This is a genomic window from Vibrio sp. JZG120, assembly GCF_053890955.1.
In genome coordinates this window covers 922,741-980,411 of record NZ_JBSRRK010000001.1, presented here as the reverse complement: position 1 = coordinate 980,411, position 57,671 = coordinate 922,741, and the positions used below count along the sequence as shown (strand labels likewise).

At 43.5% G+C, this 57,671-nt stretch carries 50 protein-coding genes (2 of these 50 only partly in view); 39 read left to right on the top strand and 11 right to left on the bottom strand.

The window, feature by feature from the left end:
• The 10 genes from ACWPOD_RS04220 to nirD form a co-directional block, all read left to right on the top strand.
• On the top strand, positions 1–1,730 hold the 3' portion of the coding sequence (locus ACWPOD_RS04220; protein WP_456231582.1) for a molybdopterin-dependent oxidoreductase. It extends 916 nt beyond the left edge of the window; the window shows 1,730 of its 2,646 coding nt (coding positions 917–2,646); its start codon lies off the left edge, out of view; its stop codon occupies positions 1,728–1,730.
• Between the two features lie 20 nt (positions 1,731–1,750).
• Positions 1,751–2,656, top strand: coding sequence for a uroporphyrinogen-III C-methyltransferase (cobA, locus tag ACWPOD_RS04215; protein ID WP_167427568.1), 906 nt, complete (start codon positions 1,751–1,753; stop codon positions 2,654–2,656).
• Positions 2,653–3,606 carry a glycosyl transferase family protein gene (locus ACWPOD_RS04210; protein ID WP_161443086.1) on the top strand — a complete coding sequence of 318 codons (954 nt, stop codon included), beginning with the start codon at positions 2,653–2,655 and terminating at the stop codon, positions 3,604–3,606. Before cobA ends, ACWPOD_RS04210 begins: the two co-directional genes overlap by 4 nt.
• A gap of 170 nt (positions 3,607–3,776) precedes the next feature.
• Complete coding sequence (locus tag ACWPOD_RS04205) at positions 3,777–4,694, top strand: dienelactone hydrolase family protein (RefSeq protein WP_167427567.1); 918 nt, start codon at positions 3,777–3,779, stop codon at positions 4,692–4,694.
• A 73-nt stretch (positions 4,695–4,767) separates the two neighbouring features.
• Entirely contained in the window at positions 4,768–5,349 is a 582-nt protein-coding gene (locus ACWPOD_RS04200) for an ANTAR domain-containing response regulator (RefSeq protein ID WP_164665686.1), read from the top strand.
• Positions 5,350–5,614: 265 nt separating this feature from the next.
• Positions 5,615–6,979, top strand: a complete 1,365-nt coding sequence (locus ACWPOD_RS04195; protein ID WP_124007997.1) for a CmpA/NrtA family ABC transporter substrate-binding protein — start codon at positions 5,615–5,617, stop codon at positions 6,977–6,979.
• Between the two features lie 72 nt (positions 6,980–7,051).
• On the top strand, positions 7,052–8,017 hold the full coding sequence (locus ACWPOD_RS04190; RefSeq protein ID WP_012842517.1) for an ABC transporter permease: 966 nt from the start codon (positions 7,052–7,054) through the stop codon (positions 8,015–8,017).
• A gap of 11 nt (positions 8,018–8,028) precedes the next feature.
• Positions 8,029–8,865, top strand: a complete 837-nt coding sequence (locus tag ACWPOD_RS04185; protein ID WP_167427566.1) for an ABC transporter ATP-binding protein — start codon at positions 8,029–8,031, stop codon at positions 8,863–8,865.
• 10 nt (positions 8,866–8,875) lie between these two features.
• A complete protein-coding gene (gene nirB, locus ACWPOD_RS04180; protein WP_167427565.1) occupies positions 8,876–11,395 on the top strand; it encodes a nitrite reductase large subunit NirB in 2,520 nt (839 codons plus the stop codon).
• Complete coding sequence (gene nirD, locus ACWPOD_RS04175; protein WP_167427564.1) at positions 11,396–11,731, top strand: nitrite reductase small subunit NirD; 336 nt, start codon at positions 11,396–11,398, stop codon at positions 11,729–11,731.
• Between the two features lie 98 nt (positions 11,732–11,829).
• Here the strand turns inward: nirD and ACWPOD_RS04170 are convergent, their stop codons facing one another.
• Positions 11,830–12,234: a PPC domain-containing DNA-binding protein gene (locus ACWPOD_RS04170; protein WP_054868037.1), complete on the bottom strand. Its 405-nt coding sequence runs from the start codon at positions 12,232–12,234 to the stop codon at positions 11,830–11,832.
• A gap of 1 nt (position 12,235) precedes the next feature.
• Complete coding sequence (locus ACWPOD_RS04165) at positions 12,236–12,811, bottom strand: TetR/AcrR family transcriptional regulator (RefSeq protein WP_005395660.1); 576 nt, start codon at positions 12,809–12,811, stop codon at positions 12,236–12,238.
• 144 nt (positions 12,812–12,955) lie between these two features.
• On the opposite strand from ACWPOD_RS04165, the gene ACWPOD_RS04160 reads away from it, so the two are divergent.
• The 4 genes from ACWPOD_RS04160 (at position 12,956) to ACWPOD_RS04145 (ending at position 15,788) form a co-directional block, all read left to right on the top strand.
• Positions 12,956–13,570, top strand: a complete 615-nt coding sequence (locus ACWPOD_RS04160; protein WP_047009249.1) for a glutathione S-transferase — start codon at positions 12,956–12,958, stop codon at positions 13,568–13,570.
• Positions 13,571–13,783: 213 nt separating this feature from the next.
• The gene (locus ACWPOD_RS04155; RefSeq protein ID WP_005395662.1) at positions 13,784–14,044 is read left to right on the top strand and encodes a hypothetical protein; all 261 of its coding nucleotides are present in this window, start codon (positions 13,784–13,786) and stop codon (positions 14,042–14,044) included.
• Between the two features lie 29 nt (positions 14,045–14,073).
• Entirely contained in the window at positions 14,074–15,267 is a 1,194-nt protein-coding gene (locus ACWPOD_RS04150) for a PP2C family protein-serine/threonine phosphatase (RefSeq protein ID WP_167427563.1), read from the top strand.
• Between the two features lie 23 nt (positions 15,268–15,290).
• On the top strand, positions 15,291–15,788 hold the full coding sequence (locus tag ACWPOD_RS04145) for an ATP-binding protein (protein WP_053808346.1): 498 nt from the start codon (positions 15,291–15,293) through the stop codon (positions 15,786–15,788).
• A 32-nt stretch (positions 15,789–15,820) separates the two neighbouring features.
• On the opposite strand, the gene ACWPOD_RS04140 is transcribed toward ACWPOD_RS04145, so the two are convergent.
• The 3 genes from ACWPOD_RS04140 to ACWPOD_RS04130 all read right to left on the bottom strand — a co-directional run bounded on the left by ACWPOD_RS04140 (position 15,821) and on the right by ACWPOD_RS04130 (position 18,962).
• The gene (locus tag ACWPOD_RS04140) at positions 15,821–16,012 is read right to left on the bottom strand and encodes a hypothetical protein (RefSeq protein ID WP_054868056.1); all 192 of its coding nucleotides are present in this window, start codon (positions 16,010–16,012) and stop codon (positions 15,821–15,823) included.
• A gap of 34 nt (positions 16,013–16,046) precedes the next feature.
• Positions 16,047–16,382, bottom strand: coding sequence for an Hpt domain-containing protein (locus tag ACWPOD_RS04135; protein WP_005395669.1), 336 nt, complete (start codon positions 16,380–16,382; stop codon positions 16,047–16,049).
• A 429-nt stretch (positions 16,383–16,811) separates the two neighbouring features.
• The gene (locus ACWPOD_RS04130) at positions 16,812–18,962 is read right to left on the bottom strand and encodes a serine/threonine-protein kinase (protein WP_167427562.1); all 2,151 of its coding nucleotides are present in this window, start codon (positions 18,960–18,962) and stop codon (positions 16,812–16,814) included.
• A 312-nt stretch (positions 18,963–19,274) separates the two neighbouring features.
• Here ACWPOD_RS04130 and tagH point away from each other — a divergent pair, with 312 nt between their 5' ends.
• From tagH to ACWPOD_RS04020, 22 genes are all read left to right on the top strand, one after another.
• Positions 19,275–20,468: a type VI secretion system-associated FHA domain protein TagH gene (gene tagH / locus ACWPOD_RS04125; protein WP_005395675.1), complete on the top strand. Its 1,194-nt coding sequence runs from the start codon at positions 19,275–19,277 to the stop codon at positions 20,466–20,468.
• Between the two features lie 11 nt (positions 20,469–20,479).
• Positions 20,480–20,935: a type VI secretion system lipoprotein TssJ gene (gene tssJ / locus ACWPOD_RS04120; RefSeq protein ID WP_005395676.1), complete on the top strand. Its 456-nt coding sequence runs from the start codon at positions 20,480–20,482 to the stop codon at positions 20,933–20,935.
• 21 nt (positions 20,936–20,956) lie between these two features.
• Positions 20,957–22,282 (top strand): type VI secretion system baseplate subunit TssK, encoded by a 1,326-nt coding sequence (gene tssK, locus ACWPOD_RS04115; protein ID WP_104972680.1) that lies wholly within the window; start codon positions 20,957–20,959, stop codon positions 22,280–22,282.
• 11 nt (positions 22,283–22,293) lie between these two features.
• Complete coding sequence (gene tssL, locus ACWPOD_RS04110) at positions 22,294–23,586, top strand: type VI secretion system protein TssL, long form (RefSeq protein ID WP_046875354.1); 1,293 nt, start codon at positions 22,294–22,296, stop codon at positions 23,584–23,586.
• Positions 23,587–23,602: 16 nt separating this feature from the next.
• Positions 23,603–27,121: a type VI secretion system membrane subunit TssM gene (gene tssM / locus ACWPOD_RS04105; RefSeq protein WP_167427561.1), complete on the top strand. Its 3,519-nt coding sequence runs from the start codon at positions 23,603–23,605 to the stop codon at positions 27,119–27,121.
• Positions 27,103–27,798 carry a type VI secretion system-associated protein TagF gene (tagF, locus tag ACWPOD_RS04100; protein WP_167427560.1) on the top strand — a complete coding sequence of 232 codons (696 nt, stop codon included), beginning with the start codon at positions 27,103–27,105 and terminating at the stop codon, positions 27,796–27,798. The genes tssM and tagF overlap by 19 nt, the downstream gene beginning before the upstream one ends.
• Before the next feature lie 9 nt (positions 27,799–27,807).
• Positions 27,808–28,602, top strand: a complete 795-nt coding sequence (locus tag ACWPOD_RS04095) for a PP2C family protein-serine/threonine phosphatase (protein ID WP_005398381.1) — start codon at positions 27,808–27,810, stop codon at positions 28,600–28,602.
• Positions 28,595–29,713, top strand: coding sequence for a type VI secretion system protein TssA (gene tssA, locus ACWPOD_RS04090; protein ID WP_456231581.1), 1,119 nt, complete (start codon positions 28,595–28,597; stop codon positions 29,711–29,713). Before ACWPOD_RS04095 ends, tssA begins: the two co-directional genes overlap by 8 nt.
• A gap of 15 nt (positions 29,714–29,728) precedes the next feature.
• Positions 29,729–30,259 (top strand): type VI secretion system contractile sheath small subunit, encoded by a 531-nt coding sequence (gene tssB / locus ACWPOD_RS04085; protein ID WP_005396385.1) that lies wholly within the window; start codon positions 29,729–29,731, stop codon positions 30,257–30,259.
• Entirely contained in the window at positions 30,259–31,752 is a 1,494-nt protein-coding gene (gene tssC / locus ACWPOD_RS04080) for a type VI secretion system contractile sheath large subunit (protein WP_005396386.1), read from the top strand. The genes tssB and tssC (ACWPOD_RS04080) overlap by 1 nt, the downstream gene beginning before the upstream one ends.
• A 52-nt stretch (positions 31,753–31,804) precedes the next feature.
• Positions 31,805–33,316 (top strand): type VI secretion system contractile sheath large subunit, encoded by a 1,512-nt coding sequence (gene tssC / locus ACWPOD_RS04075; RefSeq protein ID WP_167427559.1) that lies wholly within the window; start codon positions 31,805–31,807, stop codon positions 33,314–33,316.
• Between the two features lie 10 nt (positions 33,317–33,326).
• Positions 33,327–34,121, top strand: a complete 795-nt coding sequence (locus ACWPOD_RS04070; RefSeq protein WP_167427558.1) for a type VI secretion system accessory protein TagJ — start codon at positions 33,327–33,329, stop codon at positions 34,119–34,121.
• 7 nt (positions 34,122–34,128) lie between these two features.
• Positions 34,129–34,593: a type VI secretion system baseplate subunit TssE gene (gene tssE / locus ACWPOD_RS04065; protein ID WP_012842186.1), complete on the top strand. Its 465-nt coding sequence runs from the start codon at positions 34,129–34,131 to the stop codon at positions 34,591–34,593.
• On the top strand, positions 34,590–36,413 hold the full coding sequence (tssF, locus tag ACWPOD_RS04060; RefSeq protein ID WP_047009238.1) for a type VI secretion system baseplate subunit TssF: 1,824 nt from the start codon (positions 34,590–34,592) through the stop codon (positions 36,411–36,413). The genes tssE and tssF overlap by 4 nt, the downstream gene beginning before the upstream one ends.
• A complete protein-coding gene (gene tssG, locus ACWPOD_RS04055) occupies positions 36,410–37,375 on the top strand; it encodes a type VI secretion system baseplate subunit TssG (protein ID WP_167427556.1) in 966 nt (321 codons plus the stop codon). Before tssF ends, tssG begins: the two co-directional genes overlap by 4 nt.
• 10 nt (positions 37,376–37,385) lie before the next feature.
• Entirely contained in the window at positions 37,386–39,953 is a 2,568-nt protein-coding gene (gene tssH / locus ACWPOD_RS04050) for a type VI secretion system ATPase TssH (protein ID WP_456231580.1), read from the top strand.
• A gap of 208 nt (positions 39,954–40,161) precedes the next feature.
• Positions 40,162–40,641 carry an Hcp family type VI secretion system effector gene (locus ACWPOD_RS04045; RefSeq protein ID WP_005375967.1) on the top strand — a complete coding sequence of 160 codons (480 nt, stop codon included), beginning with the start codon at positions 40,162–40,164 and terminating at the stop codon, positions 40,639–40,641.
• Between the two features lie 48 nt (positions 40,642–40,689).
• Complete coding sequence (gene tssI, locus ACWPOD_RS04040; RefSeq protein ID WP_258621813.1) at positions 40,690–42,525, top strand: type VI secretion system tip protein TssI/VgrG; 1,836 nt, start codon at positions 40,690–40,692, stop codon at positions 42,523–42,525.
• An 11-nt stretch (positions 42,526–42,536) separates the two neighbouring features.
• Positions 42,537–42,827, top strand: coding sequence for a PAAR domain-containing protein (locus tag ACWPOD_RS04035; RefSeq protein WP_005375969.1), 291 nt, complete (start codon positions 42,537–42,539; stop codon positions 42,825–42,827).
• Positions 42,828–42,911: 84 nt separating this feature from the next.
• On the top strand, positions 42,912–43,667 hold the full coding sequence (locus ACWPOD_RS04030; protein ID WP_456231579.1) for an NAD/NADP transhydrogenase subunit beta: 756 nt from the start codon (positions 42,912–42,914) through the stop codon (positions 43,665–43,667).
• A 324-nt stretch (positions 43,668–43,991) separates the two neighbouring features.
• Positions 43,992–45,125: an exonuclease SbcCD subunit D gene (locus ACWPOD_RS04025; protein WP_012842192.1), complete on the top strand. Its 1,134-nt coding sequence runs from the start codon at positions 43,992–43,994 to the stop codon at positions 45,123–45,125.
• A gap of 9 nt (positions 45,126–45,134) precedes the next feature.
• Complete coding sequence (locus ACWPOD_RS04020) at positions 45,135–48,191, top strand: AAA family ATPase (protein ID WP_456231578.1); 3,057 nt, start codon at positions 45,135–45,137, stop codon at positions 48,189–48,191.
• A gap of 56 nt (positions 48,192–48,247) precedes the next feature.
• Here ACWPOD_RS04020 and ACWPOD_RS04015 read toward each other — a convergent pair whose 3' ends face one another.
• The gene (locus ACWPOD_RS04015; RefSeq protein WP_005396397.1) at positions 48,248–48,628 is read right to left on the bottom strand and encodes a cystatin family protein; all 381 of its coding nucleotides are present in this window, start codon (positions 48,626–48,628) and stop codon (positions 48,248–48,250) included.
• Positions 48,629–48,942: 314 nt separating this feature from the next.
• On the opposite strand from ACWPOD_RS04015, the gene ACWPOD_RS04010 reads away from it, so the two are divergent.
• Positions 48,943–49,476, top strand: a complete 534-nt coding sequence (locus ACWPOD_RS04010; RefSeq protein ID WP_104970757.1) for a lipocalin family protein — start codon at positions 48,943–48,945, stop codon at positions 49,474–49,476.
• 198 nt (positions 49,477–49,674) lie between these two features.
• Here the strand turns inward: ACWPOD_RS04010 and ACWPOD_RS04005 are convergent, their stop codons facing one another.
• The 5 genes from ACWPOD_RS04005 to ACWPOD_RS03985 form a co-directional block, all read right to left on the bottom strand.
• A complete protein-coding gene (locus ACWPOD_RS04005) occupies positions 49,675–50,670 on the bottom strand; it encodes a succinylglutamate desuccinylase/aspartoacylase family protein (RefSeq protein ID WP_145472990.1) in 996 nt (331 codons plus the stop codon).
• Between the two features lie 109 nt (positions 50,671–50,779).
• On the bottom strand, positions 50,780–52,312 hold the full coding sequence (gene yfcC, locus ACWPOD_RS04000; protein ID WP_104972668.1) for a putative basic amino acid antiporter YfcC: 1,533 nt from the start codon (positions 52,310–52,312) through the stop codon (positions 50,780–50,782).
• A gap of 203 nt (positions 52,313–52,515) precedes the next feature.
• Positions 52,516–52,836: a c-type cytochrome gene (locus ACWPOD_RS03995; protein ID WP_456231577.1), complete on the bottom strand. Its 321-nt coding sequence runs from the start codon at positions 52,834–52,836 to the stop codon at positions 52,516–52,518.
• 79 nt (positions 52,837–52,915) lie between these two features.
• Positions 52,916–53,920, bottom strand: coding sequence for a low-specificity L-threonine aldolase (ltaE, locus tag ACWPOD_RS03990; protein ID WP_167427549.1), 1,005 nt, complete (start codon positions 53,918–53,920; stop codon positions 52,916–52,918).
• Positions 53,921–53,942: 22 nt separating this feature from the next.
• The gene (locus ACWPOD_RS03985) at positions 53,943–54,458 is read right to left on the bottom strand and encodes an NUDIX hydrolase (protein WP_047009230.1); all 516 of its coding nucleotides are present in this window, start codon (positions 54,456–54,458) and stop codon (positions 53,943–53,945) included.
• Between the two features lie 268 nt (positions 54,459–54,726).
• Between ACWPOD_RS03985 and ACWPOD_RS03980 the strand changes: the two genes are divergently transcribed.
• Both ACWPOD_RS03980 and viaA read left to right on the top strand, forming a co-directional pair.
• Positions 54,727–56,388 (top strand): ATPase RavA domain-containing protein, encoded by a 1,662-nt coding sequence (locus ACWPOD_RS03980; RefSeq protein WP_005396405.1) that lies wholly within the window; start codon positions 54,727–54,729, stop codon positions 56,386–56,388.
• A 9-nt stretch (positions 56,389–56,397) separates the two neighbouring features.
• Positions 56,398–57,671 carry the 5' portion of an ATPase RavA stimulator ViaA gene (gene viaA / locus ACWPOD_RS03975; protein WP_012842207.1) on the top strand. Its footprint extends 181 nt past the window's final position, so only the first 1,274 of its 1,455 coding nucleotides appear in the window; the start codon lies at positions 56,398–56,400; its stop codon lies beyond the right edge, outside the window.

Here is a 57,671-nt window from a genome sequence, read left to right as displayed (position 1 = left end):
CACATTTGGCGTCAGGTAAAATTGCCAAGTCAGGTTGTGGGCCGTTTTCTATTACAGGTCAGCCGAATGCGATGGGTGGGCGAGAAGTCGGTGGTTTGGCAAACCAACTAGCGGTTCATCGCGCTTTTGACGCAGATTCTATCAAGCAAGTGCAGGCGTTTTGGGATTCACCAGAAATTGCCACTCAGCCCGGTTTAAAAGCCGTTGAACTGTTTGAGGCGGTAGAACGTGGGGAGATTAAAGTTCTGTGGATCATGGCAACCAATCCCGTGGTTTCTTTGCCTGATAATCAGATGGTTAAGCGCGCGTTAGAGGCTTGTCCTTTTGTGATTGTGTCTGATATTACTGCGGAGTCGGACGTTGCTAAATATGCAGATGTTCTACTGCCAGCAGCTGGTTGGGGTGAAAAGCAAGGGATGGTGACTAACTCTGAACGTAGAATGTCTCGTCAACGTCAGTTTCAAGTACCACCTGGTGAAGCAAAACCAGATTGGTGGGCGATAAGCCAAGTCGGGCAAGCTTTGTGTGAACTAGAGAAGGCCCAGAATGGTTTTGCATTTACCTCAGAACATGCGGTATTCAGGGAATATGCGGCGATGACAGGTATGAATGCAGATTCGCCATTGAAGCTCGACCTGTCTCAACACGCGAACTTAACCGAGCAAGAATACGAAGAGTGGGTGCCGACACAATGGGGAGGAGAGCGCCCTTTTGCTGATGGAATCTATTCACACCCAGATGGTAAAGCGCGTTTTGTCGTGACCAGTGAATTGCCTCAACGCTTAGAGAGAGCAAAAGGCTGGTGGCTCAATACGGGTAGACAACGCGACCAATGGCATACCATGACGCGTACAGGGCATATCGCACACCTTGCCGCCTCTGAGTTAGAGCCAACCGTGTACATGAACACACTCTCCGCCACTCAAAATCGCTTAAAAGCCGGACAGCTCATCAAGCTGTTCCAGCCTACTTCAAACACTGGTATTTATGCCAAAGTTGCCATTGATGAAGGTTTGGGGTTTCAGGAGCTGTTTATGTCAATGCACTGGGCTGGTCGATATGGAGGTGAAAGCAGTGTTAACGTGATAGTAAACAGCGTAAAAGACCCTATTTCTGGGCAGCCTGCGTTTAAGTCGTCTTATGTTGAAGTGCAAGACGCGGCGGTAAAAACCTACGGTATGTTTATCGGTACACAGTTTGATTCTGGCAAGTTTCTCTACAGCGCATTTCAAGCAGAAAGTAATTTGGGCATCTGGCGCTTTGCACACGATAAACGACCAAAAAAGCAGAGTTTTTGTCGAACGGAAAAGAGTCGCAGGATTACGATAGATATTGCCCTAGGTTGGCTAGCGGTGGATTACGACCTTGTTGGAGACGTTCGTATCATTCGTTCTGTTTTGGTGGTGTCTAGTGAACCGATTCAAACCGACTACACCAACTTTACCGGCTTGATTGGTAAGCCGATGGAGCTATCGCAACTGCTTACCATCACTCAATCGCAAAGCAGTGCCAAACTGGTCTGTAGTTGTTTCCGTGTCACCGATAAACAAATACATGACGCGATGGAGAAACAAGACTGCACTTCACTGACCCAACTTCAAAACAAACTCAAATGCGGTACCAACTGTGGCTCATGCGTCTCTCAAATCAAACAAATGGTCGACAGCCATCAGCATCAAAAGGGCAAACAGCAAGCGAGCCAGCAAAGTCTGGCGATGCAAATAAAGTAAATCATAAAGAGGATAAGCACATGGAAGCGCCTTATCAAAAGTCTTGGTTTAAGAAAGGACAAGCGAGTCAGAATCAAGAACGCTCGTCTCGCTTTTCTAAGCATGACCAAGCAAGCAAACTGAACCAACTTTTAGAAAATCACTCCGCAGATCTAGATGCGAACCACAAAGGTTTTGTCTCGATTGTCGGAGCAGGACCGCACGATCCAGACTTGTTAACTGTGAAGGCAGTGAAAGCGATTATGTCGGCAGAGGTACTGTTGTACGACCGTCTGGTTAACAAAGATATTTTGGAGTTGACTTCGCCACAAGCCGATTGGATTTACGTGGGCAAACGATGCGGACAACCTAGTATTGGTCAGGAGGAAATCTGTGATTTGATGGTGTTGCTCGCTCAGCAAGGAAAGCGAGTTGTGCGCTTAAAAGGGGGAGATCCTTTTGTATTTGGTCGTGGAGGCGAAGAGGCGTTAGCGCTCGTCAAGCACTCTATCGCTTACGAAGTCATCCCCGGTATTACTGCTGCGATTGGATGTTCAGCAAACAGCTTGATTCCGCTGACTCATCGTGGCGTTGCTCGCAGCGTTACCTTTGTCACAGGGCAAGTGGTAACAGGCGCATTTGAAGCGTGGAGCCAACTGATGCAAAGCGGACAAACATTGGTGTTCTACATGGGATTAGAAAAATCGGCAGACATACAAATCGGTTTAGTCGGCGCTGGTTTGAACCAAGATTTCCCTGTTGCGGTCGTCACTCATGGTTGCAGCCCTCAGCAACAAGTTCATGTTACCCAACTCAATCAGCTCAATGAGTTATCGATTACACTTAAAGGCATCAGCCCAGCATTGATTGTGATGGGAGAAGTTGTCAAACTGCGCGAACAACTAATAGAAACCGTACAGTCAGTGACGGAATACGAGGGAATATGAGCAGCATTTTGGAGTGTATCAGAACAGTCGGTCGTGGCGAACGTGGTAGAAAACCACTGAACTTTGACCAAGCGTTTCGAGTTATGGATGAATACCTAAACGGAGAGTGCGATGATGATCAAATGGCAATGCTGCTGATGCTGATCCGCGTACAAAACGAGACTCAACAAGAAATCGCTGGCTTTGTGAAAGCATTCCAATCCCGCATGCCTGCTATTGGGGCAGACATCGACTGGCCATGTTACGCAGGCAAACGTGAAGCGGCAGGTCAGCCTTGGCACCTGTTGGCAGCGAAGATCCTTGCCGATAATGGTCATAAAGTGCTGATGCATGGTTATCACGACCGTCAATCTGGACGTTTACACGCCGAAGATTACCTCGACAAGTTTGCTATCGAGAAAGCGGAATCAGCAGAAGACGCAAAGCGTGTGTTAGAAACACAAAACATCGTTTATCTACCGCTGAGTGCGTTTGCTCCACAAGCAGAAACCATGATCGGTTGGAAGAATCGTTATGGGCTTAGAACGCCGATTAATACCGTGGTTCGTGCATTGAATCCGGGGCAGGCGACGGTTGGTATTCGTGGTAGCTTCCATCCTGGATTCCAACAACTTCATGCTGAAGTTGAATATGAAATCGGTCAAACCGCTCACGCCGTTGTGTCATTCAAAGGACAATCGGGTGAGTCAGAATACAACCCGAAAGTAAGTCAAACTGTTTGGCTAAGCCAAACAAGCGGCGTGACATCGCACTACTGGACGGAGCAAATGCTGTCTGAGGTGCCAATGCCTACGAACTGTCCGTTTGGGACGTCAGAAGATGACATGAATCAAATGGCGAATACGGTTTTGGCAACGATGACAGTTGTGCTCTTTGCTCAAGTGCACGATAGGGAACGGGCCTTTGAACGTGCGTTTGCTTATTGGGAAAACTATTGTTGTGGCAGTTAATCCTGTGACGAGCTAACCGCGAAACGTTGTTGGATCGGAATCCTTTATCTATTGTTTGTGTAAGCTTGTCAGTGATGTATTTATCACTTGAAGTGTCTCACAGCTGGTTGGGGCAAACATCAGTGAGGCCTGATGAGTTTACTTTTCGATAAGAAATGAGGACAAGGATAATGGTTCTAAAGCACTCAAATTCTAACAACAAGGCGTCACATCCCATTCCACAAGAAGCTTTCGATTGGTATGACGAATACGCACATGGCAAAATCTCTCGCCGAGAGTTTCTCAACCGTCTTGGTGGCCTCGCTGTTTTAGGTTTTAGTATGACGGCCCTGGTTGATGCTCTGACTCCAAACTATGCACTCGCAGAGCAAGTTTCCTTTAATGATCCTGAGATCAAAGCAACCTATGAAACCTTTGCCTCGCCCAATGGACATGGGGAAGGTAGCGGCTATTTGGTTGTGCCACAAAAGAAGACCTTAAAATCGCCGACAGTGTTGGTGATTCATGAAAATCGAGGTCTAAACCCATACATCAAAGATGTCGCCAGGCGACTCGCGAAAGATGGCTTTATTGCTTTTGCTCCTGACGCGCTTTATCCACTCGGTGGCTATCCGGGGAACGACGATGAAGGTCGCGCCATGCAGAAAGAGATGGACAGAGCCAAGATCGAACAAGATTTTATTGCTGCTGCTAATTTCATTAAACACTACGAGGGTGGGAACGGTAAATTGGGCGCAGTTGGGTTCTGCTTCGGTGGATACATCGTCAATATGCTTGCAGCGGTAATGCCAGAAGAGCTGGATGCAGGTGTGCCTTTCTACGGAACACCAGCGGCGCAAGAGATTCAAAAGCAGGTCAAAGGGCCGTTGATGATTCACTTCGCAGGGCTCGATAAGCGCGTCAACGACACATGGCCTGCCTATGAGCAGCAATTAATCGCGAACGATGCGCAATATCAGGCGTTAATGTATGAAAACGTCAATCATGGCTTCCACAACGACTCAACGGCACGCTACGCACCAGAAGAAGCGGCGCTCGCGTGGGAACGCACACTAGGCTTCTTCAAAGAACATCTTACCTCTAGTTAAAATGCTTCAACTTTAATTGGCACAGTCCTTGTTATGTCTCTCTTAGTGAGTGAGATATAAACAAGGAATGTGCATGACTCGATCAACGTCAAAAACACCCATCATAGTGTGCTGTGATAGCCTTCAAGAGCAGGCTCGACTGTCCGGCTTGTTGAGCAAAGATTACGACAACATCGTTGGCTGCCAATTGGCACAGCTAGAAACTTTGATGCAGCGAGAACCATCGGCACGCGTTGTTGTTGGATGGCAGCAGCCGACGGCGGAACTGCGTTTAATTGTGGATTTCTGCCGCAGAAAATCGGCACCACTTCTTATCGTCTTAAAGCAGTTATCATCGAATGACATCAATCGGTTATCAGAAAAAATGGACTATGTTCTCATGCCGAACGATAGCGAGTTTGCACTTCAACCCTGGATTGAACATGCGACATTAGTGAGAGCGAAATTTGAAAGTATGCAATCGGAAATTGAATCGCTGACCCATAAGATTGAAGAGCGCAAGCTGGTGGAAAAAGCCAAAGGTCTGCTGATGAAGATGCACAGTGTTGATGAAGATCAGGCTTATAAAGCGCTTAGAAATTCAGCCATGCAATCGAGCCAAACGCTCTCACAAGTGGCGAAGAATCTGATTACGGCATTGCAGTTAATGGATTAACTTCTCTACTACTTTGGGGTTATGGCAGAAATTCTACCGTGGTGCGTGTTGCACTAACAGCAAGCAAAAACAGTTGCTTGGTTACGAGGGTAGGCTCTAATGTGCTGTATTTAAAGTAGAAAATAAGTTGGCACAGTACTTGGATTAGTTAAAACGGGTTTATTGTTGAATCGCTTATCTCAATTATCAACGGCGGTAATTGTAGACTTAGCAACGGCGCTACTGCTCTTCGGAGTAGTGGCGCTTTTTTTATGGGAGCAAACCAATGAAATGGAGTTCGATGCTGAAAGTGTCAGCAATTTCGTTATCGGTATTCACCGCGGTCAGCGTAAAGGCAGAGTTGGGTGAGCCAGAAATTGAAGACCTGAAGTTTGGTTTTATTAAGTTAACCGATATGGCACCGCTGGCGGTTGCTTATGAGAAAGGCTTTTTTGAAGACGAAGGCTTGTATGTAACTTTAGAGGCGCAAGCAAACTGGAAGGTGCTTTTAGACCGAGTTATCGATGGTGAGCTTGCTGGTGCGCACATGCTTGCTGGTCAGCCATTGGGCGCAACGATTGGTGTCGGCACAAAAGCGGAAGTGATTACCGCGTTCAGTATGGATTTGAACGGCAACGCAATCACGGTTTCCAAGGATACTTGGGAGCAGATGAAGCAATACATTCCAAAACAACCAGATGGCAAACCTGTTCACCCAATCAAAGCGGATGCCTTAAAACCAGTTGTGGACAGCTATCTGGATAAAGGTAAACCGTTCAACATGGGTATGGTGTTCCCTGTATCGACGCACAACTATGAGTTGCGATACTGGTTAGCGGCAGGTGGGATTCATCCAGGCTTTTATGCTCCAGAATCCGGTGACAACAGTGGCCAGTTGGATGCTGACGTTCTTTTGAGTGTTACACCGCCACCACAAATGCCAGCGACAATGGAAGCGGGCACGATCAAAGGGTACTGCGTAGGCGAACCATGGAACCAACAAGCCGTATTCAAAGGCATTGGTACGCCCGTCGTGACCGACTACGAAATCTGGAAGAACAACCCAGAGAAAGTATTTGGTGTTTCCAAAGCTTGGGCTGAGAAGTATCCAAACACGCACATTCGCGTAGTGAAAGCCTTGATTCGAGCTGCACATTGGTTGGATGAAAACGACAATGCCAACCGCCAAGAAGCAGTGAAGATGCTATCAAAAAGCGAGTATGTGGGAGCCGATGCCGAAGTTATCGCTAACTCAATGACCGGCACATTTGAATACGAGAAAGGTGATAAACGCGACGTGCCAGACTTCAACGTGTTCTTCCGTCATAACGCCACTTATCCGTATTACAGCGATGCGATTTGGTACCTGACCCAAATGCGTCGCTGGGGACAGATCTCAAGCGAGAAATCCGATGATTGGTACATGGATGTGGCAAAAGAGGTTTACCGTCCAGATATCTACCAACAAGCGGCTCAAGCGCTAATTGAAGATGGTGTGTTGAGCAAAAAAGACTTCCCAGATTTCAGTGCTGAAGATGGTTTCCGTGCGCCACAAACACACTTTATCGACAACATCGTTTATGACGGTCGCGAGCCAAATAAATATCTAGAGAAGTTCTCTATCGGGCTTAAAGGAAAAGACAAGGTTTAACCATAACGATAAACGCCACAGGCGAGGAGATTCGCTTGTGGCAACAAGGATGTAAATTTCTTAGGAGTGAGTATGTCTAGTAATGTCATTTCCCTATTTCCTGCTAAGCAGGTAGTGAACCGAAGTCGGTTGGTGCTTTTGCCCGTCATTGGCTTGCTGATCTTTTTGGCAATGTGGCACTTAGCAGCGAGAGAAGTGCAAACCTCATTAGGTACGCTACCGGGACCTGTGCAAACTTTTCAGCAGTTCAGCAACCTTGTCGATGACCATTGGCAAGAGCGAGAAAAGGAACAAGCGTTTATCGAGCGTCAGGAAAAGCGCAATGCTGCGAAGTTAGCCAAGAATCCGGACGCCGAAGTGAAGATTCGTCCTTACACAGGTAAGCCTACGTTCTTCGACCAAATTGTGACGAGCTTAGTGACTGTGACAGCGGGCTTTTTGCTGGCGACGGTTATCGCGATTCCACTTGGCATCGTGCTTGGTCTTAATCAAGGGCTGTATCAAGCCTTTAACCCAATCATTCAACTGCTCAAGCCCGTATCACCTTTAGCTTGGCTACCCATCGTTACCATGGTGGTGAGTGCCACTTATGTGAGTGATGACCCGATGTTTGCTAAGTCGTTCATTAACTCTCTGATCACAGTGGCGCTGTGTAGCTTATGGCCGACGCTGATTAACACTGCTGTGGGTGTAACAAGCGTTGATAAAGACTTAATCAACGTGAGCAAAGTGCTCCAACTTTCGTGGTGGCAGCACATACGCACCATCGTTTTACCTTCTGCCATTCCAATGATCTTCACAGGTTTACGTCTCTCTTTAGGTATCGCTTGGATGGTATTGATTGCGGCAGAGATGCTCGCGCAGAACCCAGGGTTAGGCAAGTTCGTTTGGGATGAGTTCCAGAACGGCAGTTCAGCATCATTGGGGCGCATCATGGTGGCAGTCATCACCATTGGTTTTATCGGTTTGATGCTCGATAGAGGCATGCTGCAACTTCAAAAGTGGCTGTCTTGGAATAAACAACAAGCGTTGAGATAAGGGAAACGATCATGGAAAAAGCATTATTAGATCTAACGCGTTTAGGGATGCGATTCCCAACGCCAGATAGCGAGTTCATCGCGCTTAAGAACGTCGATTTACAAATCAATAAAGGTGAGTTTGTATCGCTGATTGGTCACTCTGGTTGCGGTAAATCAACGGTATTGAACTTAGTCGCAGGGCTACACATGCCAACAGACGGTGGCGTGATCGTCGATGGACGAGAAGTAGCTGGACCGGGACCAGACCGCGCAGTGGTGTTCCAAAACCATTCATTATTGCCTTGGCTCACCGTGTATCAAAACGTTGAGCTCGCAGTAAAACAAATTGCCGGCAAAAAGGGCAAAGCGTGGATTCAGGAACAAGTGAATAACTACTTGGAGTTGATTCAAATGCAGCATGCCGCGCACAAAAAGCCGGATGAAATATCGGGTGGTATGAAACAGCGAGTCGGCATCGCCAGAGCACTGGCACTTCAACCAAAGGTTTTGCTGATGGATGAACCATTTGGCGCGTTGGATGCGTTAACACGTGCGCACTTACAGGATGCATTGATGAAGATCCAAGCCGAGCTAAACAACACCGTCATCATGATTACCCATGACGTGGATGAAGCGGTGTTGCTATCCGACAAAATCGTGATGATGACTAACGGACCGGCAGCAACCATTGGAGAAGTGTTAGAAGTGAATCTACCGCGCCCTCGTGAGCGTGTGGCACTGGCGGATGATGTGCAGTATCAGAAGTGTCGACAAGCGGTGCTGAAGTTCCTTTACGAGAAGCAATCCAAAGTCGAGATTCCTGCTTCGAAAGAAGACAAGCCCAAAACCGCAGCGCAAACGGCATAAGGAGGCAGCGATGAACAGTCCTTTAACGATTCCAGTAAAGAACGCATTGAGCCACATCGTTGTGGTAGGCAACGGTATGGTCGGGCAACACCTCGTCGAGCAATTAGTGCAGAAAAACGCGCATTTGGAGCACCGAATTACCGTTATTGGTGCGGAGCGTTTTATCGCGTATGACCGTGTACAACTCTCTTCTTTATTTGCGGGTAAGTCCCATGATGATTTGATGCTGAGTAACCAAGAATGGTACGACATGCATGGCATCCAACTCGTACTTGGCAGCCAAGTAACAGGCATCGACAGAGAGCAAAAGCGTATTCTGCTTGATGGTGAAGATGTGCTGGGTTACGACCAACTTGTGCTCGCGACCGGTTCCTACCCATTTGTGCCGCCAATTGAAGGTAAAGATCGCGACAACGTGTTTGTCTACCGTACGCTTGATGATCTTTCACAAATCAAAAAAGCATGTGAAGGCGCAAAAACAGGCGCAGTAATTGGCGGTGGCTTATTGGGTTTAGAGGCGGCAAATGCACTCAAACTATTGGGGCTAGAAACTCACGTTATTGAATTTGCTCCCCGCCTGATGCCCGTGCAGTTAGATGATGGTGCTGGCTTGGTGCTAAAAGAGAAGATTGAAGCGCTAGGGCTAACCGTGCATACCTCAACGGGGACGGAGCGAATCTGCGGTGGTGAAACGGCTAAGCATCGTATGGTGTTTAAAGACAAAGATCCTCTCGAAGTGGATGTGATTGTCTTTTCCGCAGGGATTCGCCCTCAAGATGAGTTGGCAAGACTGGCAGAGCTAGAAGTAGGCGAGCGAGGCGGCATTGTGATCAACAACCAATGCCAAACCAGCGATGAGAATATTTACGCGATTGGCGAATGTGCTCTTTGGGAGCAGAAGATCTTTGGTTTAGTCGCACCCGGTTACACCATGGCGAGAACCACTGCCGATGTCTTGACTGGGATGCCAAGCGAAGGTTTTAAAGGTGCAGACATGAGTACCAAACTCAAGCTGCTTGGGGTGGATGTGGCGTCTATCGGCGATGCACAAATGCAAACCGAAGGCGCACAAGAAATGGTCTTGCAAGATGCGGTCGCAGGCATCTACAAAAAGCTGGTAGTTGATGCGAGTGGTACCCAATTACTTGGTGCGATTCTCGTCGGTGACAACAGCGACTACGATGCGCTCCTACAGTGTTATTTGAACAAAACGGTCCTGCCAGACCACGCGGCGAACCTGCTGTTTGATACCGGAATGCTTGATGGAGAGATGCCAGACAGCGCCATTATCTGTTCTTGTCACAACGTCACAAAAGGTGACTTAGTTGCCGAGATACAAGCTGGCACCACCAACCTGACGGACCTTAAAGCAAACACCAAAGCCGGTACTGGCTGTGGTGGGTGTAGCAATATGGTGAAGTCGGTATTGGATACTCAATTGGCAGCCATGGGGGTAGAGGTTAACAACCACCTTTGTGAGCACTTTGAGTTAAGTCGCCAAGAGATGTTCCATATTTGCCAAGTGGAACAAATCAAAGACTTCGACACCTTAATTGCACTGCATGGTAAAGGGCATGGGTGTGATATCTGTAAGCCGACAGCAGCATCTGTATTTGCTTCTTTGTGGAATGAACACATCATGGAGCCACAGCATCAATCTCTGCAAGATTCTAACGATGCCTTTATGGCGAACCTGCAAAAAGATGGTTCTTACTCTATTGTACCTCGTGTTCCGGGCGGCGAAATCACACCAGACAAACTTATCGTACTAGGTGAAGTCGCTCAGCAGTACGATCTGTACACCAAGATCACTGGCGGTCAGCGCGTGGATTTATTTGGTGCGCAGTTAGAACAGCTTCCTGAAATCTGGCAAACCTTAATTGATGCTGGTTTTGAAACAGGGCACGCCTACGGCAAATCGGTGCGCACCGTGAAATCGTGCGTGGGTTCTACTTGGTGTCGTTATGGTGTTGATGACTCGGTCGGATTAGCCATTGAGTTAGAGAACCGCTACAAAGGATTGCGAGCGCCCCATAAGCTTAAGTTTGCCGTATCGGGCTGTACTCGCGAGTGTGCAGAAGCGCAAAGTAAAGACATTGGGGTGATCGCCACTGAAAACGGCTGGAATCTATACGTTTGCGGTAATGGCGGCATGAGACCGAGACACGCTGATTTGTTTGCATCTGACTTATCCAAATCTGAGTTGATCACCATGATCGACCGAGTATTGATGTTCTACGTCAGCACCGCTGATCGCTTGCAGCGTACGTCAGTGTGGATGGAGAACATGGAAGGGGGCTTAAATTACCTTAAACAAGTTATTCTGGATGACTCTCTGAACCTATGTGATTCTTTGGATGAACAAATGGCACGAGTCGTAGATACCTATCAATGTGAGTGGAAGAGCACTCTGGGTAATCCTCAGAAACTGCAACGCTTCCGTCCTTTCTTGAACAGTACGTCGGGCAGCAAAGTCTTACCGTACCAGCGTGTGCGCGGTCAGCGTATTCCAGTGAAACAGGAGGTGTAAATGGCAGCTGTAACCAAAGTGAAACTGTGTCAGCTTGATGACTTAATGCCGTTCATTGGTGCCACTGTGTTAATCGAAGGCGAGCATGTCGCGTTATTCTGCATTCCTGATAGCGGTGTTTACGCCGTTCAAGATTGGGACCCAATAGGCAAGGCTTACGTGATGAGTCGAGGGATTGTCGGCGATATTGATGGTGAGATGTGTGTTGCATCACCACTATATAAACAGCACTTCAGCTTAAAGAGTGGGCAGTGTTTGGAAGACGATGCGCACTGTCTAAAAACGTGGCAAGTAACGGTCGACGATAATCAGGTTTGTTATTTAGTCGAAGAATGATCCTCGAAATTAGCTTGCTCGATATGAATAAATTATTGGCGTAAGAGACAAGCGAATAAGGCTCCAGAGACAGCACAGTGTGGCTCTGGAGCTTTTGACTATTTGCAAGAATTCACTTGTAGCTCGGTATAGCCAGTCGAGTCGTCCATCGCTCTGGTAAACTCAAGTTCTGGATAAGAATGGATGATCAATTCTGCGGTGGTGTCTATAACCGTGCCTTCCATTAAATGCCCGCCCCAGACTCGTCCATCACGATCAGACACCGAGATATGAACGTGCTGATGTTCAGGCGTCAGTGTTCCCATCACAGAGACGATTTCAAATGGCTCTTGTTTGGTTAACGTACACTCTGCACCTGCCAAACGAAGATTGAGGTCAGAGACACAGCCAACGCATGAGGCAATCGAGCCTGCTTTGATACCGTGCTTCTCGACCAATTTCGCTAGGCTCAGCTTTAAGTCCATGCCTTTGGTAAGACGAACTGCTATCACTTCAATCGACATATTACTTCCTAATTAAAACCAGCAAGCAGGAAAGCGCCGTATCCAAGTCTGCATAACGTTTGGCTTTGCCAAGTACGCGCATACCTTGCATGTTGTTGAGAACAAAACGAGCGAGCTCTTCTGGCTTAAGCGTTTTGGGCACTAAGGTTTCTTTCTGCGCATTAGTCAGCGCATCCGCAATGATGTCGATAAGATGGTCAAATAAGAAATGCCCTTTGCGCAGTACGTCATCGTCTTCGCCAGCGTGCTCAATCAACGCATTTTGAATAAAACACCCACAGTTGCGTTTGCGTTGCAGCTCAGCAAAAGATTTAAGGAACGATTCCAACTCGGGTAAAGACGCGTCGTCTTTTTCCAAATCATTCAGTGACGGTAGCGAGACCTTTTTCAAGTAAGTATCGAGCGCTTCGTAGTAGAGCTGTTGCTTGTCACCGTAGGTGTTGTAAAGACTGAAGCGGTTGATGTTCAACTCGTCGGTGAGATCAGAAATGGATGTATTAGCGAAACCTTTGCGCCAAAAAACGTCCATAGCGACTAATAGTTTTTCTTCTCGATCGAAGTTGGCTTTTCTTGCCATATGCGTACCTACCTGAGCGGTTTTTCTCAAACCACTCCTAAACTTATTGATCAACTTTTGGGAAATGAAGTTCTTGACTGATCGTTTATAAACTGGCTACAGTATATCCTAACCAATCGGTTAGAAAAAGAAAAAGGATATAAAATGAAGCTCTACGAAACCGCGATAACTCCAAGTTGTAAGCGAGTTAGCATTTTTTTAAAGGAAATTGGTGGCGATGTTGAACGCATCGCTTTAAATGTGCGTGACGGCGAAAATCTAGCGGAAGATTTCAAGCAAAAAAGCGTCAATGGAAAAGTGCCATTGCTTGAGCTTGAAGATGGCACGACGATTTGTGAGAGCGTCGCAATTTGTCGTTATCTGGATGAAGCGTTTGAAAATAATTTAGCTCTGTTTGGGGCAAACCAACTTGAGCGCGCGCAAGTGGAAATGTGGCATCGCGTGGTGGAGTTTCAAGGTCTGTATGCTGCGTTTCAAGCATTTAGAAACATCACAGCTATCTATGAAGATAGAGAGCGTTGTGTTAAAGAGTGGGGCGAAGAGTCCAAGCAACGCGTGCAAGAGTTTTTACCGTTGTTAGATAAGCGACTTGGTGAAAGCGAGTTCATTGCCGCTGACCATTTTACTATCGTCGATATTACAGGCTTTATTTTGATTGGTTTTGCAATTAAAGGCCTAGAAATCGATGTGTTTACTACTGCACCAAACATTGCGCGTTGGTATGAGCAAGTTTCAGCTCGGCCTGCATTTCTAAGTTGATGTACCAGCAGCGAGTAGATCATTGCTCGCTGCTATTGCCTTTCGAATTCACAAGGATATTCAAATTCTTCAGCTTTTTTCTTATTTTGTCTCCTATCGCCTATAATTGGAAAAACAACCTCAATGGGCTTCAATGCGTTTTAGAGCCTAGCGCTCTTAGTCTGTAGACGTTCTTTTCATAGTGGGAAGTCTATTAATAGACAAGGAAAGGTCATGCGTATTCAAGTTAAAACTATCAATAATGTTCTTATTGCTCTTTTAATGGTTTCGGTCTTTGGTCTCGTCGCGCTGTACCTCAATAACACACAGCAGAATGAACAGATTGAAAAACTGCAAAGTCAGTTAATAGAGAAAGAGCATCAGATATTAATCTCCAATGAGGCGCTGTCTTACACTCGATATCAACACCAGTTATTAGCTGAAGATTATAGTCGTTTTAGAAATGAGCAATCAGTGACTAGTGTTCTACGTTAGCGTGCCCGACTACCGTTTTAAGGAGGCGAATGAAATCCATTCTTTTGGTCGATGACAGTAAAACAGTACTACTTTATATCAGCAGTGCATTAGAAAAGCAGGGATATGAAGTTATTGCTGTTGAAGACGGACAATCCGCACTTGAAGTGCTGACTTATCGCAAAGATATTCAGTTTGTACTTAGTGACTTAATGATGCCTGGCATTAATGGTATTGAGCTGTGTCGGCAATTAAAATCACAAGTTAGCGAACGTTACATTTTCTTTGTTTTATTGTCCTCTAGAAATGACCAAAGCTCGATCGTGAAAGGCATCGATGCTGGCGCAGATGACTTTGTGGATAAGAAGACGTCTGTAGAGGAACTTCAGGCCAGAATCCGCGCGGGGTTTCGTACTTTAGAACTGCATAACAAACTCGTTGAGAGAAATAAAGAGTTAGATGCAGCCTATCGAATGATCCATCAAGATTTACAGTCTGCTAGTCACCTGATGGAGCAACTACTCCCAGCGGAGTCGTCGATCCAGAACATGCAATTTAGTTACGCCTACAAACCGTGCTCCCAGATTGGTGGTGACATGTTGGGGTATTTTGAGCTTGATGAACAACATGTCGCATTTTATGTTTTCGATGTTTCAGGTCATGGTGTTTCGTCTGCTTTGATGGCTTTTTCTATCCAACAGACGTTATCTCAAAATCTGGGACCTGATTCGATAACCATGGAGCTAAGAGATGGCGACTACTGTATCAGTGAACCAGCAGCCGTTATTGATCGGCTAAACCGACGGTATCAGCAAACTAGAAACAGTCAGCTTTATTTCACTATGGTTTATGCCATTCTTAATACAGAATCAGGACAACTTCGCTATTGTACTGCTGGTCATCCTAAATTCCTTGTTTGGCGAGCGAGCACCGAAACTACAGAGCTGGCGGGTGAAGACAACTTTATGATTGGCGCTTTGCAGCCGATGGAGTACGTTGATAATCAAATTATTCTGAGTGAGGGGGATGTAGTATGGCTTTATTCGGATGGTTTGGTAGAAGCGAGGAGAGGCGAGGCGATGTATTCAGTACAAAGGTTGGCATCAAGTATAAAAGCTGTTTGTACTTCGCAATTAGAAGCAGAAGTGCAGGCTAGATGTGTCTTTGAACAAGTACAATCTTGGCAGAACAAAGATGAGTTTGATGATGATGCGAGTCTTTTACAAGTAAGGTGGCGTGGCTGATAGCCTAGGGATAAAGGAAAAGAATGTTCCAGAGCGAGTTTAAACGAACTTACGGCGGATCCCTTACTCGCTCTCGAAGTGCGAGCAAAGAGGTTGCTAAGTTTTTAATGGATAATCAAGTATCGTTAAGTACGGCTCAGTCGTTGGAGCTTTGTGTTGTTGAGCTTATGAACAATGCTTACATCCATTCTTACAGTGAAATTGAAGGCAAGCCGATAGACGTGGAGTGTAGGATTAGATGTGACCAAATGTCAGATTTCATTGAACTTAGGGTTTCTGACTACGGAGCGTCAATCAATGAAATGACATTCAACCAACATAAAAATAAACAGATTGAGGCTCCTAACTTAATGGATGATGATAGTTGGTCTGCTTCAGGTCGTGGACTGATGTTAGTCGCTCAATTATCTGACCAGTTCAAGTTAGAAAAAGAGATTGGAAAAAACACGTTTGTTTTAGTGAAGAAGAACGGAGAAAAACTAACAACCAAGCAAGATCTATTCACCCCACCTGGTCCCTAGCGTTAATCTGACGGTTACGTTGTATATTATTGTTATTTTGTATTTGTGGTTGGTGAAGGCGACAATAATGCTTCCAACTCTTCTGGTGTCAGGATATCACTGATGTTTAGCATATTGCTCTCATCATCTAACGCCATCTTTGTACGACTAAGCAAGTACCTCTTTTGAGTTGGCGTTAAGTCTTTGAGAGACTCAATCAGCTCCTTGAAATTGCTATTGTTCATTGCCATATTTCCCCCAGTTAAGCCTTAATTTGTTTTATTGCATATTCTTCAAGTAAGCAAAGATTTGTTGATTAATGGCAGCTAGCTCTTTAGTAACTATAGCTATATCTGAGCTATCTGGCTCGTTATCGTTTCTTGTTTCTGCTTCTATTTTTGTGAAAACAATGACAGCGGTTTCTTCACCAAAGCTCTCTAGAATGCCCTTTAGACTGTGAGCCAATAAGTAGAGTTCCGGCCAACATTTGTTTGCGTACAACTCATTGATACGCTGTATGTCATTGGCGTGGTCTTCTAAGTATGTGGAAAAAACGGTGACGATAAGATCTACGTCGTTCTCCATGTATTTATTGAGAACATCAAAATTAATCATGTTTACCTCTGACTAACCGCGAGGTAGAAAAATGTATCGGATAGGAATGTTGAAGTGGGGGGAGTTGAGCGCTGAACAGTGTGCTTATCACTTGAGCTAGACTCATAAAAACAAAGTTATTGTTCGGTACACTTTGCCTTATATACAAGTGTCTATGATCTAATCTTTTGTGCAAAGCATTTTGCACTCGTGTCGTGGCAACACAAGTTACGTGATAGTGGGTTCCAAATAAAATGCTGGGTTGGGAACAGTCTTGTCTACCTAGTTTAAAGCAATCATCAAACAAGTAAGCCAAGCGCTCGCCAACTTTGACTATTCCTTCAGTCAAGGTCAACTCTCCTAATCGAGTACAAATACAAGCTAGCAACCTAGTTGCATAATGGCAAGTAGCTTGACGCAAAAAAGGGGCCTTGCGCCCCTTTTGTACAATTAGCTTTGCTTGGAGTCCTGTTCTACCTGCCTCATTAACTCGTTCGCTTTCTTCATTGCGCGCCTTGCGCTTGTGGTCCTTCTCTTATTGAGCAGTATGTCGGAGAAGCGCAGGTATTTATCTGCAGTTTTGAATCTCAAATCGTTAATATCTTGAAAACCGATAGGAAAGTTCTTCGAAAACTGATCAACATCTTTCACTAAGTTATCGAGGTGAGTTGTTGTTCTTGCCTTTTCTAGGCGGTAATAGAAGTTTTCAAATTCCTCTTGGAACAAAATTCGAGCAGCCTCGTCCGGAAATGGTAGAGGATCGTTAGAGTCTAGCGCGGTCTCATACAGTTTCATCTCGAGGACTGCATCTTTCATCGCGTTGCTTATTTTTAAGTTGTTTTGATGCTCTTCAACGTTTGAGAAGAAAGTATTCCCAACCTTAATTAGCGCAACAAGTGCTGCAGCATCTTTATTTTTGAGTGCTTCAGTTAGGTGTTTACCAAAAACATCGCTAGATAATGAGCTTGGTGTAAATGGGTAATCCTGATGAATTTGATTTAACTCATCTTTCAGTTCATAGATGGACTTACTGTCTTCTTCTTTACTGTATCGAGACTTTTCCAGTTGGCTATTGATTTGTCTGGCTATCGAAAGCAATGTGGAGTGCTTGCTTGATTGAATATCTAACGCCAGAACTTCAATTTTATGTGAGTCAGGGTAGTAGGCTTTTGCTTTGTTTAGTACAGACTCGATTTCATCATAATTTGGATAGTTGTTAGCATCAGAATTCAGAACCTGATCAATCTCAGATTCAAACTCACTTAGAAGGTAGCTCTTGTGCTGTCGTAGTAAGCCAGCTTTAATCACCGGGTGTAAGTTTTTCTCACTATTAATCAGTGACAAGCTTTTTTCTGGCGGTGTATCAAGCAACCATTCCTGCCCATTAATCTGATCATTTTGCTTGTTAATCGCTATTTCTAAATCAGAGATGGTTTCTTGTTGTTGTTGATAGCCAAATACGATTCCGGTAACCAATAGTACGCTTGCAGCTACACCGCTAACGATAGGCCAATATCGCATGTTCAACTTTTGTTTTAACTGATCTGGGGTAAGGTCTTTGGGGATGATGCCAGTTGAAAACACGCGTGCAAAGATAGGCCACTTAGATGCTGGCATATTAGCAGGTTTCGAGACCTTCATTTTCTTTTTGAGAGCTTCATTAACAGGAGTTCTTGAATAAGGATGCTTGCAACTCAATAACTCGTAAGCAATACAAAATAGCGCAAACATATCGTCGCTTAAGTTTGGTTCTTTACCCGACAACAAGTTGAGCGATGCGTAGTTTGGAGTATAGCCAAGAGTCTCCACATTTTCGGATTTACGTTTAGCTGCGTATTGATCTTGCTTTAATTGATGAGTTTTAGATACACCAAAGTCGAGTAATTTAACATTACCTTCAGACGTTAAAATGACGTTAGCGGGCTTTAAATCGGCATGCACGACACCAAGTGAATGGGCGTAAGACAGCGCGTCAAGTACCTGATTTAGAATCGATAAAGTTGCGTTAAACTTCAGCCCATGTGGCCTAGATCGTTGTATTAAATTCTCTAATGTTTCCCCGTTAATATATTCCATCACTAAGAAATATATTTCGCCATCGACACCAAAATCAAAAACCCTAATAATATTAGGGTGGCTTAATCTTTGTGTTTGCTGAGCTTCACGTATCAACATGCGTGCAGTCTCTGGTTGAGATGCAAACTCTTTTTGTAAAATCTTTAATGCTACGTAAGGGGCTTCTGAACCTGAAGATTCTAATATCTTATCTTTTGCCAAATAAACATCACAAAGTCCGCCATGGCCAAGAACCGACTCGATTTCATATCGATTTTTGACAGTTTTGCCTATTAAATTTTCTTTAATAACATCTTTGTCATTATTTGATGTGTTATTTTTATTGTTTACTTTCTTATTAACTAACGGAGTGTTTTCTTTTTGAGACAGTTTTGTATTTGTTTCATTTTTATTTTGAACGGAGCCTTCATTGCTAGCAACTTTATTTGATTGAATTGCATTGTCTCGTTTTTGAGTCTTTACAATTTTAGTTTTGTCTCCGCTATCATTATTATTTATAGAATTGTTTTTATTGCTGTCTTCCATCACAAGAACTCCGTATAAATGATGGGGGAATATATACCTTTCTGCTCAATGAAAAGTCATTATGTTAGAATTTCGCGGCCAAACTAACATTCGTTTTTTTATTGATGAAAGTCTAAGTGTCAAAAATTTGAACTTGGTTGGATAATTAAAATTGTTGAACAATACGTGATTGCTTTGATAAAAAAATGATTCATTATTCCGTGCATGATTTTCAATGGCAGATTTAAGATTTTTATTAATCTTACTGTTAATAAGAAAGTGACTAATAATAAAATTAAAAATAATATTTAGCAGGTCTTTGGCGAGGTTTACATGAAGTTGGTTTTAACCATAACAAGTTTTCACAAATTTACTCCAGAGATAGAGAGTGAGTTTGTGTTTGAATCAAGTGATGAGCATGCCAAGGTTACATTTGGTCGGTCTGAACAATGTGATTGGACACTGCCAGACCCTGAAAGAGTAGTATCTGGAACTCACGGAGAGCTCATCAAGTTTGGTGATAAATACTTGATAAAAGACTTATCAACTAATGGCACGTTTGTTAATAACGCTGTGACACCTGTGGGCCAAGGAAATGAGATTGCACTAAGCGACGACGATACGGTTAGTTTAGGGGATTACCAAATTTCAGTAAGTATTCAAACGAGCACTGAGGCATTCAATAATCAGGAAAGTAACTTTCGTTCCAGTTCAGAACCTGAAGCATTCTCGAGTTCATCTGAAGCAGAGTTTGTAGACCTCGGCCTTAGTGCCAGTGAGCTTTTGAATGAGAGTGTTCCTTCTGACTTTCAATTAGATATTGGCTTAGTCGATGATTTTATTGATATCCCCAAACCAGAAAAACAGAGTGTAGATCCTACACCTGTACCGGAAACCCCACGACAGCTAGAACGTCAACCAACTCCCAAATTTGATAGTAAAGGGAGCGAGCTTGCGGCGTTCATTAAAGGAGCGGGTATTGATCCAACGATGATTCCCAGCGATAACAGAGAGCAATGGTTTGAACAACTGGGGGAATCATTTTCTTTGATGTTAGTTGGTTTAATGGAAACGCTGCACAATCGAGCGGTATTTAAACAAACAAATCGACTTAGTCATACTGCGTTTCGGAAGTCAGAAAATAATCCTCTGAAGTTCTCTGCGAATTTAGAGGATGCAATTCATAACTTATATAACCGTCAAACTGCAAGTTTCCTAAAGCCAAGTGCAGCCATTAAAGAAGCGTTTAGTGATATAGAAAGTCATGAACAAGCGTTAATGAAAGGTGTTGAGGGTACGGTTTCAAGTGTTATGTCGCTTGTTGAACCTACGTCGATATACTCAGAAGCTTTAGCTAAAGACACGGTTATTAATAAGGTTATTCCAGCAAGGAAATATGCTCAAAGTTGGAAGCGGTTTGAGGATATTCATGAAAAGCTATCCGATGACATTATCAATAAAGAATCTCCATTTTATTTAGAAGATTTCGCTAAACACTATGAGTTAGCATTAAAAAATAAAAGCTAGGAAATAGGGTGATGAAAAGAGTTTATCAGTACATTTTGTTATTAATTTCAATGGTTTTATTTGGATGCTCAGCAGCCAATTTAGTTGTTGACCCATATTCAGATTTAGAAATAACAGCAAATCACAATATTAACCCTGACTCCAATGGTAGGCCATCCCCTGTAGTCGTGTATGTTTTTGAATTAACATCAAATACCCTTTTTGAAAGTCAGGATTTTTTTTCAATTTATGAAGAAAGTGAAAAAGTATTAGGCCCTGATTTAGTGAATAAATATGAAATATCATTAACTCCAGGTCAGAAAGAAACATATCAGGCAAGTATGTCTCCAAAGACTGAATACTTAGGCATTGTCGCAGCGTTTCGAGATATTGAAAATTCAAATTGGCGACAAGTCATTGAAGTGGATAAGACCGGTTACAACACCTATCAAATTCTGTTAGAAGATCTGTCTTTGGTCGTAAAATAACGTTTAGTTGGCTAATTATAAATGACGCAATACTCCAAGACGGCTTGGTGCGAAGGGATGTTTTTACGTCCCCAGCACTTTCAACAACATGAACGCGCAACCTCTCAAGAATTCAAAGGCTTACATCAGTTTGGTGGGGCTTATAATTGGGGGGTTTGGAAATGTCGAGTAAAAGAACATGCATTAAAAGATGGTCTGATTGAATTAGATCACTTTGAGGCAGTTTTGCCAGATATGACTCTGGTTAATACCTTAACAGCCAGCGATTCGGTTGTGCCTTTATTTATTGATAAAGACGTAGAAAATACGTTAGTAAAAATCACTCTTCCCCTTTCAAATATCAAAGGTAAAAATGTTTCTGATGTAAGTGAGGCGATCGTTTCTCGTTATGTACTTAAAGACGTTGACGTTATAGATAATCTCACTGGGCAGGATGAAGAAACGATTCAAGTCGCAGCCCTAAACCTGGAACTGAAAGCCAGCAATGACAAATTAGCGGGTTATGTTGAGTTACCGATTTTGAAAATAAAAGAGGTAACGGCAGAAGGCGAAGTAATACTAGACGATTCGTATGTTCCACCGCTTATCAATTTACTTAGCGACAAAGTTATGTCGGCTTACTTGCGTAACGTTATTGCGATGACAAAGATGCGTGCCGACGTTATTGCGCAGCGATTGATTAAGGGCAAAGCCGCCTCTGCATCTGCTGTTGATTTCATCATGCTACAAATGTTGAACAGGTATGAGGCGATGTTAAAGCACTTTAGTGACCTAGACAGGCTACATCCATTGGAATTAGCTACGACCCTGAAAGGTTATATTGGTGAATTAGCTACGTTTTCTGACAAAACCAAGAGGATGCCAAGCTTACTTACATACGATCACTTAGATGTATCAAGTGTTTATAGCGAATTGAATCAAGTTCTGAGTCAATATCTGAGCGTTGTCCTTGATCAAACAGCAAGCAAACTTCCTTTGGAGCCACGACAATATGGAATTCAAGTGACGCCACTTCCAGATAAGCGTTTACTTGAATCATGCCAGTTTGTGCTTGCGGTCAAAGCTGATACGACAACAGATGAAATCAGACGTTTAGTCCCGGCGCAGCTCAAGTTTGGACCAGCGGAGCAGATTCGTGATCTGATCAACAATCAGATTAATGGCATAAACGTAGCGCCATTGAGTGTAGTACCGAGGCAGATCCCTTACCAAACGGGTTATGTCTACTTCGAAGTAGTCAAGAAAGGCCCGTTTTGGATGAGGCTGAAAGACAGTGGTGGTATTGCGCTGCATTTATCGGGGCATTTTCCGAATGCTGACCTTGAGCTGTGGAGTATTAGTCAATAGGTGTGCTCAGTATGGAACAAACGATCGTAAAACCAACACCGGGTGGAAGAGCGCCCGCACCGAAACCACAATCAGAAAAGTCAGCAGATAATACGGTAGTTATCTCAAAAAGTCCTGAATTGGTGAATAACGATTCAGTGGTTGCTTATGGGAACAACCCTTTATTGGCAGAAGCAAATGGTCTTTTATCTATTATTGGTCAAATTCGAGCGACAGCAACTCATTCTGACCCGTTGTTTCTAAAAGAGACGTTGGCACAAAAACTTAGAGATTATGAGAACCGACTACGCCACCACGACGTTGATTTGGACACTATTGATACGGCTCGTTACTGTTTGTGTTGCTCGTTAGATGAAGCGGTGCTCAATACTAATTGGGGGGGGCATTCATTTTGGAGCCATGACTCATTGCTTAGTTCTTTCTATGCCAGCAGCCAAGGTGGGGAGGCGTTCTTTAAGTACCTTGATAAGTGCATGGCGCAACCAGATACAAATTTAGATTTGCTTGAATTGATGTACGTGTGCTTATCGCTTGGGTTTCTCGGCCAATATCGTTTGGAAAAAAACGGACTGGAGTCTCACCGAAAACTGAGAAGGCAGATTATCGCTATTCTTAAGTCTTACGGAAGAGGGATACCTCAAGAGCTAAGCAATAGTATCGAACAACACATTTTGAATGGCTCTAAGGCTTCCGACAGAGCTCCTCTCTGGGTTGTGTGCTCCGTAACGGCTGCATTATTGGTTTGTATATTTATGTATTTTAGCTATGAGCTAAACAAGGCTTCCAACCGCACCTTTTCTCAATTAGTCAATTTGGTTCAACCGCAACAGCTTAACCAAGATACAACGTCAGAATCAAAATCAGCGCCAATTGCAGAAAGGATCTCTATGTATCTGGCAACTGAGATCGGGAAGGGGCTAATCAACGTCGAGCCGTTGCAAGACAGGGTAAGAATTTCGTTAAAGTCGCAAGATCTATTTGAATCAGGTAGTGCTGATGTTGTCGCGTATATCCAACCCGTAATTTCTAAACTCGCTAGAACGTTGGAGTCTACCCAAGGCAAGATCATTGTGACAGGTCATACCGATGATAGGCCAATTTTCACGAGTAAATATCCTTCGAACTGGCATCTATCATTAGCTCGAGCTACTGCTATGTCTGAACAACTTATCTCGAATAGCGCACTAGAAGGTCGAGTCATACCAGAAGGGCTGGGTGATGCAAGACCATTGGTTGAAAACAATAGTGACGAAAACCGAGCTATTAACCGTCGAATTGAAATCGACCTCCTTGTCGCGAATTAATAACAGGTAGATAGAGATGCGTATTAAAGAAATTGGCAGAATATTTACTCAAAGGTGGTTTCTCGGTCTTATCGGTGTCGCTGCTTGTTCAATTTTTATTTGGGTTGTTGGTCCACTTATCACGATAGCGGGATATGAGCCACTAAAGAGCGACTTCCAACGACTCGTCACGATTTTGGTGCTGGTGTTTGTGTGGGCTTTATTCAACGTGACTAAGCAGCACAAGCAAAAAGTTAAAGAAGACGAAAGTATTCAAACGTTACTTGAGGTTGATAGTCAGTCAGATAAAGAAGCGGCGAGTGAAATTGACTTAATGCGCGAGCGTATTGAGCAAGCTGTCAAAGTAGTAACGAAAACACATAAAGGAAAGCGAAGCTTATATGACTTGCCTTGGTATGTGTTGATCGGCCCTCCAGGGACAGGGAAGACAACAGTGTTAAAGCAGTCAGGGCTGGAGTTTCCGTTAGCGGATAGCCTTGGTTCTGACTCTATTGCTGGTGTCGGTGGAACTCGTCATTGTGATTGGTGGTTTGCAAATAAAGCAGTTCTGATTGATACGGCCGGTCGATACACGACACAAGACAGTCAAGAAAAAGTCGACTCTAAAGCATGGCACGGCTTCTTGGGGCTGTTGAAAAAATATAGAACGCAAAGGCCAATTAATGGTGCAATTGTCACAATTAGTTTAGCCAGTGTGATGTCGCAGACAAGAACCGAGCGAAGCCTTCATGCTCGAGCTATCAAGTCGCGCCTTCAAGAACTGAAGAATCAGTTAGGGATGCAATTTCCTATTTACGTACTACTGACCAAAATGGATTTAGTTGCGGGTTTCAATGAGTTCTTCTCTGATCTAAGCAAGGAAGATCGTGAGGAATTGTTCGGTTTCATGTTTCCGCGTGAAGTGGCTGATGAAAGAGGGGTTATTTCTTTATTCAATAAAGAATTTCATGGCATGCTGGAGCGCCTTGATGCGCGAATGCTGAGAATCCTTGAAACTGAAGATGATTTAGAGAAGCGAGCACTTATTTTTGAATTTCCTAAACAGCTAAGGGTATTACAAGCTAACCTTGATGAATTTTTAGCGGAAATATTTGCACAAAATAGTTTTGAAGAGCCAGCCTTGATTCGTGGTGTGTTTATGTTGAGCTCGGTCCAAGAAGGCTTACCAGTCGATAAGTTAATGAATGAATCGACCAATGGACTTGGACTAAATCGCCTCGCTCTAGCAAAAAGCCCAACAGGATCTCATAGTTATTTCGTGAAGAACTTGTTTGATAAGGTTATTTTCAAGGAACAACTGTTAGGAACGGTTAATCGTCACTATCAAAAGCAGTCAGGGTGGATGCGCCGAGGTGTGTACATTGGCTGTGCTTCTCTACTGCTAGGTGCGTCTGCACTTTGGCTTATGAGCTACAAGTGGAATTCTCAGTTGATTGTCGATACCAATGAGCAAGCCGGCCATATTGAAGCAATGATTGGTGCTGAGAGCCTAGATTTTGAGGCGGATATTATCTCAGCCGTAGAGACATTAGACCGATTGATGACGCTTCCTCTAGGAAAGCAAAGCAACTACGGCGATGCTGATTCCGTAAAAAGGTTTGGTCTCTATCAAGGAGATAAAGTCTCACAGGCGGCGAACAATGCATATTCTGATGCGTTGACCCAATATTACGCTCCCTTGCTTCTTGATAGCTTGGTGACGGAAATGGAAAGTAATCAACAGCATCGAGAGTATTTGTATGAAACGTTGAAAACTTATTTGATGTTATTTAATCCAGACAAATACCAACAAGATGAAGTGTTGGCTTGGTTTAACTTCTATTTTGAACGTCAATATCCGGGTGAACTAAATCTAGACTTAAGAAAAGGTCTGTTACAGCACACTCAAAATTTATTAGAGAATAATGGACAAGGCTTTTCTTATAATACTGCTGCCGTGACTAATGCTCGCGAGGTTTTGACACAAATGTCTCTACCAGAACGTGCTTATCAGCGAATGAAGATACAATTTTCGAAGAGTCATGTTCCTTCATTTCGTTTGACTGATGTTTTGGGGCCTAAAGGGCTTGAGCAGTTTGAACGAGCGAGTGGAAAGCCGTTATCACAAGGCATTTCGGGCTTTTATACGTACAATGGCTTTCATAGCATTTTTCAGATTCAGATCAACCGTACAGTAAAAAGCCTAATGGAAGAGAACTGGGTTTACGGTGACGATCTTAAGGCTCATGAAATTGATCAAGATAGCGCTATTCAAGGAGTCCAATCTCGATACTATCAAGATTATGTGAATGAATGGAAAACTCTGATCGAAGATATTCAACTTAAGCAGGCTCCGAGCCTAGAGCTTGCAACAGAACAAGCTAGAGTTCTATCTGGAGTTGAAAGACCAATCGAATCGTTGTTGAGGGCAATCCAAAAAGAAGTTGGTTTGTCGAAAGTATCATTGTCAGAAAATCAGAAGGCCGCTTCTGAAGTTGCTGGTAAGGTTGCCAAAGTTAAATTTTCGAATACGGCAGATAGACTAGACATGTACTTGCCTGAAGAAAATGGTTTCAATGTTGCACTGCCAGGTAAAGAAGTCGAATCTCATTTTTCGGAGATCTTACGTCTCGGCGAACAAGACTTTGATGATATTCAACAAGCTATGGTTAACTTGCGCTCGTACTTAAGCGATTTATCAAGCTCAGGTAATAATCAGAAAATTGCTTACAAAAGTATTTTAGATGGGACCGTTACACAAGATGTGGCTGCTTCCTTTGCTCGCGCTAAAGAACTTTTGCCTAGGCCATTTAATCAATGGCTAGGTGAACTTTCTCAAGAGTCAGTTAAGTTTGCGGAGAGAGGGTCGAAAGATCATCTAAATCAGCTTTGGGTTACGCAAGTGGTGCGCCCTTATCAGCGGACGATTGCGGGCAGATACCCATTCGAGCCAAATGCGAGCAGAGAAGTAAGGCTGAAGGACTTCAAACGTTTCTTTGGTTATGGAGGTACGCTTGACTCATTCTTCCAAGAGTATCTTGAACCGTTTGTCGATACGTCGAACAGTCGTTGGCGATTAGAAAAGGAAATTGGAGTTCGTCCAGAAACGCTGATGGTCTTTCAAAGAGCGAAGCGTATCAGGCAGTCTTTCTTTGAATCTGATAATTCATTGCGCGTAGAGTTCGGTATGAAACCAGTGTATCTGGATCAGCACATTACTCGGTTTGTTCTAGAGTTAGGTAAGCAAGATTTGGTTTATAAGCATGGACCAGCACGAGCTAAATCCTTGACCTGGCCTGCGGGTCAAGACCAGACTCGAATAGTGTTCACACCACCTGAATCTAAACGTGAGATTGCCCATACTTATGAAGGTGAGTGGGGCATATTCAAACTGCTAGATCAATCACTTAAAGCAAGACCAGAATCACGTAAAGACAACATAGTTATGATTGATTTAAAGGGAAATAAGGTGCAACTAGAGCTTATTCCGTCTAGTGCTATTAATCCGTTTTGGTCAAATGAAATGGAGAGGTTCAGATGTCCACGAACCTTGTAACATCAGCCTGGGGTTATATCGGTAAAATGCCTGCAAAAGGCGACTTTGTGAAAGATGGCTTATCACAAGACTTTTCAGAGCGCTGGCATGACTGGCTGCAGGCTGTTATTGCAGTCAGCAGAGAACAATTGGGTGAAAGTTGGAATGAGCACTTTTTAACCGCGCCTGTGTGGCACTTTGCTCTGGATGTTAGTTACTTAGAAGACTCGACATACATTGGTAGCATGATTCCTAGTGTAGATGCATGCGGTAGATACTTTTTCTTTACTATAGCTCGTGCCGTAAAAGGTGAAGCTGCGCAATATTGGGAGGACAAAGCTTGGACCGAGGACAGTGCATCTCTTGCCCTAGCAGTACTTGAGGACGACTTTGTATTTGATGTTTGGCATAAGAGCATGCAAGAAAAAAACGATTTAGTGGCGAATGTAAAAAGTGAAGTGCGGCCTCTTAAGTTTCTTTATCAAAGCCAAATATCTACGATTTTTCATGATCAAGGTGGAGCAGATCAAAGAGCACTTTTGAATTACCTCATTAAAGAAAAATTGAGTAAGCCATGCTTTTGGTGGACTGAAGGCTCTACTCTAGTTGAACCATGTATGTTTATGACCAGCGGTTTCCCTTCTATTGGTCAATTTTCTGCCATGCTTGATGGCGGTTGGAAAAAGTGGAATTGGTAGGATAGAAGAATGAATTGGAACTATTTTACCTTTGCTAAATCGCACGCAGGAAAAGTACGCCCTTATAACGAGGATGCTCTTTTAGATATGACAGAGCAGCATATTTGGGTTGTAGCCGATGGAATGGGTGGGCATAGTGCTGGCGACATAGCAAGCCAGATGCTAGTGGATAGAATCGCGCGCCATATGCAGGATGTCCCAAATACCAATATCGATGATATCCGGAGTGTGGTTCAAGCCGCGAATTTAGAAATTTATCAATACGCACAAAATCACTTAGACGGTAAAACGATGGGAACAACTCTCGTTTTGTTGTTTATCCAGGACGGGTATTACCACTGTCTTTGGGTCGGTGATAGCCGAATTTACCAGCTTAGAAATGGTCATTTTTCTCAAAAAACACGCGATCATAGTCAAGTTATGGATTTAGTCGATCAAGGGTTATTGGCATTTGAAGATGCTGAGTCACATCCTCTCGCAAATGTTATTACCAGAGCTGTTGGGGTAGATGAGAGTATCACTATTGATCAAGTTTCGGGGCAGTTGGCTGACGGAGATCAATTTCTTCTGTGTAGTGATGGGCTTTCTAAAGAATTAACGAGTGATGAAATTCACCGGACATTGTATGCGGACTCAGTAAATCAAGCAGGATTAGCGCTCATGCATTCGGCGTTAGTGAGAGGTGCAAGTGATAACGTTACTTGTGCGTTAGTCAAAGTTCGCCAAGCGCAGACAGAATTTGAAGCAGTAACGAGAGAAGACGCGACGATCCCCGTTTTTCTTAGAGGGAGGTCTTATGAATAGTGAGATGTTCGATTGGTATGAACAAGCGTTGGCTCCTATATCTCAAGAGAATCCCACAGGTGTTGATCCTAGAGAAGATGTCTCGCCACAGTCCGCTTATTACCGATTAAAAGATCAGCGTATGGCTGCGCGAAATGCAGAGCGCAATGCGCTTATAGAAGAAGAAAGCATTTATACCCACAGTAACTTATGGCGTGTATTTATTGAGGAAGTACCAGAGATACTTACGAATCAGTCTAAAGATTTGGAATTTGTTGCTTGGCTTATAGAAGCCCTAACTCGATTGCATGGTTTTCGTGGTATGGGCGTTGGGTACAAACTCGCAACCGAGTTCATCGAGAAGTTTTGGGATGCTCTCTATCCAATGCCTGATGAGGATGGCATTGAAACAAGAATATCGGCGATTACTGGCCTCAATGGTATCGATAGCGAAGGAACACTTATTTTCCCTATTGCTTGTATCCCGCTTACTGACGTAGGCGTTGAGCAAGCGTATGCCTACTGGGAATATCAGCAAGCTATTGAGTTGGAGCGTTTAGATGAAGATAAGCGCCGAAATCGAGTCGATCTTGGCGCTACAGAGCTATCTGATATTACAACTACAGTTAAATCTACCTCTGATGCCTTTTATCGTGAGCTAGTCGCTGATCTGGAGTTCGCCACAGAGTCATTTAATGAATTCAGTCAGCGATTAGATGAAGCGGTAGGTGATGTTACTCCTAGCTCTTATATATCAAAAAGGCTTGAATCAATACACTCGGCATTAAAGCATCTCCTTGGAGAGCGTTTTAATCAACCACAAGCTGTGTTTGAAGAACTGGAGGAGGTGGATGAATCTTCTTCTTCGGAACAACAAGTGAGTTCACAAAGTTCTGATGCACTATTAGCGACAAACATGAAATCACGAGAGCAGGCGATTAGACAATTGCAGCAAGTGGCTGATTTCTTCAGAGAGAGTGAGCCTCACTCACCAGTTTCTTACTCCATCGAACAGATCATTCGTTGGTGTGGAATGCCTCTGCCGGAGTTACTGGCGGAACTTATCTCCGACGGAGATGCAAAGAAAAGCTACTTCCGTTTGGTTGGCATAGCAGAACAAAATGAAAATTAATAAAGGGAGAATGGTATGACGAGTATCCACTCGAAACTGTCACGAGTACGGAAGCCTCGTGTCCACATTACCTATGATGTTGAAACTGAAGGTACAACTCTTAAGAAAGAGCTACCTTTTGTTGTAGGTGTAATGGGTGACTTCGCTGGTCAAAACACTGAAGCGTTGAAGCCTTTGAAAGACCGCCGTTTTATTCAGATCGATCGAGACAACTTCGATGATGTGCTCAAAAAGATGAACCCATCGGTTAAGTTCAAAGTTGCGAACAAGCTTGCGAACGACGATTCACAGTTTGAGGTGGATTTGAACTTTAAATCAATGCAAGACTTTGAGCCCGCTGCGATCGTAAATCAAGTTGATCCGCTGCGCCAACTGATGGAAACGCGTAATAAACTGCGTGATTTGATGACAAAAGTTGACCGTTCTGAAGAGCTTGAAAACATCTTAGAGGATGTTTTGAACAACACAGACAATCTGGCAAAACTTGCGGGCGAGTTAGATCTTGGCAAGAAAGCGAAGTCAGACAGTACTGAAGGAGCGGAATAATGACGACTGAAGCTGAAAAGCAGTTAGATCCAACTGTTAATGAACAAACAACTTCATTTTTAGATCAAGCTATTGGTGCAACTAAGCAGACAGAAGCCTCTCGTGCTGAAGAGCTAATTAAAACGCTCACTGAAGAAGCGATGAAAGGGACGGTTACTTGGAACAAAAACCTAACGGTAACTTTTCGTGAAGCGATTAATTTACTTGATAAACAGATTTCTGATCAGTTGTCTGAAGTAATGCATCATCCTGAATTACAGAAACTTGAAGGTTCTTGGCGTGGTTTAAATTATCTAGTGATGAACTCAGAGACGAGCTCTACTCTGAAAATTCGCATGATGAGTATGACTAAGAAAGAGTTACATAAAGACTTGAGTAAAGCGGTTGAATTTGACCAAAGCCAGATCTTTAAGAAAGTTTACGAGTCTGAGTTTGGCAGTGCAGGTGGTGAACCTTATGGTGCATTAATTGGTGACTATGAGTTTACCAACCACCCAGAGGATATTGAGTCGCTGCGCCTAATGTCAAATGTAGCCGCTTCAGGCTTCTCCCCATTCTTGTCCGCGGCCTCACCAGCACTATTTGGTTTTGATGAGTGGACTGAACTGTCAAAACCACGCGATCTAGACAAGGTCTTTGAGTCGTTAGAATACGCTCAATGGCGTTCGTTCCGTGAGAGTGCTGATTCACGTTTTGTTAGCCTGACTATGCCGAAAGTTCTGGCTCGTTTGCCATACGGACAAGCCACTGCTCCAGTTGAGGAATTTGGATTTGAAGAGTTCGAAGTAGACCCAGTGTCAGGTATTGCTGTCAATGCTGAGCATAATGACTACTGTTGGATGAACTCTTCGTATGTTCTTGGTGTTAAGTTAACAGACGCCTTCTCAAAATATGGATTCTGTACAGCTATCCGTGGTGCAGAAGGTGGTGGTCGAGTGGATAATTTGCCAACACATTTCTTCATGAGTGATGATGGCGATCCTGATATGAAGTGTCCAACAGAGATTGGTATTACCGACCGACGTGAGGCAGAGCTGGGTAAACTTGGTTTCTTACCGCTTTGTCACTACAAAAACACCAACTATGCGGTTTTCTTTGGTGCGCAAACCTGTCAAAAACCGGCGAACCACGAATCTCCAGAAGCAACGGCTAATGCGGCGATTTCAGCACGTCTACCTTACATGATGGCGACATCTCGTTTTGCGCATTATTTGAAGGTAATGGCTCGAGATAAAATCGGTAGCTTTATGGAAGCAGAAGACGTTGAGTCTTGGTTGAACCGCTGGATTCTAGGCTATGTAAATGCTTCAGAGGGTGGTGGTCAAGAGATCCGAGCGAAATACCCTCTAGCAGATGCTCGTGTCCAGGTTAAGGAAATCCCTGGCGCACCAGGTTCTTACAATGCTGTAGCATGGCTTAAGCCTTGGCTGCAAATGGAAGAATTGACGACATCTTTGCGACTTGTTGCAAAGATCCCTCAGTCGGGTGGATAAGAAATGAATTGGCTGGTCGTAAGGCCAGCCATACCAAATCGTTATGTTCTAGATGGAAATAGCAGTGTCACTTAACTTTCGCGATCCCAGTAAGCTAAAGCATGAATTCAGCACAGGAGGCCATGCTGAGCTTGATAGCCCGTGGTTGACTCGATTCAATGAATCTTCTGATCTTGTAGAGGCAGCTCGAATTTGGCTAGAAGGTACGCGTTCAAGAGATTTGGACAGTTTTCGTCATAGTGTGATGAACACGATAAACCGAATTGATGAGCTATTAGAATCTCAATTAAACGAAATAATACATCATCCTGAGTTTCAACAACTCGAAAGAGGTTGGATCGGCGTGAGGTATTTATGCGAACAGGTCGACACTCGATCATCAGACTCCGTCAAAGTCAAGGTGTTGGCGGCAACATGGAATGAAGTCAGTAAAGATGCACTAAAAGCCATCGAGTTTGACCAATCAGCACTATTTAAGCTGCTCTATCAAAATGAATATGGCATGGCCGGGGGAGAACCCTTTGGCGTGGTAGTTGGCGATTATCAACTTCGTTGTGATGCGAGTAAAAATTATTTTGATAGAGATCTGTCTGTGCTCAGCAAGATCTCTCAGTCTGCAGCGGCAGCATTCAGCCCGTTCATTATGTCAGCATCGCCGGAGATGTTTGGTGTTGACAGTTTTTCACAGCTCTCTGCGATAAGAGATATTGCGGCCCAATTTGAACAGGCAGATTACGCAAAATGGCGCAGTCTGAGAGACAACGATGATACCAAATTTATTGGCCTGACTGCGCCGAATGTTTTATTCCGTCAGCCATATAAAAGTGATGGTTCGCGCAACGATCAGTTCGACTTTCAAGAGCATGTCTACGACTCTAATCGTGATTTGCTATGGGGGAGTAGCGCGTATTGTTTTGCGGCCGTATCAATTAGAGCGTTTCAGGAGCATGGGTGGTTTACGCACATGCGAGGCATTAAGCAAGGGGATTATAGCCAGGGTATTATCGTCGCTCCTACTAGGAACAAAATGCGCGTTAATGGCAAGAATGACCGTGAAAGATGCCCTTTAAACTTAAAGATCTCTGAGAGAAAAGAACAAGAGTTGTCTGAATGCGGTTTCATTTCTATTTCTCCTGTACCTGAAACCGATATGGTAGGGATGACCTCGAATGTATCTCTCTACAAGCCTAAGCAATATGCAGAAAAACACATTTCAACGAATGCAAAGCTCACGTCGATGTTGCAATACACGTTGTGTGTGTCGCGAGTCGCACATTATCTCAAGGTTATGGGGCGTGACAAGATTGGTGGATATCAAGATTCAGAAAGCCTAGAGCGAGACTTTCAACGATGGTTGCACCAGTACACTACCGCGTCGGATGAAGCATCTGATGAACTTAGGGCGAAGTACCCCTTAAATGAAGCGAAAATTACGGTTCGAGAGAAAAGAGAAACTCCAGGACACTATTACTCTGTTATCCATTTGCGACCGCACTTCCAGCTCGATCAAATGGTATCTAGCATTAAATTAATTACTGAATTATCACCAGAGCACTTGGTGTAAGGAAATAACAATGACCCAATGGAAAAATGCTTTGTCCCAAGGCCAATTGCAACAAGCTCTAGAGCTATTAATTGATGAAATTAAAGCGGCGCCTAAAGATGCAAGCTTGAGAAGCTCGTTCATTGAGCTGCTTTGCATTGATGGAGACTTCGAGCGTGCGGATGAGCAACTTATGCAATCGATCAAATTGTTTCCTGAGTATCTACCTGGTGCAAGTCAGTTGCGACATTTAGTGAAAGCGGCCCAGGCTAGAAAAGATTTTATCGACGGTGCGGCTAGTGCCAAGGTATTAGGTGACGAGGAATTCACTAAAAAGCTTGTTCGCTTTAACCTCGCTCTCAAAAATCAAGACTATGCAGAAGCGTCACACCTAGCGCATAGCATTGAAGAGCAGCGTACTATTAAAGGCTTTAACATAAACGGTACAAACTATGAAGATGCTAGGGATATTGATGATCGTTTAGGTGGTTACATTGAACTGTTTTCCACCGCGGGTAACTATTTTCTTGTTCCAATTTCTAGCATTCAAGCGCTAGAAATAAAAGCGTCCACCTCTTTATTAGAAAGTATTTGGCGACCTGTAGAGTTTGATATTGACGGACTTGGCGAAGGAGAAGGCCATATGCCATTGACCTATGTTGACTCAGAAACTGACGCACAAAAGCTAGGTCGAGAAACAGATTGGAAACAGCTTGGTGAGCAAGAATCCTTCGTGGGTTTAGGCCAAAAATGTTGGCTAGTTGGTGATTCAGCCCTCCCAATCTGTGACTTGACTACATTGTTAGAGTCGAAACAAATAGCGTAACAATAACATGTCTTTAACCGTTTCTCTGCTCGACAAATTGATGGATAGTGATCCTTCAACTAGAGATGAAAAAGACTTCCCTACGAGCCAACAACAGATGTTGAACAGCTTGCTTAGAGATCTGGAGTCTATGTTAAATAGTCGTATCGGATGGAAAAACATTCCTGATGACCTTTTAGAGGTTCGCTATTCAATATTGAATTATGGTCTGCCAGATTTTTCCTCGATGCCTTATAGCAGCCAAGAGGGGCAGAATCAGCTTTGTGACATTGTTCATGATGCAATTAAAGAGTTCGAGCCTAGGTTAAGGAATCCTTATGTCCAGATTTCGGACGAGAAAAACGCTATTGATAGGGTGTTGAGGTTACAAATTAGCGCCACTTGCTTAATCGATAACAGCATTCATGAAGTGCGATTCAATTCTGAAGTAGAGCCGGTAAATTTAGGTATGAAACTGAGTAGAGCGAAATGAGTGAAGAGTTTCTCAAATACTATAATCGCGAGTTAGCTTATTTACGTCACAAAGGACAAGAGTTTGGGGAGCAGTATCCTAAGATCGCTGCGAGACTCCGTATCAGTGAGGAGCAGGTTGACGATCCACATGTAGAAAGATTGCTAGAAGGCTGTGCATTTCTAACGGCAAGGATTAGACAAAGTTTAGACAATAGTTATCCTCAGTTCACTGAATCTTTGATGGGGCAGTTATATCCGGATTTTCACGCACCAATTCCATCAATGTCCGTCATTAAGATGAACTGCTCTAGCTCCACTTCCTCTTTTTTTGACGTAGAAGAAGGTGAGCGAGTCGTTATCGGTGCTCCTGGATACCACGAATGCGAGTTTAGAACCTGTTATCCGGTCAGAATGTACCCTGTTGATGTGACCTCTGGCGCTTTCAAAAACGCACCGCTTAAATCGGTGGGCTCCCAATGGGAAAGCCATGCTCATTCAGTTCTGAAAATCCAGCTCACCGCCCAAGATGAAGAGACATCTCTGAGTGAAATGGGATTAGAACGGTTGCGCTTTTATTTAAACGGGCAATCTCAGTTGACGTTTAAACTTTACCAAATGCTATTTCAAAATCTAATTGGTTTATCTGTCGTTGCGGGTGGCAAAGAAGTCCGTTCTTTAACGAAAAGGCATCTTATTGAAGTGGGATTTTCAGAAGATGAGAAGGTTGTTCCATACAGTAAGAGAAGCTTTTCGGGAGCAAGATTACTTGTTGAGTATCTGCACTTTCCTGAGAAGTTCATGTTCTTTGATATCACTGAACTCGGATTATCAGAACTAGCTCTTGGAGAGCAAGTTGAGCTGTATTTTTACTTTGATACCAATGATGATTGGCTTCCTAAGCAAGTGGATGAAGAGAGCTTGATGGTTGGTTGTGTGCCAGTCGTAAACTTATTTAAAAGTGTTATGGAGCCAAAGCGTATTCTACCAACCGAGTACGATTACCACTTATCACCGCAATACCAGGAAGCCGAGAGTAACGAGGTTGTCTCTATTTCTGACGTAACATTGAGAAACTGGAACAAAACGTATCACAACCTGCCATGTTATCACGCTGGTGAGCACACGCATTATATGAACGCCAGTGAAATTTATTGGTTGATGAGACGTGAGGATAAAAACTGGGCTGGTGGATACGATGAGCCGGGTAGGGAAACGTACATTTCTTTTGTTGATAAAAGGCATCAATTGTTCAGTCCAGAGAGCCGAGAAAACTGGTTAATGTACGTTGAAGCTGAGTGCTGCAATCGTAATTTAGCGCAGAAGCTTCCATTTGGAGGCGGTCTTCCAAAAGTCTCTTTGCCGGAAGTAAATGACAACTTCGAGTCAGTTCGTTGTTTAGTTTCTATATCAGAAACCCTCCGGCCAGAAATGGATGAAAGTACACGATGGCAGCTAACTAAGCTTCTAACTTTAAACCACTTTACCGAAGAAGATGGATTAACAACTTTGAAGCAAACCCTGAATCTCTACGCATTTTCTGGGACAGCAGAAACGAAAGCGGTAATTGATGCTTTAGCGAAGCTAGAGTTCGAGCCGACTACAGGTAGAGTCAGTCAGAAAGGTAAAGTTGGTTTTGCGCACGGTATAAAAATCATTTTGACAGTTTCTGATCAAATTTTACCTAAAGAGCAAATCTTCCTCCTAGGTAGTGTGCTATCCGTTTACTTTGCACAATATGCTGAAATTAACATTTTTACGCAGCTAGAAATAAGACTTAAGTCAACGGGAAAGCCCTTCCACTTATGGCCTGCATTAACTGGCGATAAGGTGTTGCTATGAGCGCGGAGCAATTTTATCGAGATCTAAAGCAACATCCGTTGTTTGAAGCAATTCACCTTATCGAACACGAGATCTTGCAAGCCGAGGCACAAATAGGGACAGATGCTCTACCGAAGCATGAAAAACTAAACTTAAAGGTCAATCCATCGTTAGGTTTTGAAAATGCGCAGCTTTGCGATCTAAAACATATTGATAGCCACAAGCTAGCACTTGAAACCAATTTAATAGGCCTAACGGGTGAGCAGGGGGTGCTTCCTCAGCACTACAGCGAGTTAGCTTTACATCGTCAAAAAGAAGGCGATACGGCAATGGTGGACTTCTACGATATTTTTAACCATCGTTTACTGTCTCTTTACTATCGATGCTGGCAACTAAGTCAATTGACCGTTCAGTCTCGTGCTCATGCACAGGGATTACGTTCACCTTTAGAAGATTGTAAGTCGGCATTAACTGGCCAGGGTAGTTCGTTGTCCCTGCATTATGGTGGTGTTTTTGCTTCACCGACGAGAAGCAAAGCTGGACTAAAAAGTGTTCTTGAATGTTTATCTGGATGCCAAGTAAAGATTCATGAGTTTCAAGGGCAGTGGCTACATCTTGCAAAAGAAGAGCAAACACGTCTTTCATCTCGAACTATGCCTGAAGGGCAGTTTGCTCAACTTGGTTCCGGAGCATCCTTAGGCTCGAAAGCTTGGAATATAAACGCAGGAACAACGATCGAGTTTCTGCCAAAGCACAAAGATCTGGTTAGTAAATTACTGCCTAACCATCCAAATGTAGAAATTATTAAACGTGCGGCTTATGAATTTATTGGTAAGCATAAGCAATTGAAATGGCAGCTCACCACCAAACATAGTTTATTACCTCAAGTTTGTTTATCAAAAAAACATGGTCAGTTAGGTGTTGGTTCTGTACTTAAAAAACATAAACGCACAAAAGATCGAACCATAACAATTACTATTTAAAGGAAACATAATGGCTTCACTCTCACTTTCAGCGTTGGTCGAAAGATTGTCTCCTCAGGCTAAGGAAACACTTGAACAAGCAGCTGCGATGGCAAGCTCTCGAACCCATCACAGTATTGAAATGTCTCACTGGTTAATGACGATTATTCAACATCCTGCCGATATTTATTCAGAAGTTTTCGACGAATTTGATGTCGATAAAATCAAGGTTGAAACTGATCTTCAAAAGACACTTGAAAAATACAAAACGGGATGTCAATCGGTCCCAGGTCTTTCAGCTCACACAGTGACTGTGATGCAAAATGCTTTGCTATCGGCAACGATTGAGTTCAATCAGGAGCAGTTGGATTGCATTCATCTTTTATTTGCCTACTTGTCTGATGATACGTTAGTCAACATGGCTGGTTCGATTAGCCCTGAGTTAAACAAGATAGAACCATCTCGGTTATTGAACTTTAAAGAAAGTAATACGCGTCAATCAGGATCGAATGACCTAGGGAAATCAAACGCGAATTCTGCGCTGAATCAATTTACAACAGATCTTACTGAGCAGGCTAGGGAAGGTAAGATAGATCCGGTTATTGGTAGAGACAATGAAATCCGTTTAATGATCGACATCTTATTAAGACGTCGACAAAACAACCCGATTCTAACTGGTGAAGCTGGCGTTGGAAAAACAGCCGTTGTTGAAGGTTTGGCGCAAAAGATTATTGATGGCGATGTACCTCCTGCTCTACAAAATGTAGCGATTAAGTCTTTGGATCTGGCGTTATTGCAAGCTGGTGCTGGCATGAAAGGTGAGTTTGAAAACAGACTTAAAAACCTTGTGAAAGAAGTTAACGACGCACCACAACCCATTATTTTGTTTATCGATGAAGCACATGGTCTGATTGGTGGTGGGGGACAAGCAGGACAAGGTGATGCAGCGAATATTCTAAAGCCAGCGTTAGCGAGAGGTGAACTCAGAACGATCGCAGCAACAACTTGGGCAGAATATAAAAAGTATTTTGAAAAAGACGCGGCTCTTACCAGACGCTTTCAAGTAGTGAAGGTCGACGAGCCAGCGCCTGAGCTTGCGGTCGAGATGTTACGTGGTTTACTTGATGTAATGGCACAACACCATGACGTCCACATCACTAGCCAGGCTCTCAATGCTGCCGTTCAACTCTCAGCTCGATACATTAATGGCCGACAACTGCCAGATAAGGCTGTGTCTGTTTTAGACACAGCCTGCTCGCGAGTCGCGTTAAGTCAATCGTCTACACCGGGAGGTCTAGATGCGAAAAGGAATAAACTAAAAGCTAAGCAAGCTGAGTATGAGCACCTAAGCCAAGAAAGTCAGCTAGGTGCACCTCTTGATATGCAGTTGCAAGATGTCAGAAAAGAGATTGATGTTCTATCTAGTGAAATAGTTGAACTAGAGATGCTGTGGGAGAAAGAAAAAGAGTGGGTAAGTGAAGCTAAGTCACTTAGAGCTCAAATAATCAAGGAGGGTTATGAGACTGCTAGGGACAAGTTACAAGAGCTCGAAAGTAGCCTCTCCGCTAACTCGCAGCCATTAGTATTTTCGCATGTCAATGAAGCGCTTGTTGCAGAAGTAATTTCAGATTGGACCGGGATACCACTGGGCAAACTTCAGGATGATGAAATCCAAGCTGTACTGAGTTTGAAAGAGAGTTTGTGTAAACGAGTTGTCGGACAGGATCACGCTTTGGAAGTCATGTCTGAAGTGATAAAAACTGCCAGTGCACAGCTCACGGATGAGACACGACCAAATGGTGTATTTCTTCTCACGGGACCAAGTGGAGTGGGTAAAACTGAATCTGCTTTAGCTATTGCAGAGAAAGTGTACGGCAGTGAAGAGAATGTCACAACTATCAATATGTCCGAGTTTAAAGAAGAGCACAAAGTTTCCTTATTATTAGGCTCGCCTCCAGGTTATGTTGGGTATGGCGAAGGTGGTGTACTTACTGAAGCCGTCAGACGCAAACCTTATAGTGTGATTCTCTTGGATGAAATGGAAAAAGCACACCCTGGAGTTCAAGATATTTTTTATCAGGTATTCGATAAAGGCTCAATTAAAGATGGTGAAGGTCGCGATATAGATTTTAAAAACACTATTATTATTATGACCGCGAATACAGGGACCGAAACGACGATGTCTTTGTATTCTGATCCTGATTTATCTCCAGAACCTTCAGCACTAAAAGATGCTTTGCGTGACGATTTGTTGGTTGACTTTAAACCTGCATTTTTAGGACGTGTTAATGTATTACCTTATTTGCCTCTATCAAGAGAAGTATTGATAGAAATAACAAAATTAAAATTAGCCAAAGTTACGAATCGCATTCGTAAAAATTACGGCGCTGACCTATTTTTTGATGAAGAACTAATTAATGATATTGTAGACAATAGTAATGAGTCGGGGAGCGGTGCACGTGTGGTACAGACAACCATAGAAAACACATTACTTCCTAAGATTTCTCATGAAATATTGCATGCAATTCTTAATGATAAGACGTTTGATGAAATTATTGTTAAAGGTACAACTAGTGGACTTGATGTCTCAATAGTTTAACATCCTTTACACTCTCAATAATAATTGGGAGTTGGTTCATATTAACTATTATTTTTTATAAAAAACGCTTAAATTAAGTCTTATTTAAAGATATAACAGGGCGTATTTAAAATGAAGTTTTTGATACATTAATCACTAATTATCATCAAACGTCAGATAATTAAATTACTACGATATATGTCAATTAATAATGCTATAGGAGATTAGCATGCAGTCTAATACGTATCTTAAATACGCAGATATTAAGGGTGAGGCAACTGCCGAGCAATATAAGGATTTGATTACACTACTATCTGTAGATTGGAGTGTAGGTCGTGAGATCTCATCATACACTGGTACAGCGATGGACCGTGAAGCGAGCGCTACTCGTCTATATGATTTGACTATCACTAAACTTCAAGACCGTTCTTCTCCTGACTTATTTAAAGAAGCGACAATTGGTAAAGGTAAACCTGCGGTTTTCCATATTACTAAGCAAGGTGAGAAAGTTGAAGAAATCATGAAGATCGAACTGACTGATGCGATGATTTCTAACTACTCAGTTTCTATCCAGGATGATCGTCCAGTTGAAACCATCACTATTTCTTACACTGAAATGATGATGACAGTGACTCCTACTGACGATAAAAACAACACTTCTGCGCCATTGGTATACGGCTACAGCGGTGTTAAAGGTCAACAAATGTAATTTTTATGCGGGGGAATATTCCCCCGCATTTTTTGAAAGAAGTATTTAATGAAAAGAGCAACTCAAGATAACAATTTCATCCGAATTTCCTCTCCATTCGGAAAAGATGCCATCATACTAAACTCATTTGAGTATAGAGAAGAGATCTCAGAACTTTTTTCATTGCGTGCTAAAGCTTACTTTAATGATCAACGAAGTGAGTTAAACGAAATAATTGGTAAAGAAGTAACAATTACCCTTGAAAATAGTGAGGATGTTTCTTCAAAACCTCGTTATATACATGGTTATGTATCTGCTGCAAGATTAGAAGGGCAACGAGTTTCTAATACTCATAATGGTGAGAATTATAAAAATATAGAGTTATTAATAGAGCCTAAATTACGTTTCGCCGATTATAGAAAAAATTGCAGAATATTTCAGCATAAAGATATAAAAGAAATTATCTCCGAAGTACTCTCGGAGCATAGTGTTGCCTTTAGTTTTGAGTTAACTAAGTCGTACCCTAAATACACATACAAAGTGCAATATGAAGAGTCAGACCTTGAATTTGTCCGACGCTTATTGTCAGAAGAAGGGCTATCGTTCTGTTTCACACACACTAAGTCTGTCCACACGCTTAAGATTTTTGACGACATCAGTTTCTATAAGCCGGGTACAGAGTTTTTAGTCGATTTTGATACAGGTACGGCTAAGTCTAGCCATATTTCTTCTTGGCATGAAACCCAAGTTTTGACGACGAAAGCAAGCCAAAAGTCTGGCTATAACATGCTTAAGCCTTCGTCTAATCCTAAAAATACTGCCAAGGGTGAAAGTGATTTTTTTACCGTGCCTGAAAGCGAGTATTTTGAATACATGGGTGAAACGGAAAGTGATGATCAATACGCACTTAGAAACACGCACGCTATAGAAGCACTACAGCAAAACGCATATCTGTGCCGTGGTGAGGCAACGTGTCGAACGTTCAGTGTGGGAAAGTGCTTTAAGTTTAAAAAGCATGAAGATAAGTCTCGAGTCGGCAAAGAATACGTACTGTCCTCCGTTTTTTTATCTGCGGCTGTTTATAATCAGACTGGTCAAGGTGGCACTACTGCGCAAGGTGTCAAAGTATCATTTAGTTGTGTTGACTCAAAAACAATCCTTCGCCCTTCAGTGAACTATCCGAAACCTCAGATGAAAGGTTTGCAAACCGCAGTGGTAACGGGAAACAAAGATGGCGAAATTTACATAGACAAACACGGTCGTATTAAAGTTCAGTTTCACTGGGATCGTGTTGGTAAATACGATGTAAACAGCTCATGTTGGATTCGTGTTGCGCAAAATATCGCGGGTAACGGATGGGGCTCGGTGTTTCATCCTAGAGTAGGACAAGAGGTCATCGTCGAGTTTGTCAATGGCGATCCTGACCAGCCAATTGTTACGGGGTCACTGTACAATGGTAGTCAACTCCCTCCCTACACGTTACCAGAGCAAAGCTCTCAAAGTGGTTATAAATCGCGTTCTGTACAAAAAGGCACATCTAATTTTAATGAGTTGCGCTTTGATGACAAACCCGGTGAAGAACACATCTATCTTCATGCCGAAAAACTTTTCCAAATGCTAGTTGAAGACTGTGTTGATATTGCCGTTGAAAACAGTAAAACCGAAAAAGTGACGAATGATGTCAATCAAGAGATTGGCAAGAATGCGACCTTGAAAGTAGGTAAAAACTTTTCTAATGAAACGGGTGAAGTGCTGTCTTTTAATGCAGGAAAGAGTATCGAGATCAAAGTCGGTGGCGCTTCGATTCAGATGTCTAGTTCCGGAGAAATCAACATCAAAGGCAATAAAATATCTATTAACGGCTCTGCTATCGCTCTTAAAGCTGGGCAAATTTCATTGAACTAAGGTGATTTAAAGTGGGTAAACCAGCCGCAATATTGGGCAGCTTTCATCTTTGTCCTAAAAAAACAGGAAAAATTCCTCATGTAGGTGGCCCCGTCGTAGTTGGCTCGCCAAACGTGACAATTGGCGGCATTCCAGCGGCTAGGCAGGGAGACAAGCTTATCTGCATAGGTCCTCCGGATAGCATCTCAGCAGGCTCTTCTAGCGTTACAATCAACGGTAAGCCAGCGGCAAGGGTCGGGGATTCAACGTCTCATGGTGGTAAAATTCTGTCTGGCATGCCTACGGTTTTAATCGGAGGCTAGATGCCACTCGCATTTCAAACTCATCTTCTTGCCATTAATGGCAGGCCATACACTGTTCGTGAGATAGCTAACGAATGTTTTAGATTGCCCGCAGAAACACCAAGATCCTATCCTGATCAACCACTGTATGAGCAGATATTAAATCTTGTGCGCTCAAAGCGCGAGATACTGGAGCAAAGTGATATCAAAGGGAATATCTGTGTTCTTTTACCGTCTTCGGTAGATAAAAGCTTGCTTAAGGCATTGATAAACGAGTTTTCTCTTATCCTTGGTAACTCTGCCAATAGAGAAATTTATTTTTATCCTTATGGTCAAGCGGCGTTCTTGATGGCGCTAAATCGGATAAACCGTGAAGTTAACGAAACACAAGCAACTTGGATACTGGCTATAGAAATTGCTCGCGATGCAGAAGAGCATGCCAAATCTCAAAACTCGATCATTTTGACGAAGTGCTTTTTTCAACAGTCCGGCCTTGTTACTGATGATGTTCGAATTGATTTAGATACCAAACAACAAAGCATTGCTGTCGATAAAGTGTTCAAACAACTTGGAGTAGGGTGTGATCACTCACTTAGTGAGTTGCATTTATCCATTGATGGAGATGAGCCTCGATGGTTAAATGCTATGCAACTCTTGTCTCCCTGGGTGACCGATCAAACTCAGTATCAATTTATTGATGTTAAACTAGGAGGGCTGGGCGCATGCGGAGGTGTTTTAAAAGTGTTAATGATTGAGGAGCATCAAAGAAGTAGCCTCAACTCAGACTTCCACGTTTTGCAAGCTGATATCGAGCCAGATGGTTATACGGTGGGAGTTCTATACAATTGGCATAACGAGTAGTTCTGGATCTAGTTTGTCCCTTCTAAACGTTGGCTTTTAATGGTTTAAATGTGACGGTTATGTTTACTCGAGACCATCACTTAATGTTGCTTAAAAGGTGTTTATACAACGTTCTTCTCGCTTTCCGGTGAAATAGTGAACCATAGAACATAAACTACATGAAAAGCTGTTCGACTCAAGATATCCTAACCCAAATTAAATAAATTGAGCTTTGGTTTGTGCCAGATTCAGCCAGTCACGTAATACTCTGATGTTTACACGGCTGAAATTCGGATTCTTGCGGGAGCAAACCTTGCTTAAAGATTTGGCGGAAAGTGAATTCGAATGAAGTTTATCCACACCTCAGATTGGCATCTTGGTCGACAATTCCACAATGTATCACTACTCGAAGATCAACAAGCAGTACTCGAACAACTGATTAACTATATTGAACACAACCCCGTCGATGCCGTTGTAGTGGCGGGAGATATTTATGACCGTTCGGTGCCACCAACGGTTGCAATAGAACTGCTAAATCGAGTCGTGAAGCGTATTTGTACTGAACTGAAAACACCGATGATATTGATATCTGGCAACCATGATGGTGCAGAACGATTAGGTTTTGGCTCAGAGCAAATGAAAAATGCAGGCCTTCATATTGTTAGTAACTTTGAAGATATGCTAACTCCCATCATCATAAAAACGGACTCTGCGGGTGAGGTAGCGTTTTATGGCATGCCTTATAACGACCCTGAACAGGTCAGATTTGCCTACAAAACCTCGGTATCAACTCATGATGAGGCACATCAACTGCTTGTAGAGCAAATAAGAGAGCATTTCATTTCAGAGCAAAGGCGTGTTCTCGTTAGCCACTGTTTTGTTGATGGTGCTATTGAGTCTGACTCTGAACGACCACTATCTATTGGTGGCTCTGATCGCGTAAGTCATGAGCATTTCTTAGATTTCGACTACGTCGCACTTGGTCATTTACATCAGCCTCAGAAGAAAGGCGCAGAGCATATCCGTTATTCTGGTTCACTTATGAAGTATAGTTTTGGTGAACAGAACCAGAAGAAAGGCTTCACGTTAGTCGAACTAGACAAGAAAGGATTTGTCTCTGCTAAACATATTGAGCTAATTGCCCCTCATGAAATGCGCATTGTTGAGGGAGAGCTAGATAAAGTCATAGAGCAGGGCAAGACTGACCCTAAAAATGAAGATTATTTGTTAGTTCGTTTGATGGATAAACATGCGATTTTAAATCCAATGGAAAAGCTTCGTTCGGTGTATCCAAACGTTTTACATCTTGAGAAACCGGGTATGTTAATTGGGGTAGAGCAGGAAATGGCGCAAGCAAAGTTGGCCCGAAGCGAAATTGATATGTTCCGAGACTTTTTTATTGAGGCACAAGATAGTCAATTATCCCAAGAGCAAGAACAAGCCGTTACTGACATTATTAAGCAATTATCACAGCAATAGGGACCAAAGATGAAACCAATTAAACTTACCATGCAAGCCTTTGGTCCGTTTGCAAAAACCGAAGTCATTGACTTTGAAAAGCTTGGCCGTAACCCTCTGTTTTTGATTAATGGTCCTACAGGCTCAGGTAAAACGTCGATCTTAGATGCCATTTGCTTTGCCCTTTACGGTGAAACTACCAGTAATGAGCGGCAAGGCATCCAGATGCGATGTGACTTATCGGCGCAAGATTTACCAACCGAAGTCGTTCTAGAATTTTCGTTACATGGCAAACAATACCGAGTTGTGCGATCTCCAGAGCAGGAAGCGCCCAAAGCGCGTGGTGAAGGGATGACGGTAAAAAAGCACACTGCGGCTCTTTATGAACTCGGCGAGACCGAAAAGCTCATCACTAGCAAGACGACTCAAGTTAAAACAGAAGTGAGCAATATTATTGGTTTGAATGAAACGCAATTTCGCCAAGTAATGGTATTGCCTCAAGGAAAGTTCCGAGAGCTGTTGCTTGCTAGTTCTAAAGAGCGCGAAGAAATTTTTGGTCAGCTCTTTCAAACGGACATATATAAAAAAATTGAGTACGCGCTCAAGGATAAAGCGAGCGCAATCAGTAAAGCAAAAGATGAATTTGATAATCAAATTCGAGGCGCTTTACAAGTTGCAGGAGTGAGTTCAGAGCAGGAACTATTACACCAGCTTGAACAAGCAGCTGAGCAGCTAGAGGTCGATAGAAAGAATGAACAAGCTTCGTTAGATAAGCTAAATGTTGCTAAATCTGAATTACAAAAAGCGGAAACTATTAATGGAGAGTTTTCGAAACGAGAGCAAGCAGAAAACGCACTCAAGCTGCATCTAGAACACTCAGACTCGATAAAAGTTCGTCAACAGCAATTAGAAAACGCTAAAAATGCCAATAAGATAGAATTACCCTACGTTTCATTACAAAATGCAAAAGCTCAAACTCAAGAGCTCAGACAAAAAATAGTTGCTTTGAAAGAGAGCCTTGATAAAGCCAATGCTGTTACGAAAGAAAAAGAAAACTTGCAGCAAAGTGCAAAAGAAGCCGCGGCAAAAGTCCCACAGTTAACGCAGCTGCAGTATCAACTTGAAAGCATGAAAGACAAGTTGCTTGAAAAAGCCAACTTGGAAAGCAAAATAACGGCAGGTCATCAACAAAAACAACAATTTGAAGCAACGTTAAAACAGTACATAGAGCTGAAAGACAAGTTAGCGTTTCAGGCGCAACAGGGCCAGAAAGATCTAGAGCAAGCCCGAGTAGATGTTGCGCTTGTTGGCAGCATCGATGCGGAAATAAAACAAAAACAACGACTCCTACAGGATCTACAAAAGCTGCATGGTCTTACTTTGGAGCTCTCTAAACTCACGGCGTTAACCGTAAGCAAGCAGCAGTCATTACAGGAAGCCAGTCAGCGCTATATGCAGTGTCAGCAAGCCGCTGATACGATAGAGCTTAAGTGGCACAACGCTCAAGCGGCAGTATTAGCGCAGCGACTAAAGTCAGGGGAAGCATGTCCGGTATGTGGCAGCCAAGTGCATCCTAACCCTGCAACGTTTGTTGAAGAAATCGTTACAAAAGAGCAAGTTCAGGCGGCTAGAGCGAAAGAAAGAGAAGCTCAAGCATCATTGAACCAGCTAAGTAATCAGCTAGAGCAACATAACGTTGTCATTAGTCAGTATCAGAATCAATGTAACCAGTTGAAAGAAGAGCTTGGTGAGCATGCAGCATCTGAGATCTCGACGGTTCAAACTGAGTTACAGGCGCTTAATGATCAACTTCTACGTCTACAGTCTATTGATATTGAAAAGCTAGAAAAGAACGTTGAGCAGCTTAATCAACGCTGCTTAGTGGGTGAAAACAAAATTCATGAGCTGCAGAATAAAATGGCGGCAAATGAATCAACTGTTCAAGCAAACCAAGAACAATTGACTCAGTTACAAGCTTCTATCGATCCAAAATACAGTTCCGTTGATGCGCTTGATCTCGAAATTACGCTGACAAAAGAGCAAATTCTGACCTTGAATACAGGTTTAGAAAAGGCGCAAAACGCTTTGCAGCAAGCGGTATTAGCGCAATCGAATGCTGAAAGTCAGTTAGTGACGAACAAGCAGTGGCTATCTGAGTCAGAACAAAAGCTTAGCCAAGCAGAATTAGCGTGGAATGAGGCATTACAGGCGAGTAAATTTGAGGATGAAAGCAGTTATCTAAATAGCAGAGTGACAGATGATGAGCTTCAAGCGTGGCAGAAAGAAATAGACAACTTCAAACAGACACAAACCAAGCTTGAACAAACACTACATGATTTAAACCATGCATTGAAAGCGCTTGAAAGACCGGACTTGGATTCGCTTAACGACAGCTTAACCACTCTGCAGGCGCAGTATATTGAAGTAAGGAATCAGCTCGATACCACGCGCTCAACCTTTGAGCGAATTGAAAAAGTTCGTAAAGATATTGCTACGCTGCATGAGAAAAATAGCAAGTTAGAAGAAGAGTACAAAGTGTTTGGTACGTTATACGACGTTGCCAGCGGTAAAACAGGCAGCAGGGTTAGCCTGCATCGCTTTGTTCTTGGTGTACTGTTGGATGATGTTTTAATTCAGGCCTCTCAACGTTTAAGCCTCATGAGTAAAGGGCGCTATATTCTTGCTCGAAAAACAGAGGGCTTCAAAGGCGCTGCGGGTCGCGGCTTAGATTTAATGGTTGAAGATGGTTACACAGGAAAAACACGTGATGTTGCGACACTTTCCGGTGGTGAATCGTTTATGGCAGCGCTTGCATTGGCGCTTGGCTTGTCGGATGTTGTGCAATCCTATAGTGGTGGTATCCGTTTAGACACTTTATTCATTGATGAGGGGTTCGGTAGTTTAGACCCAGAATCTTTGGATCTCGCGATTCAAACGCTAGTGGATTTACAACAGACTGGACGCATGATCGGTGTTATTTCTCACGTTTCTGAGTTAAAAGAACAAATGGCGCAGAGGATTGATGTTGAACCATCAAGAGTCGGTTCGACAGTATCGGTCAAATCTCAATGTAGCTTCGCTGTCTAATTCAGTTGCTATCACAAAACCCAAAGCCCCTATCTAGGGGCTTTCTTACTTAATCGCTACTGTTCGCAAAAGTGGCCTTCTTTTGGCGACTGGGTAATCGCATACTCACCATCTAGGTTGCGATAAACAACTGTATTCCAAATAGAGCCATCATCCAATTCAAACTCAATGGCATAGTTGACGCCGCTAACGATTTGCGCGTGAACGTTCAGTATTTGTTTGAACGACGCTATTGTGTCCATTCTTTTCAAAACAAAAGCCATTGCCTTTTGTGCATCAGGGGTAGCATTAAACTCATTCCACCCACCTGGCATGTTTCCTTGTGTATTACATACATCTGCCGAGGTTGTTAATTGTGTCGCTTGGCTTGGGTTTTCCTGCTGGCAACCTGCAAGCAATACCAAAAGTGCACAAACTGACACTGTTTTTAATTTCATAACAATAACCTCTGTCTATATCGCGACGTATTATAGGAGGGGGATATGACAGCGTATGTCTATATTGTGCAAAGTTTCTATATGCATACGGTTAAATGCTGACAAAATATATAAGTATGCCCAACTTGTAAGTAAAACATAGAACAATATTGTTAGGGAATTGCTGACATAACGAGGTTTTGGTGTTCAGCATACTATTGACAATGAAGAACTGTGATGTCTAGCTACGTACCTTTGGGACAGTGGTGCGACTTAGTGATCGATTTGCTACCTTCTACAGTAAAATCAATCACTAAATCAAATTTAGGTGTTGTATGAAATCGCTAAAAACATTATTACTTTTATCACTTGTTACTTTATTTGGCTGTACCTCTAAACCTGATGGGGTGGAGCCAGTTAACAATTTTGATTTAGAGCCTTATCTAGGCAAGTGGTATGAAATCGCACGGCTCGATCATTCGTTTGAGCGTGGTCTATCCAACGTTACGGCCGATTATCGGCTTCGCGAGGATGGTGGGGTTAAGGTGACAAACCGCGGATATTCAGAAGAAGATCAACAGTGGTCCGAAGCTGAAGGTAAAGCTTATTTTGTTGAAGACGAAACGGTTGCGCACTTAAAAGTCTCCTTTTTTGGGCCAATCTATTCTTCTTACATTGTGTTTGAGCTAGGTGAAAACTATGACTATGCGTTTGTCTCTGGTTACAACCACGATTACTTGTGGCTATTGTCTAGAACACCCAACGTTGATGAGAAAATCCTGGAGCGTTTTAAGCAGGTTGCTAAAGAGAAAGGTTTCGCGTTAGATGAGCTAATTCTCGTTGATCAAGAGAGTGGACGACAGTTTTAAGTTCATCAATGTGACTTCTAAAATCAACAGAAGCGAAGTTTCTGTCTCGCGGTTTTGAGTTTTGCTTGGAATATTTTTGTTACCTTGTAACCTCATGTGGTCAAAAATATAGCCCCATCATTTGTGATTACTCGTGATGGGGCTTATATAAATTTGAGTGAGCGTCGAAAGGTAGATCTATCGACAAACGGTTATGGTTTACTTAATCAAACGAACGATCAGAGAGCCAGGCGCCCGAATAGATTCCACATTGTGGCTGAGCACTGTACCACTTGTAGGGGCGGTGTAGCGCTCAACTTCAGTGCCAAAGCTGTCGTATTGAATCGCAACCAGTTGGCCTTGCTCGACAAAATCCATCAAACCAACATGAGGTAGTACAAAGCCGCCATGTGTCGCTTTCACACTGACGATCTCGTTTCCTTCCAAGCATGAAGTGATAGGCTCTATCTCACCTTCTACGACATTATGCTGCTTCAACACATTAAAAATGCCTGATACGGTTCGACTAATGAGTTTTTGCTCTGTGTAGCGCCCCATACCCACTTCAACCGTAATGCTTGGGACACCATGGTTATTCCAAACTGTTTCAAGGACGCCAGCATCTCCGGGATCATTTAAAATCGCATCAGGATTAATGAGACGAGCCATTTCTAATGATTGCTCAATTCGGAAGTCTGCAAACACGTATAGTGGATAGGCCGCACCACTGGTTTGAGTGTGAAGGTCAATGGCTAAATCAGCATTTGGCTTGAGCAGATCATTCCACAATGCATATAAGTAGCGTTGTGCCTCATTGCCGTTTTGGTCACCAGGGAAAAAGCGGTTTAAGTTTGCAGGAGACGCATCAGGGTCTGCGGAATAGAAATCGCGGCTGTGGTTTAGCATACCTGGCATGTTAATGGTTGGAACAATAGTGACAGTACCAGCGACTTCAGTGCCAATGAGTTCTCTAGCGGTCTTCTGCGCTGCTAACACACCATTATATTCATCACCATGAACCCCTGCGGTGATCATGATTTTCTTGCCAGGTTTTTCACCTTTGAATACCAAAACAGGAAGATGTTGCCACTGAGAGAGCGCGTTGGTCGCGATGCGGAACCAAAACTTATGCTCACCCGGACCTAGGTCTGCTACATTGAGAGATTGAATCACTTGATGACCTTGAATCATGTCATCGAGAAGTTGTGTTGCCATTAAAGTTACCACTCCAAAACCATAAGCCAATCTAAAACCTTAACGTCGCCATACGAAGAGTATTAATAAGGCGAGAACGTGTCTCGCCTTAGTGCCAATTGATTTCGTTTTACGCAAACCCCATCATATGAGCTGCGATAACGACGACACTCGACAGGGTAAAGAGTAATAGGATAAATCGCCAGCAGAATTTTGCCCAATCACCCCAGTCGATGCGGCAGACACCAAGCGTTGCCATCAAGGATGCTGAAGTAGGGACGATAACGTTGGTAAAGCCATCTCCAAGTTGGAATGACAAAACGGCAACTTGGCGCGTGACACCTGCAATATCCGCCAATGGCGCTAATAAAGGCATCGTCAGTGCCGCTTGTCCAGATCCGGAAGTAACGAAGAAGTTGAAGATAGATTGGAATACATACATTAACCATGCCGCAGCTACGTCAGGAAGCCCACTGATCACGCCGCCAGCACTGTTCAGAATAGAGTTCAGTACACTCGCTTCATCGGTCGTACCGCCACCTAGGATAAGTAACACACCTTTTGCACAACCAACCAATAGAGCAGGAGCAAGCATAATAGCCGCCCCCTCTTTAAACGCATCGGCTGCGCAGTTGAGCGTCATACCGTTTAAGCGAAAAATCGTACCGATGATCGCGACAACAAAGCCCATAGTGAAGAATTGAGAAGCGATTTCTGGGATGTACCATGCGTTAGCGACCACGCCCCAAACAACCCATACTGTGGTCGCGATGACCGTAAGAATGACGAGTGTATCGCCGATATTCCAACGAGAATCTTGATTGCCAAGCTCTTGCTGACGGAAGTATTTGTCTGTGCGGTGGCTGTAAGAAAGTTCTGGGTTTGACTTCACACGAGCGGCGTAGAGCATTGTGAAAGCGATACCGATTAACGTAAAGCCAACCCATAACCCCATGCGCACAGTCATGCCGGATAAAACAGGTACACCCGCAATGCCTTGTGCAATAGCAACGGAGAAAGGGTTCATCCAAGAAGTAGCGAAGCCAATTTGAGTCGCAACATAGGTAACCATTACCGTAGTGATACCATCATAACCAAGGCGAACCATAAGCGGAGCGATAATAATCGCAAATGCTACGGCTTCTTCACCCATACCAAATACCGCACCGCCTAGCGAGAACAGCAAAAATAGCACTGGAATGAATAGCGCTTCGTTACCTTTGGTCTTATCGATAAGGCGCAGGATACCGTTGTCGATGGTGCCTGTGCGCATTACAACGCCGAAAGCACCGCCGATAACCAACATGAACATAATCACGCCGATCGCGCTGCCCCATTTAGAGCCAGAAACTAGCCCTTCGAAAGGGAAGTTCATTAAACCAATGCCACCACCAGAAGCAAACAGGCCAACCTTGTTGTAAACCAATTCACCGTTTTCATCGGTTGCATAAGAGAATGAAGATGGATCAATAACCGTGCGTGTTTTTTCCGCACCATCGACCATATAAGTCACTTGCTGACTGTCAAAATGGCCAGCAGGAATTAAGTAGGTAAGAATCGCAGCGAGAATACCAACAATGAAGATCAAAATGAGGGTATCTGGCATCTGCCATGATTTGGGTGTAGCAACCGAGTCTGCTGGTTGCGCATGTGTGTGAGACATAACTTACTTCACGTTAAATTCAATGAAGCATGAAATATCAATAAACCAGAATAAAAAGTCAATATTAATGGAAATTTTGAACTATAAATTCATCAAATATTTGAAGTGAAGTCATTGTGATTATTTTACAAGCAAAGTTTGGTTAAATGTTTTGGCTCGGTTCGGGGGCTCACAAGCTCTTGTTGTGAGCCGAGATAAACAAATCATTTGTCTTGCGTCTGTTCTGCATAAAATGCAGCGACATCACGAAGATCCTCATCATTTAACATTCTTAACTGTGCGCCCATCATTTCGGCAAGCGGCCCTTTACGTTCGCCTGCTTGGTAAGACTTCATCGCATCGTATAGATACTGAGCATTTTGACCTGCAAGATTTGGGTAGGCATTATTTCCTGCGACGCCTGTGGCACCATGACAATAGACGCAGCTAGGGGATTTGATTTTACCTTTATCAGCATCACCAAAAGGCGCGGCATGGCTAGCGGAAGAGAAAATAAGAGAGGTTAGAATTACAAATCTGAACATGAAGATTGTCTATTCGCTAAAAAGTCATATCGATACAATAAAGCTTCCCCTTAGGGGAAGCGCAATGATCAAAATCAAACTAAAGCAGAGATTTAATGCTTGATAAGAAATTGTCGATATCTTGCGCTGAAATGTCTTTATGAGTCACGAAACGAATGGGGTTTCCAGGTGTTATTGTAATATTTTGTTCCTTCAGTTTTGCAGCGATACTTACTATGTCCACTTGAGGATCAAGCTTCGCGAACACGATGTTCGTTTGAACAAAATCAGGGTTGACTGAAAAGCCAGGCAGTTCTGCTAAACCTTCTGCTAAATTTTTTGCGTTGACATGATCTTGTTTTAGCTGTTCCACTTGTTCGGTAAGGGCAAGTTTGCCAGCTGCGGCAAGAATACCCGCTTGACGCATACCACCGCCGACCATCTTTCTTAAGCGACGTGCTTTTGCGATGTACTCTTTGCTACCAAGCAGTAACGAACCAACAGGGGCAGCCAAACCTTTCGACAGACAAATCGTCATTGAATCAAAATACTGACCGATTTCTTTTACCGGAACATCTAAAGCAACCGCTGCATTGAATACTCTTGCGCCGTCGAGATGCATCTGCAAGTTATGTTTATTCACGAAGTCACGAGCTTCTGCTAAGTAAGACAGAGGCAGCACTTTGCCATTAATCGTGTTTTCTAAGCTGAGCAGCTTGGTACGAGCAAAGTGACAATCATCTGGCTTAATCGCCGCTGCCAGTTTATCAAATGGGAGTGTGCCATCTGGGTTATTTTCGACTGGTTGAGGTTGAATTGACCCAAGTACTGCTGCGCCGCCAGCTTCGTACTTGTAGTTATGTGCTTGCTGCCCACACAGATATTCATCTCCGCGTTCACAATGCGCCATTAGGCCGAGCAGATTGGCTTGCGTGCCTGAAGTGGTAAACAAAGCCGCTTCGAATCCTGCAAGCTTTGCGGCAAACTCCTCAAGCTCATTGACCGTAGGGTCATCACCATAAACATCATCCCCAACGGGGGCCTTAAACATGGCCTCTCGCATGGCTTGGGTAGGCTGTGTAACGGTATCTGATCGAAAATCCATGAATGTCTCCTTGGTCAAAGTCCTAAATATATCCGCAAAGGCGCGCTTTGCTTAAACAAGCGATCGTTTTGGCATCGGTAATTGTGCCATCAATAATCTTGTCTTCGAGTTGTTGGAGTGACAAGGTAACAACCTCAATCACTTCATCTTCATCACATTCGTAACGGTTGGTTTGGCTGAGCTTCTCAGCAACAAATAGGTACTGTATCTCATCACAAAATCCGGCAAGGGGAGTGACTTGGCCGAGAGAAGTGAATTTTTCTGCACTATAGCCCGTTTCTTCTTCTAGCTCTCTTTTCGCGCAGCAGAGAGGGTCTTCATTGCCTTCTCTTGTACCAGCAGGAAGCTCCAAAAGCCATTTATTAAGTGAAGGGCGAAATTGATGGACAAGGACTACCTCACCTTCCGTTGTAATAGGGAGAATCACCGCAGCGCCCGGATGATGGATTGTGGTGTGCGTAATTGCCTGTCCTGTAGGAAGCATAACCTCTTCTTCAATCAGAGAAATTTGCTTCCATTTATGAATTATTTTGCTCATGCAGTTATTAACCCTAGCTGTTACCGCATTTTGACGTTTTTCGACATTAACCACAAATGGTGGGAAACAAAAGCAAAAAATGTTGCAACACGACGAAAGCGTTTGCACTTTCAGTGAGCTGTATCTCATAAATGGAAACTTTGATTGCTGGCTAAAGAAGGGGGTAAGCATCTGCTATAAGGGGAATTCAACAAAATACATTTGTAACAAAGTTATAACAAGTGTATAAAAATGTTAACGCAATACCAGTTCAGCAGCCGGAGAACGTATGACACAAACCTTATTTGCCTCAAATGCCGAAAAAGCGCTTCTCTCAGAACGCATCAACAAGTTGGCTAAAGCGTTAACGGATGGCGTTTATGAACGCGAACATACCATCAAGCTCTGCCTCCTTGCGGCACTTGCTGGTGAAAGTGTTTTTCTTTTAGGCCCACCTGGCATTGCAAAAAGCTTAATTGCCAAGCGACTTATCCAAGCGTTCGATAATAGCAGTTACTTTGAATACCTGATGACTCGATTCTCAACACCTGAAGAAGTTTTTGGGCCACTGAGTATTCAAGAACTCAAAGATAACGGTCGTTATGTTCGCTTAACTAAAGGGTATTTGCCAACCGCACAAGTCGTATTTTTAGATGAAATCTGGAAGGCGGGCCCCGCCATTCTGAATACATTGCTGACAGTGGTCAATGAGAAAACGTTCAAAAATGGCAGCGATATTGAGCGTGTGCCAATGCGTTTGTTGGTATCGGCGTCCAATGAACTGCCAGATGAAGACAGTGGTTTGGATGCACTCTATGACCGCATGTTGGTGCGCGTGTTTGTGAATCGAATTCAGAATAAACAAAACTTTAAGTCGATGTTGACGGTAGGCACGTCACAAGAGGCACAAGTGCCAGAAGGGCTAGCAATAACAGATGAAGAATATCATCAATGGCAACAGCAGCTCGACAAGCTGACGTTAACCGATAATGCATTCGAGAAGCTTTTCCAGCTTAAAACGATGTTAGAAAGCAAAGTCGAAGCTCAGTTTGGCGATGTCGCTAATACCGACATGTATGTGTCTGACCGCCGCTGGAAGAAAGCCGTGAAATTGCTAAAAGCGAGCGCGTTTTTTAATGGACGCGATGAAATCAACCCACTTGATCTACTGTTGCTGCAAGATTGTTTATGGAACAGCCCTGAATCGCGAGACGTGGTACGCGAAGTGGTCCAAGAGTTCGCCCTAAAACATGCATTTGACCAACAAGACGCCGAACAGGAAATTGAATACTGTCGCGAGTCTTTGGTCGATGTTCAGCATGAGCTTGAAGATGCCTACCGCATGACGTTAACGTCTGAAGCGGCAACGGGTATTCTGCGCAAAGAAACCATGCGTTTTGATACCTCTAAAGCTAAGACCTACAAAGTTGGCGCAGCCGTTAACTTAGTTAAACTGGTTATTTTGCAAAGCAACATGTCGGTTTCAGAGTCAGAGAAAGGCGATAGCCGCTGGGTTTACGTGCCAAAAGATGAGCTAGACCGAGTCATCAAAGAAGGACACGGTGATGTGTATGGCTACGTCAATCAAAACACCAACATGTGTCGTTTACGATTTGATGTTGATGCCGCAAATAACCTAGTTATCCGTGATATCGCAAACCGAGGCATTCTGGTGAGCTTAGTGACTCAAGAGGGCTTGGATGTAGAGCTTTACCAAAAGTGGTTAACGCAGAGTGAAAAAGCCGTAAATCAACTCAGTGAAGCAGAGCACCATATGCGCAAGGTAAAAGCGAATTTCCATGATGCGCTTCCGCATAGCTTTGTTGATCCGGAACTACCACGCCTAATGGAGTCGAGTCTTCAGCAGGTCAGTCAGAGACTTGAGTCTATCCAAGCTGAAAGCGAGAAAGTTATCCAACGCTTTAAAAACTTACATCAGTTTTTCTCATAAGGAGACGACATGCTAGGTGCAGACGGACTTAACCTCGCGCTGATGGTAGCCGACTCTGGCATCATCGATAGCGCAGTTAATGATTTAATGGCGCGTTCACAAGTCATGATGATGGCGGAAAACCGAGGCGTTAAATCTTCAGTCAAAGGCCACTTATTAAAGTGGCGAGGCAGTGTTAAAAAACGGATTACCAAGGTATGTGAGACAGAGCGTTTCCAACAAGAGCTGTCTTTATATCAAGAGGTCATTCACTGGGATGAAGAGGCGTTTTTCGAAAACATCGAAGATGTGATTAAAAAGCTTGAGTGGCACTCCGCTTTTTATATGCAGGCTCGCCGAATGATGGAGAAGAACAAGGGGATGAATAATCCCATGTTCCCACATTACTTCTGTGATCAATGGTACCAAAGCCTAGCCGATGCGATTAAGCAAGCGCAAGTAAGCGAGCTTGAGGCCAATAAAGAGAAAGTGCTGAATGACCTGTATCAGCGTATGGAGACCATGCGTAATATGGATAAGGTCACGGAGTCGGGTGATGCTGAAAGTGTCGGGCGCTTATGGGATATGGCATCTGCCAAGTTGAGCAAAACTGACTTAACAGTGATGAAACGCCATGCGGAGTTTCTGAAGAAGCACCAAGGCTTGCAAGAAATAGCCGAGCAACTTGGTCGTATGGCGGGGCAAGTGAATGATCCCGAACTTAACCGCGCGCCTACCGAAGAGCTACAAATGATCGAAGAGAAGAGTGATGAAGCGACAGATGATATTGTCGGCATTCACGAAAGCGATGATTTAAATAAGCTACTTCCCAACGAAACGATGTTTTTGGCGTATCCTGAACTCGAGGTCGTGTTCTATAAACACTTAGTCGATAAACGACTTATGAACTACCGTACACAGGGCAAATCGCGCACGTTACGTAAAGTTAAAGCTCACCGACCTGACAACAAAGCGGTAGATATCGAAAAAGGACCGTTTATTGTGTGTGTGGACGCGTCCGGCTCAATGAGCGGGTTTCCTGAGCAATGCGCCAAAGCCATGGCTTATGCGCTGATGCAAATTGCATTAGCGGAGCAACGTGATTGCTATGTCATAATTTTTTCGACGGAACACATTACGTACGAGCTAACCAAACAAGATGGTCTGCGCGAGGCGGCGGACTTTTTAACTTATAGCTTCCATGGTGGTACAGACTTAGAGCCAACTTTGATCAAATCTATCGACTTGATGAGCGGTGATAAGTACAAAAATGCCGATATGGTGGTCATTTCCGACTTTATCGC

Coding starts and splice junctions, on each gene's coding strand:
- cobA (WP_167427568.1), top strand. CDS start 1,751: ATGGAAGCGCCTTATCAAAAGTCTTGGTTTAAGAAAGGACAAGCGAGT.
- ACWPOD_RS04210 (WP_161443086.1), top strand. CDS start 2,653: ATGAGCAGCATTTTGGAGTGTATCAGAACAGTCGGTCGTGGCGAACGT.
- ACWPOD_RS04205 (WP_167427567.1), top strand. CDS start 3,777: ATGGTTCTAAAGCACTCAAATTCTAACAACAAGGCGTCACATCCCATT.
- ACWPOD_RS04200 (WP_164665686.1), top strand. CDS start 4,768: ATGACTCGATCAACGTCAAAAACACCCATCATAGTGTGCTGTGATAGC.
- ACWPOD_RS04195 (WP_124007997.1), top strand. CDS start 5,615: ATGAAATGGAGTTCGATGCTGAAAGTGTCAGCAATTTCGTTATCGGTA.
- ACWPOD_RS04190 (WP_012842517.1), top strand. CDS start 7,052: ATGTCTAGTAATGTCATTTCCCTATTTCCTGCTAAGCAGGTAGTGAAC.
- ACWPOD_RS04185 (WP_167427566.1), top strand. CDS start 8,029: ATGGAAAAAGCATTATTAGATCTAACGCGTTTAGGGATGCGATTCCCA.
- nirB (WP_167427565.1), top strand. CDS start 8,876: ATGAACAGTCCTTTAACGATTCCAGTAAAGAACGCATTGAGCCACATC.
- nirD (WP_167427564.1), top strand. CDS start 11,396: ATGGCAGCTGTAACCAAAGTGAAACTGTGTCAGCTTGATGACTTAATG.
- ACWPOD_RS04170 (WP_054868037.1), bottom strand. CDS start 12,234: ATGTCGATTGAAGTGATAGCAGTTCGTCTTACCAAAGGCATGGACTTA.
- ACWPOD_RS04165 (WP_005395660.1), bottom strand. CDS start 12,811: ATGGCAAGAAAAGCCAACTTCGATCGAGAAGAAAAACTATTAGTCGCT.
- ACWPOD_RS04160 (WP_047009249.1), top strand. CDS start 12,956: ATGAAGCTCTACGAAACCGCGATAACTCCAAGTTGTAAGCGAGTTAGC.
- ACWPOD_RS04155 (WP_005395662.1), top strand. CDS start 13,784: ATGCGTATTCAAGTTAAAACTATCAATAATGTTCTTATTGCTCTTTTA.
- ACWPOD_RS04150 (WP_167427563.1), top strand. CDS start 14,074: ATGAAATCCATTCTTTTGGTCGATGACAGTAAAACAGTACTACTTTAT.
- ACWPOD_RS04145 (WP_053808346.1), top strand. CDS start 15,291: ATGTTCCAGAGCGAGTTTAAACGAACTTACGGCGGATCCCTTACTCGC.
- ACWPOD_RS04140 (WP_054868056.1), bottom strand. CDS start 16,012: ATGAACAATAGCAATTTCAAGGAGCTGATTGAGTCTCTCAAAGACTTA.
- ACWPOD_RS04135 (WP_005395669.1), bottom strand. CDS start 16,382: ATGATTAATTTTGATGTTCTCAATAAATACATGGAGAACGACGTAGAT.
- ACWPOD_RS04130 (WP_167427562.1), bottom strand. CDS start 18,962: ATGGAAGACAGCAATAAAAACAATTCTATAAATAATAATGATAGCGGA.
- tagH (WP_005395675.1), top strand. CDS start 19,275: ATGAAGTTGGTTTTAACCATAACAAGTTTTCACAAATTTACTCCAGAG.
- tssJ (WP_005395676.1), top strand. CDS start 20,480: ATGAAAAGAGTTTATCAGTACATTTTGTTATTAATTTCAATGGTTTTA.
- tssK (WP_104972680.1), top strand. CDS start 20,957: ATGACGCAATACTCCAAGACGGCTTGGTGCGAAGGGATGTTTTTACGT.
- tssL (WP_046875354.1), top strand. CDS start 22,294: ATGGAACAAACGATCGTAAAACCAACACCGGGTGGAAGAGCGCCCGCA.
- tssM (WP_167427561.1), top strand. CDS start 23,603: ATGCGTATTAAAGAAATTGGCAGAATATTTACTCAAAGGTGGTTTCTC.
- tagF (WP_167427560.1), top strand. CDS start 27,103: ATGTCCACGAACCTTGTAACATCAGCCTGGGGTTATATCGGTAAAATG.
- ACWPOD_RS04095 (WP_005398381.1), top strand. CDS start 27,808: ATGAATTGGAACTATTTTACCTTTGCTAAATCGCACGCAGGAAAAGTA.
- tssA (WP_456231581.1), top strand. CDS start 28,595: ATGAATAGTGAGATGTTCGATTGGTATGAACAAGCGTTGGCTCCTATA.
- tssB (WP_005396385.1), top strand. CDS start 29,729: ATGACGAGTATCCACTCGAAACTGTCACGAGTACGGAAGCCTCGTGTC.
- tssC (WP_005396386.1), top strand. CDS start 30,259: ATGACGACTGAAGCTGAAAAGCAGTTAGATCCAACTGTTAATGAACAA.
- tssC (WP_167427559.1), top strand. CDS start 31,805: ATGGAAATAGCAGTGTCACTTAACTTTCGCGATCCCAGTAAGCTAAAG.
- ACWPOD_RS04070 (WP_167427558.1), top strand. CDS start 33,327: ATGACCCAATGGAAAAATGCTTTGTCCCAAGGCCAATTGCAACAAGCT.
- tssE (WP_012842186.1), top strand. CDS start 34,129: ATGTCTTTAACCGTTTCTCTGCTCGACAAATTGATGGATAGTGATCCT.
- tssF (WP_047009238.1), top strand. CDS start 34,590: ATGAGTGAAGAGTTTCTCAAATACTATAATCGCGAGTTAGCTTATTTA.
- tssG (WP_167427556.1), top strand. CDS start 36,410: ATGAGCGCGGAGCAATTTTATCGAGATCTAAAGCAACATCCGTTGTTT.
- tssH (WP_456231580.1), top strand. CDS start 37,386: ATGGCTTCACTCTCACTTTCAGCGTTGGTCGAAAGATTGTCTCCTCAG.
- ACWPOD_RS04045 (WP_005375967.1), top strand. CDS start 40,162: ATGCAGTCTAATACGTATCTTAAATACGCAGATATTAAGGGTGAGGCA.
- tssI (WP_258621813.1), top strand. CDS start 40,690: ATGAAAAGAGCAACTCAAGATAACAATTTCATCCGAATTTCCTCTCCA.
- ACWPOD_RS04025 (WP_012842192.1), top strand. CDS start 43,992: ATGAAGTTTATCCACACCTCAGATTGGCATCTTGGTCGACAATTCCAC.
- ACWPOD_RS04020 (WP_456231578.1), top strand. CDS start 45,135: ATGAAACCAATTAAACTTACCATGCAAGCCTTTGGTCCGTTTGCAAAA.
- ACWPOD_RS04015 (WP_005396397.1), bottom strand. CDS start 48,628: ATGAAATTAAAAACAGTGTCAGTTTGTGCACTTTTGGTATTGCTTGCA.
- ACWPOD_RS04010 (WP_104970757.1), top strand. CDS start 48,943: ATGAAATCGCTAAAAACATTATTACTTTTATCACTTGTTACTTTATTT.
- ACWPOD_RS04005 (WP_145472990.1), bottom strand. CDS start 50,670: ATGGCAACACAACTTCTCGATGACATGATTCAAGGTCATCAAGTGATT.
- yfcC (WP_104972668.1), bottom strand. CDS start 52,312: ATGTCTCACACACATGCGCAACCAGCAGACTCGGTTGCTACACCCAAA.
- ACWPOD_RS03995 (WP_456231577.1), bottom strand. CDS start 52,836: ATGTTCAGATTTGTAATTCTAACCTCTCTTATTTTCTCTTCCGCTAGC.
- ltaE (WP_167427549.1), bottom strand. CDS start 53,920: ATGGATTTTCGATCAGATACCGTTACACAGCCTACCCAAGCCATGCGA.
- ACWPOD_RS03985 (WP_047009230.1), bottom strand. CDS start 54,458: ATGAGCAAAATAATTCATAAATGGAAGCAAATTTCTCTGATTGAAGAA.
- ACWPOD_RS03980 (WP_005396405.1), top strand. CDS start 54,727: ATGACACAAACCTTATTTGCCTCAAATGCCGAAAAAGCGCTTCTCTCA.